Here is a 47,240-nt window from a genome sequence, read left to right as displayed (position 1 = left end):
CCATTGCGATCGAAAAAGATAACCCGCTCAACACACGCCTGTCGTCAACCCTCGGCGTGCCATGACTATTCAGGAAGTTCGTTCCAAACCGAGCCATCCGCTCGTCGGCCAACCAAAACAAATTGCTCATCACGCCTCCATAAGTTCAGAAGCTTAAAACAGCCCGGCGCGTCAAATAAAACCAAATCAACGGGTCCAGAGCTTAATGCCGACGGTAGCCAGATCAGCGATTTCTGGACTTTTGCCGAAGGTGTTTGCAACGAATATTTTTCGATGGAACACTTGCGCCCACCTTGAAGCACATATCACCGCGCCCTGACGATGCGCTGGTGACCAACCGGCGCCGCCCGATCCTGACTTTGGTCGAGGACACCTCACCCGGTGTTCACGACACGCTTGTCGCGTCTTGCGATATTCACCGGTATACCCAACTTGGGCATCAGGGATATCACGACAATTGCACCGACAATCTGCGCATGGCGCTGGCGGCAATCGGTTTGCGCCCTTCACCGGTGAAGTGCCCGCTGAACCTCTGGATAAACTCGCCGGTTATCGAAGGAGGAGCGATGGAGTGACGGGCCCCAGTCTCGACCATGGGGGCGCGGATTTCGATCCGCGCCCCCAGGTTTTACCGTTTCAAACGTTTGTTTCAGGCTGCCTGCGCCGCCGCACCGGCCAGTTTCGCGGCCAGTTCGCGGGTGCGAGTCTCTGCCGATTCAACCGACGCTTCGTGACGCGCGTCCTTGAACTCCTGATATTCGATAGCGATCGTATCGATATCCGCCTGCGCTACACCGAAGTAATGCGCACAGGCCGCCAGCGCCGGATCAAGCGCGTTGAGGTGAGCCCGCACACCACCCGGCTCAAATCCGAATTCACCGCGCGACGACAGCACCACCAGCTGTTTTCCCGACAGGATCGGCTCGATCGGCGTATCGCCGCGCGCCAGATCAAAGGAAAAGGTCCGACCGATCCGCGCGATGTGGTCGATCCAGCCTTTCAAAGCGGTCGGCATACCGTAGTTGTACATCGGCGCCCCCAGAACGACGATATCCGCCGCGATCACTTCGTCGACCAGCTCGTCCGACAGGGCCAGACGCTCGTCCATCCACGGCTCACGCTCTTCGGGCGGGGTAAAGGCGGCATGGATGAATTTATGGTCAATTGCAGGAATAGGGTTCAACCCTACATCGCGGGTAATCACTTTTGTTTCCGGAGCTTCAGCCAGAAAGCTTTGGGTGAACAGCCCGGTCAAATGGCGGGTCAGGGAACGGTCTTCAAGCTGGGCGCTTGCATCAATTCGCAACAGAGTGGGCATGGGAAATCTCCTGAGTTTCTGCACTGCAGGACTTGCCTATCAAGCGGCCAATCCCATGGCGAAGGCGAATTTTTCACGGCATGGATGAATGAGATTCATCTGGGTTCCTGACCGATCGGAAAGGCTGGAACCGATGCGACGCCATGCGCTTCGTGCTTTTGACGCAGCCGCCGGGCATCTGCGTTTTTCCCTTGCAGCGCGAAAGTTTTGACCGCATGGCCGGTGCCATCGCAGGGATTTCGCAGCCCAATGCGGACCGCCCGTTGACCGTTTCGGTCAAAGTGGCTTTCACCAGTCTCTGGCTTATGGGTTGACTGCCCGCCCCGCGCAGTCAGACCGGACTCAATCTGAAGGTCGAGGTCGACAACCACCCGGTCGACCTGTCCAGTGGCGATGTCGATTTTGCGGTTCGCTACGCGGGTCAGGCAAAGCCGGAAGATCAATGGTCGCCGCTTTTGAAGACAGTCCGATCATGCTCTGCGCACCGGAGCTGCTGAGCCAGCCTCTGGTCGATGACGACGCCGCCATTCTGCACCTGCCGTTGTGATCCAGTGCCGCTGGAGTTGCGGCGCGGAAGCGTCGCCCAGCTGGCAGCGCTGGTCTCACGCAGCCGGGCTTGGGGGTGCGGTGCCAGAAATCACACAGCACTATTCCGAGGAAATCAATACCGTTGACGCGGCGCTGGCAGGTCAACGCGTGGTATTGGCCTAAAGTGTCTTGGTGGCCTAAGCAGTTGCAGCCAGACACCTGGTGCGCCTGTTTGAAGCGGAATTGTCCGGCACAACCTTTTGGGCGCTAAGCCGTGGGGGTCATCCGCGTTTTGCCGAAGTTCAGCGCTTTGCTTCATGGGCGCGTTCTTTCGATTAGTCCTGCGTACTACGTGAAGTCGTGTCTTTTTGCTGCGTGCTGCTAGAACGGCTGCATTTCCTTGTGCGAGGCAGCGAGTGAAGTTCGACAGAACCGCAGATTGGTGCGCTGCGTACGCGCGCAGTTGGTTTCAGCACTTCTGCAATGGCTTTAAGGCGGTCATTCAGCTAGTCGAAACGAAAGACGATTTTCGAACTGAACGGACTTTAGTTTTCACTTATCTTCTAAAGATGCATGAGCGGATCGCTTGCTGGAGAACAGCGCGCTCAATGTCAGCAACAAGCCGGGGCTGCCTGTGGTTGAATACCGGATTGAGGTACCCGTCGACGTACCTGTAGGCGGGATGTGGTCGATCAGCCTCTATCAGCAGCGCGCGAAAACGTGGACGGCAGTTGGGCTTTCCCGGAACTTGAGCCCTCTATTTGATAGCGTGCCGGTCGGGGCTAGGGGGGTCAAGCTGACCCTTGCACCAAACGGAGTTCAGGTTGCGTGCTTCTGTGTTGTTTTCCAAACGTCATGGCGAAGCCTGAGGCTACTTGCTCTGCCAGTTCGCCAAAAGTTCGCCCATACGTTCCAACCCGAGATCCAAGTTGGCTGCGGCGCCTCCTCCGACGCCCAGTCGGATGTGGTTGAGCATGCCGTAAGATGAGCCCGGTAAAAGGAACGTGCGGTAGGGATCGGCCAGCAAGCGTTTGGCAAACGCGTTTCCATCAATCCCGTCGAGCCGTGCCAGGCCAATCAATCCGGCCTGCGGTTTAACCCACTCCAGGCGCGGTTGACTCAAGACAAATTCATCAAGTCGCTTTAGCGTTCTCAATCCTGCTGCCCGCGCCGTCTGTATGGCCTGATCATACCTGTCAGGCCTCAACGCGATTTCAGCAATGACTTCGCCAAGTATGTTCATAATCTCGCTGGAGTTTTCCCGCAGAATGATTGCATCCCAGATCAAATCCGGGTCACGGCAAATCATCCAACCGGTGCGCAACCCTTGCAGACCAAGCGCTTTGGATACGCTTCCTGTTGTGATGCCGCGCGGATACATCCCGGCAATTGAAGGCGCACGCGCACCTTCCCATTCCAAACCTGCGTAAACCTCGTCCACAACCAGCCACGCGCCAACGCGATCCGCGATTTGGACCAGTCTTTCAAGTTCGCCGCGGGTCATCAGGCGTCCGGTCGGATTGTTTGGGTTGGTGAGAAAGATAAGACGCGTTCGTTGGGTCACTGCGGCCTCAACAGCATCTAGCGGCAAGGACCAGCCCGAGGCCTCATCCCGATCCACCACTTTTAGGGTTGCGCCGACTGCTTCAGCCAGCACACCCGCTTGTGGCCAGCCCGGACGTTCAGTCACCACTTCGTCACCTGGCTGGACCAATTGCATGAATGCAAGGTAATAGGCCTCAGCCGCGCCTGCTGTGATAAGAACATCGTCTGGTTGACATATCCCGGAAAGACCAGCCCTATCCAATACGTGGTTCCTAAGGGCGGGTAAGCCGCGAAAGCTCTTCTGGTTCCAATCCAGCGGCAGCTCTGGGTCCAGCGCATCCAAAAACTCACCCAGACGCGGAGACTCGGACAAAGAAAACCCGACGAAGGCTTCGGGGTCTGCTTCTGTTGTATCCAGCAGGTACTGAAAAAGCGTGTGCATCTTGACTTTCATGCCGAGCTCGAAATCCTTGTGACAAAACAAGGAGAGAGTGTGTGAAAGCAAAGGGGTTTGTCAAAGGGCGTCCACGCGATCTGGCCGTGCTGGACTATGGGCTTTTCAAGGTCAATTCCAATGGCCGCATCATAGGAATTTGCGGGTTTTTGATCCGCACCGATGCCGGAGAGGCGATTCTTATCGACACGGGTTTCCCCGAAAAATACGCAACCGACACCGAAGCTGCGGTTCAAGAAGATCGTCTGTTTGAGTTTGGCGAGGTCTTGCACTGCGGTCCCGAAAATCTGCCGCGGTCACAGCTGGCAAAGCTGGGGGTGGATCCGTCGGACATCACACTGCAGATTTGTACGCACACCCATATCGACCATGTCGGAGCCTTGGGCGCTTTTCCTGCCTCACCCATATTGATCGCGGCCACGGAACGCGCTTTGCCGCGCCCGTTATACTGGGGTGATGTGCAACCGCTGGAATGGCCAGATCAGGACTACCTGGAAGTTGAAGGCGATGTAGAGATCGGACCGGGCCTTACAGTCCTGGCGGCACCCGGCCACGCGCCAGGCCAGATCGCGGTGATGGTCGATCTTCCTTCTGGCACCTTTTTGCTAACCAGTGATGCGATCTCACGACCGGAAGAAATCGACGAGAAATTTGCCGGATCCTGTGACGAAGACGCAGCAATTGCCAGCGCGGACCGGCTCATGCGTCTGGCATCCAGGCGAAATGCCTTTGTGATCTATGGGCATTGCCCAAAACAGTGGCCCGATTTGAAAAAAGCACCAGAAGTCTATAGCTGAACCCATAGAATTAGGCGCGGCTGTCTCAGTAAGCGTGCCGTGCGAAAACGGCTTATCTTACGTCGCGCCCCTGATTCAGGATAATAACGTTGCCGCTGGAAACATCGCCCGCTGGCGAGATAAGAAAGCTGACCCAAGATGCGATTTGTTCAGGCCGCATCGCTTTGCCATGCGGCATGGCATCGATGGCTGACTGCAAAACATCTTCGGTAAGTACACCAAAAAGCGGTGTCTCGGTCATGGCCGGAGCCAGAGAATTCACGCAGATTTTGTCTCGTGCATAGCGCCGGGCAAGGTCTTTGGTCAGCGTGTCCAACGCCGCTTTGGACGCGCGGTAGTGTGGCGGGTCAAAAACATCAAAGTTGTAGGCTCCGTTTGACGAAATATTGACGATTTTCTTGATACCGTCTCGTTCCACCATCAATTGAACCGCCTGCTGGCAGCAATGGAACGCAGAGGAAAAGTTGATCGCCATCTGTTTGTCTAATTCCTCGGCCGGAATGTGCGGGAAATCTGACATGAGGCAGGTTCCCGCGTTGTTTACCAAAGCATCCAAACCGCCATGCTCTGTCCTGATGTCAGCAAACGTGCGGGAAATGGCCTCAGGATCAGTCAGGTCAACAGAGATAGGCGTGAAATTTCCACCCAGTTCAGCTGCCAGTTCTCCCAACCCGTCTGGGTCAAGGTCCAGTCCGATCACGTGCATTCCATCTGCATGTAGATGGCGGCTAATAGCCTGCCCCATCCCTCCTGCAGCCCCGGTCACAACGACTGTTTTCATGGTAATGCCTCCAACCTTGGCGTCGAAAAAATGTGCTATGCCACATGGTGTAAACCTAGCTAACCGCTTTTGGCGGAGAGGCCAAAACTAATCTCGCATGAAAAAGCGGGCTGGCCGGCGCTTGAGCGAAATCAAGGTACTATGCCGTTTTGATGGTTAGTGTTCACGGGTGAGGAGGCTGAGAACCATGATTTCGGTAGAAGATATCGAAGACATGTCCGCGCTCACGCGGGCAGAGATTGATGCGCTCGCTGAACACGAGCATTTAACCACATATGACGCTGCGCTGATGGGGAACTACCTGATGCAGGTTCACCACGGGCCACAAAAAGTACACGAAATGATCTGCGACGATATTCGCGCCGCTTTGCATGCTGACGATGCGCAACATGCGCAGGCTTTGTTTGCTGTTTTGCGGGGGTTCCTGGCTGAGCACCCTCAGGCTGCGCGTGGCGTGAGTGAATAGAGAACCCTGTTGGGGTCGGGTAAGCCCGCCGTGAAAACCGGGTTGGCGGACTGTGTCGCGGTTTCGCTAAGCCGGTTTCGTGTGCGGGGGCTTAGGGTATTCGGTCGGTGAGGCCCGGAGCGGCAGATACTGCACCGCATCCAAAGCAGGCGCGGGAAAAACATTTATCGCGTAAATTAAACTTGGCGGCTAGTTGCAGTGCCGACACTGGCGGTCAACATCCTGACAATACACTGGTTGCCAAGGGCTGTATCCACGCACTTGATATTCAGCACCCTTGGAATTTTACCTTGTTAGCTGGCCGCGTCATGGAACATAGGACGTTGGCTCGGGATTCTGTATTTCTTCAAGATATTTGACGATTTCAATGAGCTTGGTGGGCACCAATACCATTTGACCATTTCCGGTATCGAATTCGCTCATCTCATTATCCAAAAAGTTTTCGAACACCGGCATATCCTCGCGAGGAAGGGTATTCCGAGAGTACCCATCCAGTATCGCCATGACCTCAAGCATAGGCCATACGCCGTCGCGACGCTCTGCAATCTTCGTCAGGTCTGCTGGCGGTGTCCCCAGCTGCGCTGCAAGGGGACCGTCACCTTTTCCGTCTATGCCGTGGCACGGGACGCAGTTTGACGAATACAGCGATTGTCCAACGCTCTGTGCTGCAAGGGAAGAACCAAGAAAAATAAGTGGGAGCAAGGCCAGATAAAGCTTCATTTGCGACAATGTTCCTATGATTCATGCTTCAAAGTAATCGCTCAGACCGGGTTGATGCTTTGATCCCGGTCAAATTGAACGCCTGCGCAAAAGCTCGGCAAGAAATGGTCGAACGGACAAGCAAACGAGGGTACCGTGACCGCCACAAAGTTCGAACCTACGCAGCCAAAGCAGGCTCTGTCCACAGGGCAGGCTGATGTTTTTCACTGTAAGCAGCGCCAATCGAACACCACGAAGATCGGCTCTCAATGCAAATGACCTTGTCGTAGATGAACGTTTTACCTATTCGGGCAAGCCAGCCAAACGTAATGATGCGCAGTCTTTCTCCAATTGTTCGTTGTTAGAGAAAAGTTGGGTTTTGGCCCACTCTGAGATGGAAAACTTAGGACGGTATTTCATCACGTAGCGTGCTTCGTCGCGCGCGGCCTCAACGTTGTCCATTTCTACGTGGACGATCACGAGGTCGAGGTGCCCGAAGCCTTCTACCCTTTGGCCATATTCGGTGAATGCGGCTTTGGCTTCCTCGTAACGGCCATCAAGCCGAAGGGCCAATCCCAAAACACCAGCATACCAACCCGGATAGTGAGGGTTCAGCGTGATAGCTTGCTGTGCAACTTTTATGGCTTTGTCCGCTTGACCGTTAAAAGCCAGTGTAAGGGACAGCCGTGCAGCTACATCTGCATGGTTTGGGTTTAACGCCAATGCTTCATTGAACTTCTCAATCGCCGGTATCAGCCTGCCGTCGATTGCATCCGCAAAACCCGCAATTGCGTGAGCCTCGGGGTTGTAGCTGTCTATTTCCAAAGCCCGCCGCGCGCAGTCACGTGCCTCGGCCAACGCGGTACTTCGGTCCGCGGCAAAGCAATGCCGGGCTTCGACGGTACATATAAACCCCAAAGTGCAATAAGGGGCGGAGTACCCCGGATCGAGCGCAATGGCCCGTTGTGCAAACCGGCGCGCATCAGCCTGTGCTTCCTTTGTTATCCTGCGCGAAGCCTCTACGGCTTGAAGTTGAGCAGCCCATGCATTCAGGTTTTTGGTCCCCGAACCCCGGAACCGGGCCATCTCGCCTGCCATTAGCTCAACTTGGAGCTCGGTTGCTATTCTGAGGGCAATTTCATCCTGCACCTCAAAGACATCTTCCATGAGGCGATCATAGCGGTCCGCCCAAATGTGCATTCCGGATTTTGCATCGATTAGCTGTGCGGTGATGCGAACGCGGCTGCCGCTTTGTCGGACACTTCCCTCAAGAACAAGATCAACACCCTGTTCCAGACCGACCTGTTTCACGTCAACGGAGCGACCCTTGTAAACGAAAGTAGAGTTGCGCGCGACGACCAGTAGGTTTGGTAGTTTTGACAGGGTGGTAATGATTTCTTCGGTAATACCATCCGCAAAGAATTCCTGATCGGGGTCAGAGGAAAGATTGTCGAAGGGCAGGACGCCGATTAGCAGAGACTTTGCATGGCCAGCCGGTGTCACGCGTGGCGGGGCGGAGCCAGGGGGCGACCATTGAAATACTTCGACCGGCGACGGGGCGTTCTTGAACTGCCGTTCCCCAGCGCGATGGAATTGCTCGGCGAGGCGTTCGTCAAGACTTCGATGGACGACATCGGAAATTAACACGGCCTCTTCGTTGGAGGCCTCTTGCAGCCGAGCAGCGATGTTGATGCCATCGCCAAAAATGTCATCTTCGTCGAACACGATATCTCCAAGATGCACGCCAACTCGCAGTTTAAGCGAGGATTGAGTTGACACTTGGCTTTGAAGATCCAGTGCGCATCTAACTGCGTCAGAGACCGAGTTGAACTCGACTATCCATCCATCACCCATTTTCTTTACGATATTGCCGCGATGATCACTGACCAGTGGATCAAATATCTCGCGGCGCAGGACACGGAGTTCGCTGAGAGTCCTGTTCTCATCTGCCTTTATCTGGCCCGAGTAGTTTACTACATCGGCCGAGAGTACTGCGGAAAGTCTGCGGTTTCCGTTCATGTCCCTTCGTAGCGCAAAATGCGTTACGTGGAAAAGACATCTTGTGTTTGGGGGCCTCGCGCATATCCAGGTCAGCTGCTTTGTTCGGGTGGCATAGGTTCAAACACGCCGATTAAGGAGTGAGCCCGACCGGAAACATCAGGCGCAGCGTCGGTCTGCCATCATGATCCTGATCAAAGTCTTAGCACGCACGGCATGGTGAAGTGTCGAATATGGAATTTGCTGGTTTTCTCGTAACCTTGGGGGTGCTTTTCCTGGCCGGACTTGCAGCCGACCAGTTGGGGCGTGCTACGCGGCTGCCTCGGGTGACTTTGCTCTTGTTGCTTGGGGTTTCGATTGGGGACGCGGGCCTAAATGTCATTCCAGACGACGTTGCGCAGTGGTTCGATGAGGTTTCGATCGTTGCCCTCACCATGGTAGCGTTTCTTTTAGGGGGGTCGTTGACCCGCAAGAACCTCACTCGTCATGGGCTTGCCATTTTCACGATCTCCCTCGCGATTGTGTTTGCCACCCTTATCATTGTGACAACCGGATTGTCGCTTCTCGGATTGGCTTCAGGCCTTGCATTGCTGCTCGCCTCTATCGCAACGGCGACGGCTCCTGCTGCAATGGCGGATGTCATCCATCAAGCCGGCGTCAAGAATGACTTTACGGACACACTCAAGGGGATCGTCGCCATTGATGATGCGTGGGGTTTGATAGTGTTCAGTGTGGCACTTGTCCTGATTGATCAAGCGAACGGTTGGAGTAGCGTTCTGTCAGGCGCAGCATGGGATCTGGGTGGCGCAATTGTGTTGGGTTGCGTGTTGGGTGCTCCTTCCGCTTACTTGACTGGTCGGCTTAAACCAGGTGAGCCGCTACAGGCAGAGGCAATCGGGATCGTGTTTCTTGCGGCAGGTTTTGCATTGTGGCTGGAAGTGTCTCTTCTGGTTACGGCAATGACCACGGGCGCTGTTATTGGCAATTTCGCGCGGCATCACGACCGGGCTTTCCACGAGATAGAACACATACAGTGGCCATTTATGATCATTTTCTTCCTTTTGGCTGGTGCTTTGTTGGAGGTAGACGCGCTGAAACTATTGGGATGGACAGGCGTTGCATTTATCCTGCTTAGAATCTTTTCCAGGCTTATCGGAGGGGTCATTGGCGCTCGATTAGGTGGTGTGCCTCATCAGGAAGTGCCGTGGTATGGTCCCGCGCTACTGCCGCAGGCAGGCGTTGCCATAGGTATGGCACTTGTTGCTGGTGAGCGTTTTCCGGAATGGGCCTCTACCATTATGGCGTTTACAATAGCCAGCACTGTCGTATTCGAGATCATCGGACCACCGGTAACCTTGGCGGCCATTCTAAAAATTTCAAAACAATCGCCAAAACAATGAGGCCCCAACAATCATGATCGGCGCGATAGAGTGACGTATCCGGACCGGCTAACGACCATGGACTTAGTGCTGTCAGCGGATCACAAGCAGTTGCCATTCGGGTCGCGATAAATCTTTGCATCCACCAAAATTGGACCCGAGCGATTTTTTAGAATGCGAATTAGCGGTAGGTTTGCGTTATGTTGTGGAGTTTTCTTTCTGCGCTCGGTGGCGTCGGCATTTTTTTGTTCGGGATGTTTCTCCTCACTGAGGGACTGAAGGGACTTGCCGGCAAATCAATGCGCTCCTTCCTGGCAAGGTTTACGCGAACGCCTTTGAGTGGAGCAGCAACGGGCGCCCTGACAACCGCGGTCATTCAATCCTCTAGCGCGACAACGGTTACCGCGGTCGGCTTTGTCGCATCTGGCCTTCTTACCTTTCCTCAAGCATTGGGAATCATTTTCGGCGCAAATATCGGAACAACAATCACGGGTTGGATGGTTGCGCTGCTTGGGTTCAAACTGGATTTAGGTGAAGTCGTGCTGCCGTTTATTTTCTTTGGCGCGCTGCTGCGCCTGTCCCGGCGACAGAACGTGGCGCTCACCGGCCAGGCGCTGGCAGGGTTCAGCCTGATTTTTGTCGGTATTGATCTGATGAAAGATGGGATGGCCGCATTTGAAGGCGTTGTGACCCCCTCAGTCTTTCCACCAGATACGATGCTGGGGCGACTGCAACTGGTCGCAATTGGGTTTGCAATCACCGTTGTCACCCAATCCTCAAGTGCCGGGGTGGCTGCCGCGCTTGCGGCGTTGGGTGCCGGAGCCATCAGTTTTCCCCAAGCGGCAGCACTCGTCATTGGAATGGATGTCGGCACGACGTTGACTGCCTTGCTAGCCTCGGTCGGTGGTGGCACGATGGCACGCCGAACAGGTCTTGCTCATGTGATCTACAACTTCATGACAGGCGTTCTGGCATTTTTTATACTTGGCCCATTTGCGACCTGGGTCACAGCGTGGACCGTCGAGGGCAATGGTCAGATCGCACTTGTCGCGTTTCACACATTTTTTAACGCGCTCGGAGTTCTGCTTGTACTCCCCGTGGCGCGGCCGTTTGCCCGACTCATCGAGTGGTTGGTTCCCGAGCGTGGCACGACTTTGTCCAACGAACTTGATCCGTCCTTGTTTGCCGAACCCACTCTTGCAGTTGAGGCGGCCACGCACACGCTTTTCAAGCTCAACACAGCAGTCTGTGATCACTTGAACCAGTCAATGGGAATGTTGACTCACTGGTCTTCACGACCACCGGATCACGAAGAATTAGAAGAGGCGCTTGTGGATCTTCAATCCTACCTGGACAAAATGCCACCGTTGGCAGGAAACCAAGAGCTCGGCCCCATCGTCGCGTCGGTACTTCACGCATTGGACCACCTCTTTCGCCTTTTGTACCGATGTGGGCAATTTGATCGCACGTCCGGTCTTGGTGCTTCACACAGATTGCGTCGGTGCCGCAGCATCCTGGCAGGCGCCACCTCCAAGCAAGCGCGCCCAAACAGCCCAGATGATTTTCCCGGCTTGCAGGACCTTTTCAATCGGCTCAGAACCCTGTTTCGTGAGCAGCGTAAAATATTGAGAGGCCACCTGTTCGAAGCTGCCATTAACGGCAAGATTTCAGATGAAGATGCGATCACACAAGTGGATGCCATGCGATGGTTGCATCGCGTTGCTTATCACCTCTGGCGCATACGGGTTCATTTGAATGCGATCGAGGCTGGTACAACTTCGTTGTCGATGCACAAAGAAGCCCGGATTGAAATTGAAGACGATTAGCTGAAGTCAATCTGCCTGCTGGGTTGCGGGATAGTTTTTTGATGCGACTACACACGTTGGTCGCGAATTCTAGTAGGTGCTGAGCTCATGGTAGTCGCTTGCCGTATCTAGAAGCCACTCACTCCGGAACCTAACAATACCTTGGTGAGGATTAAGTGTTGGCCACCACAAAGAGTTTATGTTGGCTATCTGCCAAAACTTGCGTGCAAGAGATCGGTCTCATTCTGTTACAGTAAGGACCAATCTCGCCGCTTCTGAAACTGCCGTCGGTATCCGGGGATACCTACCTGATTTTAGACGACTTCCCGATTGAGGCACCAATCCCCTGTGGGTTCGTAGCGGGTGCCGCAGTCTGGTGCATACCAACCGCCAACGCGATGTTTTAGCCCTGTTCTATGCGGGAAGAATTTGGTGCCGATTGCAAACGGCTGATCACACCCTTCGCCATTTGATCGAACATCCCATGGATGGCATTTGTTTTTCCGGTCCGTGACCGCTTTGTGATATCTGGCGCATGGCTTCCACAAGTTCCCGAGTGCGGTTCGAGGTGGTGTCAAGCCGGGTGTTGTCCAATCGACCGCGGTATTGCAGTTCACCGTCCGCGTTCAGACCAAAGAAGTCGGGCGTACAGACGGCACCCCAAGCCTTGCCAACGGACTGGTCTTCATCGATCAGATACGGAAAACGCCAGCCTGATTGTGCCGCGAATGACCGCATGTATGCGGGTCCGTCCGTTGGTACGGCTCGGTAGTCATTAGACATTACACCAAGAACACCAATGCCTTCGTCAAGCAAAGTGCTGGTGTCTTCCGCTAAACGGTCCGCGATAGCCTGAACGTATGGGCAATGGTTGCAGAGAAACGCAACCAGCAGGCCGTTTTCTCCTAAATGATCGGACATGGTGAACGCATGACCATCCGGATCGCGCAAGGTGAAGTCAGGCGCCTTCCATCCAAAATCGCAAATGGGGGTGTCGAGCAGCATTGTTGGGTTCCTAAGAATTTAAAAAGGTGGCCCCGCGCTTCGCCGCGAGGCCAATTGGAAAACAGTGATCGCGTTTAAGCGGCCGCGATTTCGACTTTCTGCCAGGCAAATGGCTTGAAAGGCGCATCAACAGGTGTCTCAGCAAGGTGGTTAGTATAGTTTGACAGGACCTTCTGCGCCAGACCAACGAGGATGTCCAAAATAGCTCTTGGTTCGAAGCCGGCGGTGAGGAATGCATCCACGTCCTCTTTGGGGGCATTTCCACGCCCGCGCACCAGGGTCAGAGTGAACTGGCGCAAGGCTTCCAACCGAGAATCCTCAAGGGGGCGCTCGTCACGAAGTGCTGAAATGATGGCGTCATCGACACCTTGCATCTTTGCGATCGCGGTATGGGCCGGAACACAGTAGTGGCAGGCATGTTCAACATTGATCGCTAGCCAAACGACATTGCGTTCAACCACAGAAAGCGCTGTGCGTTCGAAGAGTTCGTGCAGTTTGAAGTAGCTCTCCAGCAGTTCCGGTGACGATGACATCACCTGATAAAGACCCGGCAGCATGCCATAGTCCTTTACAGCTTGCTGCAGCATCGGTTTTGCCGCGTCCGGGGCGGTTTCGATCGAGTGGTGGGTGAAAGTTGACATTCGTAAACTCCAATCCGGTGGGTGGTGGCGGGTGCCAGAAAATCAATCGAGACCGGAACCCGAAAGATTATGAACAAGCAGACATAAATTGTCCGAGTGATGGTGACCTCGACTGGTGGCAGTTAAGGCATGACTAGGTGATAAGTGACAGAAGCGCCTCGTGCGCGGTTTGTGATATCTTCGGATTCTTGCGAGCAACGGCTTGGATCATTGCGCCGTTACCAACCGAAATGACAAGCCGGGCGAGCGCGTCTGGCGCCGTCTCAGACGTCAGCTCTCCGTTGTTTTTTGCCCGACGGAAAGCTTGCGTAAGAGCGTGTAAAAGCATGGTGTCCCCGCGCTGCAACTCTGACGTCATATGTGCATCTGCACCGACCTCGCCTGTAGAGCGTACCAATAGGCATCCGCGGCCGTTACCCGATGATGCGTCCTCTTCCCAAGCCTTTAGAAGTGCGCGCAGGTTGTCTTTGAACGGCGCATCTGATGCAAGCAACTCAGTGGCTTTGGTGACCCTTTGGTCGATATACAATGCTAGGGCGCGGCGGAACAAATCTTGCTTTTCTCCAAAAGCATAGGTCAAGCTCTGCCGTCTGAGGCCCGTTGCTTTTTCAAGGTCAAGATAAGTCGTTCCGCTATAGCCGCCTGCCCAAAAGGCATTCATGGCCGCAGTCAGAGCGGTCTTTTCGTCAAATGATCTGGGTCGGCCGATGCGTGTCATGGCGACTATATGTACATCTGTACATAAATATACAAGCCCTATGAAACTGTGAGAATGGAAGCCATGAGAATTAATGAAAGGACTTGCCCATCAGGGTTGCAGCGATGACCCGAAACAAGCCAACTTGGCGCGTGTGGTTGCATCCTTCAGCGTGTCATACGGGGGTAACTAGGCAGCGCCCGAAGTCGCCCTTTGCGCGATATCCAGCCCCCCGATCCGTGCCAGAATTTCCACGATTTCATCAATGCCTTTTCTTTGCCGCAGGGATGAGAAAACAAAGGGCCGACCGTTGCGCATGCGCGTCGCATCACGGTCCATCACCTCAAGCGAGGCACCGACATGCCGGGCAAGATCGGTTTTGTTAATGACCAATATGTCGGATTTCGTGATCGCAGGGCCGCCTTTGCGGGGAATTTCCTCACCCGCTGCCACGTCGATCACGTAAAGCGTCACATCAGCGAGTTCCGGGCTGAACGTGGCGGACAGGTTGTCGCCGCCGCTTTCTATCAATACCACCTCAACATCGGGATGGCGGGCCTGCATCTCGGCCACGGCTGCCAGATTGATCGACGCATCCTCGCGGATGGCCGTGTGTGGGCAGCCACCAGTTTCCACGCCGATAATCCGGTCCTGCGGCAGAACCTGCATCCGCATCAGCGCTTCGGCATCTTCCTGCGTGTAAATGTCATTGGTTATCACGCCGATCGAGACTTTGTCTCGCAATGCCTCGGACAACGCAGCGGTCAATGTTGTCTTGCCAGCGCCCACAGGTCCGCCGATGCCCACGCGCAGAGGGCCGTTCATGCTGCTCATGTTCGGAATATCCTTGAATATTGGGTTTCGTGTTTCATCGACGCGATGTCCGATAGGAACGCGGTTGAACTCAGATCGTTCAGGCCGGTAGCAATCGCTTCGTTTGCTATCCGCTGGCACAAGGGCGTCAGGTCACGGATTAGCCGCTGCGCATCCGTTTGCCCCAAAGGCACCAACCGGGTTGCGCATGCGACAAGGTTGGCCAGAAAGGCCTGAAGAAACATTTGCGCCGTCAGGCCAAGGGGCAGTTTTCGTACCGCAGCAGCATGGCCGACGGCGACCGGGTAGGTCAGCTTATTTAGGTCCAGCGCCCACACATCTGAGGTGACGGTACAGAAAGCGTCGCCCAGCAAAACAGTCTCTGACAAACGTTCTGACGAGGCGCAGAAGGCGCGCGCCGTTCGGTCGATTTCGCCCAGCTTCGCTGGTGTTTCTGCCCGGTAGGCGGCTGCAAGAAACACACAGTCGCTGTGGCCCGATCCGTGTTGGATCACGTCTGTGATCCAGCTGCCGACCTGTGCGACTGTACCGACAGCACCGCATTCAATCGCCCATTCCAGCCCGTGTGAATAGGCAAATCCACCCACCGGATAGGCAGGGGACAGCCATTGTGTCAGGGTCAGGATATCCGCGTTAGTGGGAATGGCCATGCGTCCTGCCGTGGCCATATGCGCCGCCTTCAGGCGTAAAAGGTTCAACGGTTTCCCGAATGTTTGCACCCAGCTTTTCAAGCATATCGCGGATGACGTGATCGTGCTGGACCAGCAGTCGGTTGCGTTCGATCTGACAGGGGGTGTGACGGTTGCCGATATGCCAGACAAGGCGCAAAAGATTATCTCCGGTCACTTCCAGCAAGTCTTCGGGCGCGGCGACGATCTCAATCTCGCGCCCGTCTTCGAGAACCAGAACGCCACCATGGTCCAACGACTTTGTCTGCGCCAGATCAACCAGGAAGGACTCGCCGTCATCTGTGGCCAGCATCTTGCGGCGTAGAAAACGCCCGTCATAGTCCAGCGAGACCTGAGCATGGGCCTGAGAGTGGTGGTGATCGTGATAGATGCGGGCGGTTTTGATCGCGGTGGTCATCTGGGCCTCCTTAAATCTCAGAACATGAAATAGCGTTGCGCCATCGGCAGCACTTCGGCGGGTTGACAGGTCAACAACTCACCATCGGCACGCACTTCGTAAGTTTCGGGGTCGACGTCGATTTGGGGTGTCGCGTCGTTCAGCAGCAGGTCGCGCTTGCTGATATTGCGCGTGTTGTGCACGGCGACGGTTTGTTTCGCCAATCCCAGTGTATCACCAATCCCATCGGCCTGCGCGGCGGCAGAGACAAAAGTGATCGCTGACTGCTCGACCGAGCGGCCATAGGCACCGAACATCGGACGGCTGTAAACGGGTTGCGGCGTGGGGATTGACGCATTCGGATCACCCATCTGCGCACAGGCGATTGTACCACCCAGCAGAACCATCTCGGGCTTTACGCCGAAAAAGGCCGGGCTCCAGAGCACAAGGTCGGCGCGCTTACCTTCTTCGACACTTCCTATCTGGTGGCTCAACCCATGGGCAATTGCCGGGTTGATCGTGTATTTGGCGATGTATCGACGGACGCGTAAGTTGTCGTTGTCGCCGGCTTCCTCGGCCAATCGCCCGCGCTGTTTCTTCATCTTGTCTGCGGTTTGCCAGGTGCGGATCAGAACCTCTCCGACCCGACCCATGGCCTGGCTGTCGCTTGCGATGATCGAAAAGGCGCCCATGTCGTGCAGGATGTCCTCAGCCGCGATGGTCTCACGCCGGATGCGGCTTTCGGCAAATGCCACGTCCTCGGGGATGCATTTGTCGAGGTGATGGCAGACCATCAACATGTCCAGATGCTCCTCGACCGTGTTTACGGTGAAGGGGCGCGTCGGGTTGGTGGATGAAGGCAGAACGTGGGTCTCACCGCAAATCTTGATGATGTCAGGGGCGTGGCCCCCGCCTGCGCCTTCGGTGTGGAAGGCGTGAATCGTGCGGCCTTTCATGGCAGCCACTGTGTTTTCGACGAAACCGGATTCATTCAGTGTGTCAGTGTGGATCATCACCTGCACATCCATCGCGTCGGCGACCGAGAGGCAGCAGTCGATGGCGGCGGGGGTGGTGCCCCAATCCTCGTGCAGCTTGAGGGCGCAGGCCCCGGCCTTGACCTGTTCTTCCAGCGCAGCGGGCAGCGAGGCGTTGCCTTTGCCCGCAAAGGCCAGATTCATCGGAAAGGCATCGGCCGCCTGTAGCATACGTCCGATATGCCAGGGGCCGGGGGTGCAGGTGGTGGCCAGCGTTCCATGTGCAGGGCCGGTGCCGCCGCCCAGCATGGTGGTTAGGCCGGAATGCAGCGCATCTTCGATCTGTTGCGGGCAGATGAAGTGGATATGGCTGTCGAAACCGCCCGCAGTCAGGATACGCCCTTCGCCCGCGATGGCCTCGGTGCCGGGGCCGATGATAATGTCGATACCGGGTTGCGTATCGGGGTTCCCGGCCTTGCCGATCTTGGCAATACACCCGTCTTTCAGGCCCACATCGGCCTTATAGATGCCGGTATGGTCTACGATCAGGGTATTGGTGATCACCGTATCCACAGCCCCCTCAGCACGCGTCGCCTGCGATTGCCCCATCCCATCGCGGATCACCTTGCCGCCGCCAAACTTTACCTCTTCACCATAGGTGGTCAGGTCGCGCTCAACCTCGATAATCAGATCGGTATCGGCCAGTCGTAGCTTGTCGCCGGTGGTAGGGCCGAACATTGCGGCATAGTCAGAGCGTTTGATTTGTGCTGGCATCAGAGCGGCCCCATGACCTTTTGATTGAACCCATAAATTTTGCGTGCCCCGCCGATCGGGATCAGTGAAACTTCGCGGGCTTGGCCCGGTTCAAAGCGCACGGCGGTGCCAGGCGCGATGTCCAGACGCAGACCGTGGGCCGCAGTACGGTCGAACTCCAACGCTGGATTGGCCTCGGCAAAGTGATAATGCGACCCCACCTGCACCGGTCGGTCACCCGTGTTGGAAACCATCAAGGTGACGCTGACGGCGTGCGCGTTCAGGGTAATTTTACCCTTGGCGGGGAAAAGCTCTCCTGGGATCATTTTGGCAGCTTCAAAACGAAGGCTGCTGCAATCAAGGCGAGCACCGCAAGGCCAACGCCTAATGTGCCGTAGTCAGACCCATGCGCATGTAAATGCGTATCGGTATGAGCTGTCGCAGGGCCAGCCAGGATCAGGGCAGGGAATAACATGCGGGTCATTACGGGTTCCTTTTCAGCGAATGGGGTTGTGGACGGTCACCAGTTTGGTGCCGTCGGGAAAGGTGGCCTCGACCTGGACCTCGTGAATCATCTCGGGGACGCCCTGCATGCATTGCGCGCGGGTAATCACCTCGGCCCCGGCCTGCATCATGTCAGCGACCGAACGCCCGTCACGCGCGCCTTCGACCACGGCGTCGGTGATCAGGGCAATCGCTTCCGGGTGGTTCAGCTTGACGCCGCGGGCCAGCCGCTTGCGGGCTACCTCAGCGGCCATAGCGACCATCAGTTTGTCTTTTTCACGGGGGGTCAGGTTCATTTTATATCATCCAGCATCGAGGCAGAGAAGAGTTGTTAAGGTGGTGCAAAACCGGTATCAGCGCTTGGCGCAGGGCAAAGCTGTTTTCTGCCAGCATCCGGACCACAAGCAGGTCGTCTCGGATCAACGTTGCGCCAGCGTCATCAGGCAACACCTGTCGAACCGGGCGCAGATGCCCCGCAGCCGTGGACGAGGCGAATACGACCAGCGCCATGGCACCGGCACCATCAGCAATGTGCGGTTTGGACAGGTGCGTGGTAAGGTCGCCCGCGAAACGGGTGGCGTCCAGGAAAACAGGAAAGCCGTTGCGCCGAATCTCGATCCGGTCGTGAAGGCGGATATCGGCCAGCGTCTCGCCCATAGCCGCGCGCCCAAAGACAAGCGGTTCAACCATCAGTGCAGATGCGGTTGGTGCAAGGTCAATGATCAGGCGTCGCTCCAGCGCGCTGCCGTTGAACAAGATGGTTTCCTGCGGCAACCAGTTCAACCGAGCACCGGAGTCGACGCGCAGTTGATTTATGACCTGCCCAGATGGGCCTGGCTGTGCCCTGTAGGCCCGCTCGCAGGCTTGGGTCGTCAAGGTTAGGGTTGTACCCTCAGCGGCAGTACCACTGAACCGAAACGCGTCCCCGCCGGTGATCCCGCCTGCGGTGTTCAGCAGAACCGCGTCCAACCCGTTTTCGTCGCTGCGCGGAAAGAGGCATTTGAATGAACCTGACTGGCGAAACCCATCCAGTACCGTCCTTCCACCCCTGATCTTCGTGCTTAAGCGTACGGTGCCATGTGCACGAGGGGGCGCGACGCCCTGTTTGGGCAATATCGAGGCAAGGTGGGTGATGGCAGACCTGCGGCGTATGTGATGTGCCTTTTGTTTCACCGGTGCCGCGTTGGAACTCTATTCTTCAACGTGCTGACAGATGGGATTTCCTGCCGTTATGATCAAATTTTAAGCAAATGCGCCCATGTTGCGCGAAATTTAAGCGAGATAGGCCGGGTATGCGAATTCCTGTGCCTGGTCTTTTCGCCAGGGTCACGTCCGATCCGTGCAGTGATCGCGCCACCTAGTGATTTTGACGGTGATTGTTGGCTTGGTAGGAAATATTTGGCGCGTTTTTGGTCGATCCAGCTAATCGAGGCAATATAAACTTCTTTGATTTCAAGCTTATCTGCCGGGCTACGGGAAACCCCCTATATCGCGTCCCGACAGGAGCCATTAACTGTAATTTATCGAACGGGTCATATCGGACGATATCACTTTTCCCCTATGAGGGGTTGGCTACTTACCCCCTCGGCCAGCCCCTCAGTTACCGGCCGAGACCCGTTTCGATATCCCCTTGAAAATGCCTGTGCGTTTTACTTTGTCGAGGCGAGGATTTGCGTGACAAGCGCTGGCAGCTCCAACGAGTCGCTGTAGCTTACGGTATGCGGAATCTCGGAGATCGGAGATTTGCGATACCCCTCTGTAAACAACAGGAACGGCACCTGCGCGCGCTGGGCGGTTTCGGCGTCCACTTCGCTGTCGCCGACAAATATCCTGGGGCCAACCGAGGTGACTGCCGCAAAGCTGGCCTCAAGATGGGCGGGGTCCGGTTTGCGTGTGCGCAGGCTGTCCCCCCCTATGACAGTATCGAAATGGGGGGCCAGCCCCAGCGCATCCAGTACGTGACGCGCCGGGCCTTCAGGTTTGTTGGTGCAGATTCCCATAACACAACCCATGTCGCGCAGTTGACCAAGGGCTTCCAGCACCCCGGGATATGTGACGGTTTTATCGCTTGAGGCGGTGTTGTAGTGCGCCAGGGTTCGTTGGGTAAGATCGCCGTGATTTTCCATAGGCAACCCGCAATGGTGAATCACGCGTTCCACAAGATTGGGCAAGCCCTTGCCCACAAACTGCTTGATACGGTCCTGCGGCAGAGGCTCGACACCAATATCCTGCAACATACTGTTCGCGGCTGCTGCAATGTCCGGCAGGCTGTCGACAAGTGTACCGTCCAGATCGAACATGATTGTTGCAGTCATCAGATTCCTCGTAAAATTTTGCTTGGGCCAAGACGTATCCTGATTGATATCCCGGCACAATCGCACTGGGCGTGGGAATTATCAGAAGCAGGCCTTGACTAACCTGACTAATTTAATCAGATTAACGGCAAAGACCGCAGCCAACCCATCAGGGTCAGCCAGAAACAGTAACGCGAACAGACCAAGGCATTTCGCCTGAGAACCTCTGGAGTTGTCCTGATGAATGTACAGAACCCGAATCCCGGCCAACATTATGCAGTATCAATGCTGCCTGCCCACAAAGCAGAAGATCTGACCAAAGGCGGCAACCTGGCCCATATCGAACTGGGCGACCAACTGTACACCCTGCGCATCACCCGCGCCGGTAAGTTGATCCTGACAAAGTAAGCGCACGTTCCTCGCGGGGTGGGTTTGTTCTTCAGCAACATCCGCAACCTGAATGGTGATGGTCATGATCGCAGGCCGGGGCGGGCGCGTAGTCACCAACCTCGCTGAGAACGTCACGCAAGGTCCAAAGGATCATATCCACATCTTCGCTCTCGATGGTCAGGGGCGGTCGAATTTTCAGAATGTTGTCTTTCGGCCCTTCGCTGCCGATCAGAATGCGGTGATCGCGCATCCGATTTTTGACGTATTTGCAAATCTCAGAGCCCTGTGATCCATCGGGGTTGATCAATTCGACCCCAAGAAACAGACCCATCCCGCGAACATCGCCGACACAGCCGAAATCGGCCTCGATTTGGCGCAACCCGTCCATCAGGCGCGTACCCATAATGCGGGCGTTCTCTTGCAAGCCTTCGTCATCCACGATGTCCAGGACCTCTTTGCCAATCCGGCAGGAGAGGGTCGAGCCGCCGAAGGTCGAGAAGAACTCGATACCGTTATCAAAACTCCGCGCGATTTCTTTTGTTGTAACCAGCACGCCCATCGGATGCCCGTTGCCAATGGGTTTGCCCAAAACAACGATATCGGGCAGCGCGCCCTGGTGTTCGAAGCCAAAATAGTATTCGCCCAAACGCCCAAGTCCGGTCTGCACTTCGTCAGCAATGCAAACACCCCCTGCGGCACGGATTTTTTCGTAGACAGCGGGCAGGTAGCCTGTCGGAGGAATGATCTGCCCACCGACCGAAGGAAAAGTTTCTGCAATAAAACCCGCAACCCCGTGCCCCTTGGCCTGCAATGCGGCAATCGCCGGGTCTACAAGGTTCGCAAACTTTTCGGCGCGGTCCGGATCGTTCCGTTTGAATGAACCACGGAAATCGTCTGCGACCTCAACCAGTTCAACCCAATCGGCCTGACCGATCCCGCCCGGCTTGTTGAATTTGTAAGCCGAAATCGCAACGGCTGCGTTGGTGTTCCCGTGATAGCCGTGATCCGGCGTGACGATGCCCTTTGCCCCGGTATGGGCGCGGGCCAGGCGCAGGGCAAGCTCGTTCGCCTCAGTGCCGGAATTGACAAAGAAGCAGACCTTGAGGTGATCGGGCAGTTTTGAAAGAACCTTGTCGGCAAAGGCCGTTTGCACGGGGTGCAGATACCGGGTGTTCGAGTTCATCCGCTTTAGCTGATCCGCCGCCACCGCCTGAATACGTGGATGTGCGTGGCCGACATGGGGGACGTTGTTATAGGCGTCCAGATAGGGCCGCCCCCATTCGTCGAACAGGTGATGCCTCCAGCCGCGTACCAGCATGACCGGTTCGTCATAGGTCAGACTGAGGTTGCCGCCGAAATGGTCCCGCCGCCCTTGCAGGATCGCCTGTCTGTCGGTTGGTTGATAGAACACCTTATCGTCCGGCAGGTTCAGCAAGGCCGCCGGGTTCGGGCAAACCGCGTGCCACAGGTCCAGTTCATCCGGATCAGCAACACCCGGCCAATCTGCCTGCATTCCATCCGTGGTCAGCGCCAGTTGGAAATGTACGTGCGGTGCCCAGCCGCCGTTTTGACCGGCATCCCCAAGCTGGGCAAATGCCGCGCCCTGCGCCACCGGATCACCGTGTTTCAGCCTGCTACAGACCTCTGGGTCAAGATGGCCATAGAGCGTATAGAAAGGATCACCTTCCGGCGTCTCATGATGCAGAATCACGACGCCGCCGTAGTCCAGATGAGTATTGCGGTTCTCAACCGCTTCGACACGACCGCTCATCGGGGCGTGTAAAACGGTTCCTGCAGGCGCAAACACGTCCACTGCCAGATGAACGGTTCGCCGGTCTGAGGCCTTCCACGGCCCCTTGCGAAAGCCGGGTTCGGCATAGATCAGCCGCGGTTCATTGTAATAGCCCAGCCACAGACCGTCGCCGAATTCCTCGCCCACGCGTGCGGCTTCATCCAGCGGCATGTGGAACGGATTCTGCGGCCAGGTTGAGTTTTCGACAGAGAGGGAACCCATTGGCGCATCGTTCAAATCCTGACCGTACATCTGGGCAAATTGGCCACGATGCTCGGACAGATAGGCTTGGATACGCTGTGCACCATCCGTCACAGGCAAATGACAGGCCGTGCGCAGCCGCGCCGCCATCAAGTCGCCTTTCACACCCGTATTCTCAAGGAAGCGCCATGCTGCGGCCTGACTGACAGTCACGTATGGGTCGTCCGGGTGCTCTTCCGCCATCAGGGTCGAATTCACAACAGACACCGCCAGCCGCATCCGCAGCAGCGGCCATATCAGGTCGACCTCATCAGGTCGCAGCCGATTGGCGGCATGGTATCCGCGCACCAAAGCGGCAAGTGCACGTTCCGGTTTGGGATGATCCAGAACGATATAGGCCCCGGCAATCGCCAGATCGCAGACACGCGGTGAGGCGCACATGTCACCAAGATCGATCAGGCCCGAGACGCTTTGGCGCTGACCCAGTTCACCGTCAACCAGGATGTTGTAGTCATTGGCATCATTGTGGATGGCCTGTTTGGGCAATCCCGCCAACGCATCAGAAATCGCATTGAACCTGTCGCAAATGTCTGACAACACAGCCTGGCGGGCAGGATTGTTGATCGCATCAAGATGATCAGAAATCCAACCCGCTTGCGTCAGGTCCCATTTGAAATCGGCGCGATGCAACCCGTCATGCGCGAACCGCTCAAGTGCCTTGTCGGTTGCACCCAGAACGCGGCCAAGCTTCAGGATCAACGACTCGGGTTTTGGCGCCGCGGTGGCATAGCACCGCCCCGGCAGGCATTCGAGCAGCCAGACCAACCGCGTCTGTCCCTCGGCATCAGGAATATCTGGCAGCAGAGATCCGTTGAGGTCCGGGTAAACCTGGGGAAACGGCAGACCCGGCGCCTCTGTGGCGATATGGGCCAAGGCCTTGATTTGCAGGTCGACGACCTCTGCCGGGCATCCCGGGCGCATGACCTTCAGCACATAGTCCTGACCGTTGGTGGCCCGAACCAAATAGTTGAGGTCATATTCGCCATCCAGCCGCGTCAATTTGGCGTCCAGCCCCCAATGGGCGCGCAGAGCATCCGCCCAGAATGCAGTCATGTCGCTCATACGCTTTGCTGTCCTCTTTTGGCCCTGAACCTTACTGTGAGCACTACAGGGGCCTTGCCGCCCCGAGTGCCATCACCCGATCGCGCGCAGCCGTTTGATCAACGAGGATGTATCCCAACGTCCGCCGCCCAGCTTCTGCACATCTTTGTAGAATTGATCGACCAGTGCCGTCAGCGGTAGAGACGCGCCATTTTCGTCTGCCTCATCTAGGCAAATTCCAAGATCCTTGCGCATCCAATCCACTGCAAAGCCATGGTCGAAATGGTCATCCAGCATTGTCTCGTGCCGATTAACCATTTGCCAGCTTCCAGCGGCACCCTGGCTGATGACCTCAATCACTGCGCGACCGTCCAACCCGGCCCTTTCGGCGAAATGCAACGCTTCGCTGAGACCTTGAACCACGCCTGCGATGGCGATCTGATTACACATCTTGGTCAGCTGCCCGGCGCCGCTTTCGCCAATCCGCCGGCAGATTTTCGCATAAACCGCCATCACCGGCTCTACTGTGTCATAGGCCGCCTGATCACCACCGCACATGATCGACAGAACCGCATTCTCGGCCCCGGCCTGACCGCCGGATATCGGGGCGTCCACAAACGCCAGCCCCTGTGCCTTGGCCTGCGCATAGAGGTCCCGCGTCACCTGCGCAGAAACCGTGGTGTGATCGACAAAAATCGCCCGTTCTGCCATGCCATGAAACGCGCCTGCCTCGCCCGTGCACACGGCGCGCAGATCGTCATCATTGCCGACACAGGCAAAAACGATCTCAGCACCCTGGGCGGCCTCGGCTGGCGTTTTGCCCATGGAGCCACCGTGTTCCGCGACCCAGGTTTCGGCCTTCGCGGTCGTGCGGTTGTACACGGTTACGTCGTGACCGGCGGCCTGAAGGTGCCCGGCCATGGGATAACCCATGACACCCAGACCCAAAAACGCGACTTTTGCCATTTGTTGATCCTCTTTGCTACCCGAAGCCCATCTTGTTCAGCAGGCTAGATTTTCCGCCCGAGACAAATCAAAGCCACGCGCAAAGAGCAACCCCGCGTTATGGCTTGCCGCCCAAATCCTGCAGGATAGGACAATCGGGACGGTCATCGCCAGCACAGGCGTCGATCAGGTGCCCCAACGTGTCGCGCATTGCATTGAGGTCGGAAATCTTGGCTTCGATCTGTGCCAGATGCGCGCGGGCAACCTTTTTGACATCCGCGCTGGCCCGTGTCTCATCCTCGTAGAGTGCAAGCAGGGTGCGGCAATCTTCGATCGTGAACCCAAGTGCGCGGGCGCGGCCTAGGAAATTCAGCTTGTGCACATCCTGTTCGCGAAATCGACGATAGCCATTTTCGTCGCGCAGCGGTTTGATCAGACCGATATCCTCGTAATACCGGATGGTCTTGGCGGGCAGGCCGGTTTGGGTTGCAACGTCTCCGATATTCATGTCGTCACCGCTTGCGTGGCGTGGTCCTGTTTTGCCACGGGCAAGGTGGCCCGGACACGACGTAGACGCAACGCATTGGACACCACAAAAACGCTGGACAACGCCATCGCCCCGGCGGCTAACGCGGGTGACAAGAGCTGTCCGCTGAGCGGGTACAGCACCCCAGCGGCCACAGGGATCAGCAAAATGTTGTAGCCAAAGGCCCAACCGAGGTTTTGGCGGATGTTGCGCATCGTGCGGCGGCTGATTTCAACCGCATTGGCTGCGCCGCGAAGATCGCCGGACATCAGCACGACATCCGCTGTTTCAATCGCAACATCAGTGCCGGTACCGATGGCCACACCGACATCTGCCGCTGCTAGCGCGGGGGCGTCGTTGATACCATCCCCGACAAAGGCCAGCGCACCAAATTTGTCGCGCAACGCAGTGATTGCGTCCAGCTTGCCATCTGGCAAAACTTCGGCCGTGACATCGTCGATACCAAGCTTGTCGGCCAACGCCTGTGCAGTACGTGTGTTGTCGCCTGTTATCATCGCCAGTTTCAGACCCATCGCGTGCAGCCGTTCCAGCGCGTCCCGTGTACCGGGTTTTATCGGGTCCGATACCGTCAGCAGCGCCGCCGCCTTACCGCCAATGGCAACAAACAGGGGGGTCGCCCCTTCGCTGGCCCTGTGATCGGCCTCCGCCGTCAATGCGGCCAGATCAATGCCGTTCTGTGCCATAAGGCGGGGTGAGCCGATCAGCAGGTCGCGCCCTGCGACCTTGGCCCGGACGCCTAGCCCGGTCAGGGAGTCAAATTCCGACACTGTCGGCAAATCAGCTGGTCCTGCGCGAGTGATTGCCGTGGCAATGGGGTGCTCTGACCGGGCCTCGACCGCGGCAGCCAATCGTAGGACGTCCTCGCGGATAAATCCGTTGACAGGGGACACATGCTCCAGCTCGGGCCGCCCCAGCGTCAAGGTTCCGGTCTTGTCCAGCGCGATCACTCTGGCCTGTTGCAACTGTTGCAACGCGTCGCCCTTGCGGAACAGGACCCCAAGCTCTGCCGCGCGCCCAGTTCCGACCATGATCGAAGTTGGTGTTGCAAGCCCCATCGCGCAGGGGCAGGCAATGATCAGAACGGAAACTCCGGTTACAAGCGCCATTGGCAGCGCCGGTGCGGGGCCAAAGACTAACCAAACCACAAGCGTCAACAGCGATATGGCGATTACGATTGGCACGAACCACGCGGTTATTCGGTCGACCAGCCCCTGGATCGGCAGCTTGGCCCCTTGCGCCTGTTCCACCATGCGGATGACCTGGGCCAACACTGTATCAGCCCCGACCCGCGTGGCGCGGACCCGCAATGCGCCTGTCCCGTTTACAGTGCCGCCGACGACCTGATCCGAGCGCTCTTTTCCGACGGGAATAGGCTCACCCGTTATCATGCTTTCATCAACATAAGAGGAGCCTTCCAGCACGTCGCCATCCACGGGCACCCGTTCACCGGGACGGATTTGCAGGGTGTCACCGATCGAGATATCGGCGATTGGACGATCAACAAACGCGCCTTCCACCTCGACCCGCGCAGTCTTGGGCTGAAGCCCCACCAGCTTGCGGATCGCGGCCCCGGTCCGGCCTTTCGCCCGGGCCTCCATCGCGCGGCCCAAAAGGATGAGGACGACGATGACCGAGGCGGCCTCGAAATACACGTTGGCGCTGCCTTCCGGCAAGATCTGCGGCGCAAAGGTTGCGGTGACCGAGAACAGGTAAGCCGCCCCGGTCCCCAGCGCAACCAGCGCATTCATGTCCGGTGACCTGTGCAGCAGGGACGGGATGCCTTTTTCGTAGAAGACACGCCCCGGCCCCAACAGCAGCACTGATGTCAGCGCGAACTGGATCAAATGGCTGTTTTGAATGCCAATGGTCGCGTGTATCCAGTGATGGAAAGCCGGAATCATGTGGCCGCCCATCTCAAGCACGAATACAGGCAAGGCAAGCGCTGCGGCAAAAATCGTAGACCGGTTCAACGCGCGGGCTTCTTCGGATTTGGAGCCATTAGTCTGGATATCCGCACCTTCTGCCACGCGCGCCGAATACCCTGCGTCCTTACAACGTTGCGCGAGGGCTTGCGGTTCTGTTGCCCCTTCAACAAAGGTAATCTGGGCGCTTTCCGTGGCCAGATTGACAAGGGCGTCAATCACTCCCGGGTCGGCCTTTAGGCTGCGCTCGATCCTTGATACGCACGAGGCGCAACTCATATCGTCGATTTTCAGGGTCGTTTGCCGCGTTGTCGCAGGATAGCCGGCGCCCGACAGCGCATCAATCAAGGCGCTGACCTCACCGTCATGGGTGACCTGAGCGGTTTCCGTCGCGAAATTGACCGACGCGCCAGACACACCGGGCACAGACTGCAATGCGGATTCCACCCGCCCCACGCAAGAGGCGCAGCCCATACCGGAGATTTTTAATTGCGTTGTTTGCGGCGCGGCCATCCGACTCATCCTATTGTCACGTTCACCCTCCACATGGGGGTTCCAGTCACGGGAAGGTCAAGGGGTCGCGCCAGTTTTCTGTCAAATTTGGTTGCGGATTAATTCTGTGTCAGTTGGTCGAGCAACAGTGAGTCATACAGAATGGGCGGCGATGTGCGCACCGCTTCGGGTGAGGCAAAGAATGCAACCATCAAGGCAGCCACCGTCAGCAACGATCCAATCAGAAAGAGGCTGGCGACATTTATCGCAGAACGCAGCATGAAGAGGCTCCTTTTGTCTGTTGTTGCCGTTTCCCGAAGGCGTGATGGGGTCAGGACCGTTGTGCCAGTTGTTGCTTTAGTTTTTCGTTCTCGGCCTGAAGCTGTTGCAGTTGCTGTCCAAGCGCGTTCAGGTGAGGGCGCAGTTCGTCTTCGGTAAACCGGGGGGTGATGTGGCGCGGGCAGTTCCAATCCAAGGCTTCGACCCGGATGATAGCAGCGCGTTCGGCGGGGGTTTCAGCCCCCTCGGGGTAGAGGCTGGTCGCCGCAGCTTCGCCTTCGGTGAATTCCACGCGCCCAAGAATCTTGAGGCGCTGCTGGTTGGCATAATCCATCAGGATCAGGGCAATGCGGTCATTGCCGTCAAGATTCCCGCGCGAGATATATTGTTTGTTTCCCGAAAGATCAGCGTACCCGATTGTCTGCGGACCCAGAACTTTGAGAAACCCGACCGGCCCGCCGCGATACTGGACATACGGCCAACCCGTTTCAGAAACGGTGGACTGGTAAAACCCGTCGCGCGCTTCGATAAATGCCTTTTCTGCTGCACCGATCTGATGACCCTGTTGCGGGCCGCCCTCGATGAACTTTGCGTAGGTTCTGGCCGAACCCATCCTTTCCTGATGCGCCCGGACGGCGGGAGTGAAGGTGAGTTCCGAGAAAGCGCGCGGCATGTAGTTTCCTTTTAGTGACCCAGCGCATGAAAGCTGGGATGATCTTCGGGACGGGGACCTTGCGGCCAGTGGTATAGGTTGTCATCCGCGGCAAGTTCGCAGTCTTCATCGCCGCAAGGCCTAAACCACTGTCCGTTTTTGCCGGGCAACTCGTAAAGAATACGTGCCGCGATGCGGTTACCGGAATTGTCCCACAGTTCCTTGATCAACCGGTCGTCTTGTTCCGTGTTCCACACGCGGGGCAAAAGGGCTTGGGCGGCCTTGTGCACGCTTAGGAATTCGGTCCGGTTTCCCAGTTCACTGTTGTCCGTAACATCCGGTGTCACCACATCCGCATCGCGGCCGTTCCACGCGGTTGCTGCCATGCGAACCCTTTGCATGGCACCGTCCCACGTGGAGGGGGGGAGAGGGGGGCGAGTCATCCTGTGGTCTTTTATGTGAGTGCGGCGGCAATCATGGCGACTGTCAGCAGAAAGGGGACGTATTGAGGGGAGAAAAGGCTGGCATGTCGTCTCATCTGATCGCTCCAAGGTTAACAGATCGGTACATCCTGGTATTAATATGTACAGATCGGTAAACCTTTGCAAGTCTTATTTGGATGTATTTCCGTGTTCCCTTGAAGGTTGTCTAAACGGCCCTAGTCTATTATGTACTGATCTGTACACTCAGGAGCCCGTAAATGCGCCCAAACAAACGTGATGAACTGGTCAGGAAGGCTTTGAAGGTTTTTTACCGGTACGGCTTTCACGCCACCGGCATGGATAAACTTGTGGTTGAAACGGGTGTGTCCAAAACCTCGATGTACAAGCACTTCCGCACCAAAGAGGACCTGATTCTCGCGGTTCTAAAACTGCGCGATGAAGATTTTTGCGAAAACCTCTTCCGCCGTATGAATGAGCTTGCGGACACGCCTGCCGGTCAATTGCTTGCCAGTTTCGACGCGTTGAACGAGTGGTTCCACGAGAAAGAATATCGCGGATGTATGTTCATTAAGGCCGGAGCAGAGTTTCAGGATGTGACTCATCCGATCCACAAACAATCGGCTGAGCATAAGAAAATTATTCTGAATTATTTGACGGACCTGGCGCGCAAGACCGGGGCGCGCGACCCGGACGACCTGGCCTGCCAAATTTTTTTGTTGCAGGAAGGCGCAATTGTGACGGCGGTTTTTCTGAAGTCCTATGAACCGGCGCAGCATGCCAAGGCCGCTGCTGAGGTTTTGCTGAACGCCGCCCTGGCCTGAACCGGCTAATATCTCTGAAAGAACGTTGCGTTTCCGGGCGTTGGTTGGATTGGATTGCGCCGCCTTCAACGCTAATTTGACCGCAACAAGATTTTGGGGAGAAAGCCGTATGACGCTGTTTACCGCGACCGCAAGTTGGGTGACCGACGAACACCGTATGTTCACCGAAATGGCAGACCGATTCATGGAAGATGAACTGGTTCCCAATATCGACCGCTGGATCGAGAACGGAGCGGTGGACCGCGACATGTGGCGCAAGGCCGGTGATATGGGCCTGATGGCCGGTGCGATTCCCGAAGCCTATGGTGGTGTAGGCGGCGGAATCGGTTTTGATGCTGTCACGATGTATGCGCAGTCTTCTCACGGCGACTCGGGCTGGGGATACGCGATCCAGTCCATAGTCGTACATTACATCAACTCCTACGGCAGCGAGGATCAAAAGGCAAAATGGCTGCCGAAACTCGCGTCAGGTGAGATGGTCGGTGCGCTGGCCATGACCGAGCCCGGAACCGGTTCGGATGTACAGGCCATTCGTACAACTGCTGACAAGGATGGCAACTCGTACCGTTTAAACGGGTCCAAGATTTTCATTACCAATGGACAATCCGCGGATTTGATCCTTGTGGCCTGCAAGACCGACAAGACGCTGGGTTCCAAGGGTGTTTCGCTGATCGCCGTCGAAACCGAAGGTGCCAAGGGTTTCCGCAGGGGGCGTAACCTGAAGAAACTTGGCATGAAAGCCAATGACACCGCCGAGCTTTTCTTTGAGGACGTGAAGGTTCCGATGACCCATCTGCTGGGCGCGGAGGAGGGTCAGGGCTTTTATCAGATGATGAGCCAATTGCCCTGGGAACGTCTGACCATAGGCATCGGCGCGCTGGGTGCGATTGATTTCGCAATTGCCGAGACGGTGAAGTACACGCAAGAGCGCAAAGCGTTCGGGCAGCGGGTGATGGATTTCCAGAACACCCGGTTCAAACTGGCAGAATGCAAAACCAAGGCAGAGGTCCTGCGCAGCTTTGTCAATGATTGCATCGCGCGGCTTGAGGCCGGAGTGCTTGATGCAGCGACGGCGTCGATGGTGAAATACTGGGGGTCGGAGGTGCAGAATGAGATCATGCATGAATGCCTTCAGCTCTTTGGTGGCTATGGCTACATGATGGAATACCCGATTGCTCGCCTCTATGCGGATGCGCGCGTTCAGATGATCTACGGCGGTACGAACGAAATCATGAAAGAGCTTATCGCCAGATCCCTGGATGCGTGATTAAGCCGGGTGATGCTCCCGCCCGTCGTCACTGTTTCTTGCGAAACATCTCCTCCCGTTGGGCCAGGCAGGCGCGGGCAAAGCCCGCGCCTGCCTGGCCCGCCTGCCGTCCGCAGGACGCAAGGCCGAAGGCCGCGCAGTGTTTTAGGCGATCTTTGATTTACGAGACCAAGGCCTTTTCAATTTGGCCTTGCAGCCACGTGCGGAAAGAGCGGAGCGGTTCGGATTCTGCGCGGGATTGCGGCCAGACAAGATAGAAATTCCCAAGACTGACGCCCGGACCATGCCATGCGGGAACGAGCCGTCCTGCTGCAAGATCGGCCTCGATCAGGTAGCTGGGCAGCAGCGCTACGCCCAGCCCGTGGATGGTGGCTTGCCCCATGGTCGAGAATTGATCGAACAACATGCCATGTATTCCGCTCACCATGCGGCCCTGCGCGGCAAACCATCTTTCCCAGGCGTCCGGGCGTGTCTCAAGGTGCAGCAGAGGGGCGGTGGTCAGCCAGTCGATGTCATCCGCGTCATCGGGCAACAGTTCGGGTGAGCAGACCGGCAGCACATCTTCGCGCATTATCGGTAGGTAGTTTACCCCGGCCCAGTCCCGTTGACCAAAGTGAATCGCGGCGTCGAAACGCTCAGATTCAAAATCGAAAGGTCGAAGTCTTGTGTTCAGGTTCACGGTAACTTCGGGGTGGCGGCGGGCGAAATCCTGAAGACGCGGGGCAAGCCAATGCATGCCAAATGCGGGCAGGATCGACAGGTTCAAGGACCCGCCGGTCGGGTTGGCCTTGAGTTTCAGTGACGCCTGCGCCAGCTGGTTCAGAGCAGTCCGGGCGACTTGTACATATTCCTTCGCTGCCGGGGTCAGATGCAGACGCATCTGGCTGCGCTGGATCAGATCCACGCCCAACTGTTCTTCCATCGACTTGAGTTGCCGGCTGATCGCGCTTTGTGTCAGCGACAGCTCTTCGGCGGCGGCTGAGGCGCTGCCAAGGCGGTCGACCGCCTCAAGGGCGAGCAAAGAGGGGATCGAAGGCAGAAACCGACGGGGGGCAATCATATGATGAATCCTCATACCTTTCGAATGGAATATCACTGGAAATTGCTGGGTGCCAGCCCGATACAAACACAGGTTTTTCTTTTGGGTGGCCGGCTGAGAATGCAGGCGGTATCCAAGATAGAATTGCCGCACTCATGCCGTAGTAGACCGGGGGACAGGCCATGGATCGCGCTCAGATCGTTCACGAAAACTTCCTGACCCGTGTCGCAAAACGCGATTTCCCGGGCGGAGCTGCCCCAAGGCCGGGTCTGACCAACCCCGATGCGGTATCGCTTTATCGATCTCAGGTCCTCAGCCGGGCATTGGATCGTACCAGCCGCGCAATGCAAAAAGCGGGCCAGGGGTTTTACACGATCGGCTCATCCGGGCATGAGGGGATGGCCGCGGTCGCGCATGCGCTGCGCCCCACGGACATAGCATTTCTTCACTACCGGGACGCTGCGTTCCAGATCGCCCGGGCCGAACAGGTGTCCGGCCAGCAGATTGCCTGGGACATGCTGCTGAGTTTCGCATGCTCGAAAGAAGACCCGACCTCGGGCGGACGGCACAAGGTGTTGGGGTCCAAAGCGTTGATGATCCCACCGCAGACTTCGACCATCGCCAGTCATCTGCCGAAGGCTGTCGGCGCGGCCTATAGCCTCGGTGCGGCCCGGCGGCATGATCCCGAGCATCGGGAGTTGCCCGAGGATGGGATTGCGATCTGTTCTTTTGGGGACGCATCGGCCAACCATTCGACGGCCCAAGGGGCGATCAACACCGCCGGTTGGACCAGTGTGCAGTCGACACCGTTACCCCTGCTGTTCGTGTGTGAAGATAACGGGATCGGTATCTCGGTCAAAACCCCGAAAGGCTGGATACAGGCATCGATGGAGCATCGACCGGGGATAAAGTACTTTCAGGCCAACGGGCTGGACATCTATGAAACCTATGCCGTTGCGCGTGAGGCGTCCGAATATGTGCGGACGCGCCGAAAGCCCGCGTTCCTGCACCTGAAAACCGTACGGCTTTACGGCCATGCTGGCGCGGATGTTCCGACCACCTATCTTTCCAAGGCGGAGGTCGAGGCCGATGAGAACAATGATCCACTGCTGCACTCGGTCCGCCTTCTGGATCAAGCAGGCGCGCTGTCGGCTGAGCGGGCGCTGAAAATCTACGAGGATACTTGTGCACGCACCGATCGTGTTGCGGCGCAGGCAGCAAAACGCCCGCATCTGGCCAATGCCGCCGAGGTGATGGAAAGCCTGATCCCACCAAAACGCGCCTGTAAACCGACCAACGGCCCAAGTCCTGAGGCGCGTGCAAAGGCTTTCGGCGGAGACATGCGCGCGATGGACGACCCACAACCCATGAGCCGCCTCATCAACTGGGCTCTGACCGATCTGATGCTGGAACACCAAGAGATTGTCTGCATGGGCGAAGACGTTGGTCGCAAGGGCGGTGTTTATGGTGTAACCCAGAAACTGCAACAGCGGTTCGGCCCGGACCGGGTGATCGACACACTGCTGGATGAGCAGTCCATTCTGGGTCTGGCGATTGGCATGGGTCACAACGGGTTCATCCCGATCCCCGAAATCCAATTCCTTGCCTATCTGCACAATGCCGAAGATCAGATCCGGGGCGAGGCCGCGACCTTGCCGTTTTTCTCGAACGGGCAGTTCACCAACCCGATGGTGCTGCGGATTGCCGGGCTGGGCTATCAGAAGGGGTTCGGCGGGCATTTCCACAATGACAACTCTCTGGCCGTGCTGCGTGACATTCCCGGTGTGGTCATCGCTTGCCCATCGACCGGCGCGGACGCCGCCCGGATGCTGCGTGAATGCGTGCGGCTGGCACGTGAGGAGCAGCGGGTTGTGGTGTTTCTGGAACCCATTGCCCTTTATCCAATGCGCGACCTACATGATGCGCAGGATGGTGGATGGATGACGACCTATCCCTCGGCGGATCAACGTATAGCGTTGGGCGAGGTTGGCGTGCACGCAGACGGTACCGATCTGGCCATCGTGACCTATGGCAACGGGCATTACTTGTCCAAGCAGGCGCTGCCTGAACTGGAAGCGGCCGGTATAAAAGCCCGTATTATCGACCTGCGCTGGCTTGCGCCGTTGCCGGTTGATGCTCTGCGTGCGGCCATTAAGCCCTGCGCGCATGTTCTGATCGTCGATGAATGCCGACGAACCGGCAGTCAGTCCGAGGCGCTGATGACCTTCTTTACGGAAGAAAACCCATCGACCCCCATCGCGCGTGTCGTGGCCGAGGATAGTTTTATCGCCACCGGCCCGGCCTATGCCGCCCCGTTGCCCTCCAAGGACGGCATCGTTGCTGCCGCGCTCAAGCTGACCGGAGGCCGCGCATGACCCGCACTGCCGTCGTCATCTGTCCCGGTCGGGGCACTTACAACAAGCCCGAACTTGGCTACCTGCACCGCCATCACGTGCAACGGATGGACCTGTTCCACAGCTTCGACGCCATTCGCGCCGAGGCAGGGCAAGAAACCGTGACCGCGCTTGACGCTGCGGATCGTTACACGGTGAGCAAGTATTCCCGCGGGGATGTGGCCTCACCCCTAATCTTTGCGGCATCGCTGGCGGATGCGCAGGCGCTGGGCGATGATATCGAGGTGGTCGCTGTCACTGGCAATTCGATGGGGTGGTACATCGCGTTGGCGGCGGGTGGTGCCTTGCCCCCGTCGGACGGGTTTCGTGTTGTGAATACAATGGGAACGCTGATGCAAGAGCAGTTAATCGGCGGGCAATTGGTTTATCCGTTCGTTGGCGACACCTGGCAGGCGGATGCCACCCGAAAGGCCGAACTTCTGGAAAATGTGGCGGATATAAACGCAACTGATGGGTGCGATCTGGCCCTTTCCATTGATCTGGGCGGGATGCTCGTGCTGGCCGGGAACGAGGCGGGACTGAAAGCCTTTGAGGCCGCCCACCCCACGGTGCAAGATCGCTTTCCCATGCGGCTTGCCAACCACGCCGCATTCCACACCTCATTGCAGACACCGGTTGCGGCAAAAGGCCGATCGCAGCTGAGCCCCGATATGTTTGGTCAGCCTGACCTTCCGCTGATCGACGGGCGCGGCAAAATCTGGTGGCCGGGCGCGACGGATATGGGGGCTCTATGGGACTATACGCTGGGTCATCAAGTGACCGAAACATATGACTTTACGCGCGCCGTTCAGACGGCCGCGCGCGAGTTTGCGCCAGACCTGTTCATCGTCACCGGCCCCGGCGCGACTTTGGGCGGGGCGGTGGCGCAGTCTCTGGTTCTGGCTGATTGGCGCGGGATGTCCGACAAACCGGCTTTTCAGGCGCTGCAAGAGGCAGAGCCCTTCCTGATATCGATGGGGCGCGAGGATCAAAGGGTACTTGTCACCGGCTGAACCAGCCCTGATGATCCGCGCAAATTCAAGGAGTTCAGCGTGCCTGACCACGACCAATCCCTGTGGTTGAAAACCTGCCGAGAGCATGTGGAAAGCCACCCCCTGACCGATGATATGACGGTTGACCTGGCCGTGATCGGCGGCGGCTACACCGGGTGTTCTGCGGCATTGACGGCGGCGCGCTCAGGGGCATCAGTGTGCTTGCTTGAGGCGCAGGGTATCGGCCATGGTGGGTCAGGTCGAAATGTCGGATTGGTGAACGCGGGGCTCTGGCTACCGCCTGCTGAAATTCGAGCGCGTCTGGGTGATGAAGCCGGGGATCGTCTGATCGCCCTTTTGGCAGCGGCTCCGGCAGGGGTCTTTGACCTGATCGAACAAAACGGCATCGACTGCGCGCCCGTGCGCAACGGGACACTGAACCTTGCACATTCCGCTTCAGGGCTGCGTGACTTGCAGAAGCGCCACGCGCAACTCAGTGCGACCGGCGCACCGGTTGAACTCCTGTCGGCGCCACAGGCGGCGCGACGCACCGGCAGCGCAGCATTCCACGGAGCGTTGTTCGATCCACGCGCCGGTACGATCCAACCGCTTGGCTACGTCCGTGGTCTGGCCCGTGCCGCTGCTGGGGCAGGGGCGCAAATTGTTTCCAACTGCCCCGTGGAAACCATGCAATTCGACCAAGGGATTTGGACGCTTAAAACACAGCGGGGTACAGTCCGCGCCAAATCCGTGATCCAGGCCACCAACGCGTATCATCAGGGTCTTGCGGCCTCATCCCCGGACTACGTGCCAGTTTACTATTTCCAATTCGCAACCTCTCCTCTGCCGGAAGAAATGCGCGCGGGCATCTTGCCGGGGGGTGAGGGGTGTTGGGACACCGGGCTGATCATGACCTCTTTCCGTCTGGATGCCGAAGGACGCTTGATAATCGGAGCCATGGGCGATCTGGGGCATGCAGGCCGTTCTGTGCATAGGGCATGGATCAGGCGCAAACTTGCCGAGCTCTATCCGCAGCTTGCAGCGCGGCCGCTGACTGAGGGCTGGCACGGGCGGATTGCCATGACCTTGGACCACATCCCCAAGATAACGCAAATTGGTCCCAGTGCTTTGTCGGTGCACGGCTATTCTGGTCGCGGGATTGCGCCCGGCACCGTGTTTGGCCGATTGATGGCCGAAAGCCTGTTGCAAAACGACCTGTCCAAACTGCCCGTGCCTGTGACATCAGAATATCGCGAAAACTTGACCGGCCTGCGCCGTGCCTATTTCGAAGCGGGTGCCACATTGATGCATTTTGTCAAAACGCGCTTCTGACCACCCGCGCGTTCACTCTTGAAGCGTGCCCGCGATAGCCTCGATCCGATTGCGCAACCAGCGATGAGCCGGATCATTGGCTGAGCGCTGATGCCACACCATGTAGATCGCAACGGGCTCACATTCGAACGGCAGTGGGGCACAATCCAGCGCCGACAGCGGCCCGCGTTTCATAAGCGCCGTGTCGGTTGAGATCAGGTCGCTGCCTTTCACAAATGATGGGATGGCGTTGAAATGAGGAAGAATGACGGTGGGTGACCTGATCTGGCTTTGATCCACACCGCGCATGACCGCGCGGGAACTGCGCCCGTCGACAAAACGCACCTCGACATGATCTGCCTGACAATAGGCGCACCAACTGTCGGGCGGGCTGCGCTGATCGGCGTCGTAATAGATCATGAGTGGACTGATCAGAACGCGTTTCTGAAAAATATCCGGCCCGTCTGGCGGCAGCGGGGTCAACATCAACTGGCACCGGTCATTGCGCAGCAGGTCCGCATGGGGAACACCCGACGGAATGAAGCCCAATCGCAGCCGCACACCTTCGCGGCGAGTCGATTGCAACAGCGATGGAAAGATCAACTCGCGCGGCATGTCGTTGGCTGCGATCTGGATGTTGATTTCTTCTGCCAGCGGGTCGAACGGGCGGTCATCGGTCAGGCCCCGCATCCCGTCCAACACAATCTGTACTGGCTCTTTCAGCGACAAGGCGCGCTCGGTTGGCATCAACCCGTGACCCGAACGTACAAACAGGGGATCACCCAGCACCCGGCGCAACTTGGCCAGCGTGTGGCTGATCGCCGATTGCGTCACGCCAAGCCGGTCGGCGGCTTTTGAAACCGAGCTTTCCTGAAGAATGATCAGGAATGTGCGCAGGACCTTGCCGTCCAAGTCAGTGAAATCAGTTTTACTCATACCGTCTATGACTATTCATGAGTGGATTTACTGTTCATGGCGCATTAAGTGACATTCAGCAAGCAGGAGGCACGTGATGGGGGTCCGCTTTTTCTCGGATAAGAACCGGCCGGTCCATATGGGCCAGTATCCGTTAGAGCGGTTGGCGCGACAGGCCCACATACCAGACCTGTCACAAGTGCGTGCCATGCCAGAGCTTAGTTTTCATCGACCGGATCAGCCGCATAGCATCGTCAACGCGATGGGTGAGTTTCAGGCGATGCTGGACACGATCCGCGATGGGTTCGTGAACCCAGTTGTCTCGGAAATTCCGCAAGACCCGTCCGAGCGCTCCAATCACCTCAAGGCGTTTGGCTACTTCAACGATGCGTCCATGATGGGGTGCGGCCCGCTGCCGCCCCAGGTCTTGTTGTCAGAACCGCGCCGCAACCCCGATATCGACCGTCTGGCCCATGCGTTGAAAACGCGGCAGACCAAGACGCTGGCTTCGGGGATCGATCTGATCATGGCCGACCTGAAGGAAAGCATGGAAGCCGCGCCCAGGCCGATGGACGCACATAAGCATGCCATCGTCTTCTTGTACGAACACAACCGTGACCCAGATCCGGACGAGCTCGGAGCCGAATGGATCATGGACGCGCAGGATCACCGTGCCTGTTTGCTGGCCGCTGAGAATGCGGTGGTGATCGCAAATTATGTCCGCTTGCTGGGCTTTGACGCGCGGGCGCACACGGTGATGTCGTCCGAAGTTGATCTGGGTCGGCTGGCTGTGGCCGCAGGTCTCGCCTCGGTCGAGGGTGACGACATCGTCGCCCCGTGGCTGGGCAAACGGTTCGGACTGGCCGCAGTGACGACCGAGATGGAAATTGCGCATGATCAACCTTTGTGTCCCATGGCGCAACAGCCATGGTTTCGCACGCAGGGGCCGGCGTGGTGGGTGGGGGCAGGCTTTGCCAAGAACGCGCTGAACCGCGATCCCTATGCCAAGCGGCGCTATGTGGATGGGGCGCACCCGTTCGAAAAGCTCAAGCGTGTTGACAGGCCAACGACCTATATCGACGAAGAAAATGTTGCGCGCGTCCCCAAGCGCGCGGATATGTTCGCCCGCGCGCAGTTCGGTGACATGGGCAAGCCTTTGCAGAACGCCGCCAAGGGCGGGTATTACGTACGCAAGGCTGCCCCCAGTTTTGCACAGCGCCGCGCGCTGGGCGCGTTTGTTCTGTTGCAGGACGGAGAGAGTGCGGAGGCCTCGCGCCCGTCTGACGCCGTACGCAACGCGGCGAATATCAAGGCAGCAACCTATTTCCTGGGCGTCGACGCCGTGGGTCTCAGCCGTTGCCCCGACTGGGCGTGGTATTCCCACGATGCGACAGGGGAAGAGATCATCCCTCCCCATGATCAGGCCATCAGCATGATCATCGACCAGGGTTATGAAACGATGGAGGGTGCCAGCGGCGACGACTGGATCAGCGTCGCCCAATCCATGCGCGCCTATCTGCGGTTCTCGCTTCTGGGTGGGGTGATCGCGCAGCAGATCCGCAACCTTGGGTACAAGGCCAAAGCTCATACCGTGATGGACGGAGAGGTGTTGCAACCGCCCTTGCTACTGCTGTCTGGGTTGGGTGAGGTCAGCCGGATCGGAGAGGTCATTCTGAACCCCTATCTTGGCCCGCGCCTGAAATCCGGTGCGGTCACGACCGATATGCCAATGGCGCACGACAAGCCGATTGACTTTGGTTTGCAAAGCTTTTGCGAAAGCTGCAACAAGTGCGCGCGGGAATGTCCTTCGGGGGCGATCACTGCCGGGCCGAAGCTTATGTTCAACGGCTATGAAATCTGGAAGTCCGATAGCCAGAAATGCGCGACGTACCGTGTGACCACGCCGGGTGGGGCGATGTGTGGCCGGTGCATGAAGACATGCCCCTGGAACCTTGAGGGCATCTTCAAGGAACGTCCCTTCCGCTGGGCGGCCATGCACATTCCGCAGGCTGCACCTGCCTTGGCGCGGCTGGACGATGCCGTTGGGAACGGTGGGCTGAACGACACTAAGAAATGGTGGTGGGATATCGAGCTTCAGCCAGACGGGTCATACTGCCCGACAACCCACCCGCTGAACCGGCGTGACCTGCAAAAGGATCTGCATCTGAAATACGATGACCAGACACTGGCCGTGTATCCTGCCTATCTGGCGCCACACCCTTGGCCCTATCCATTTGCCATGGACCGCGAGGCCGGTATTGCCGCGTATCAGGCGATGGTGACAGCCGAGGAGTACAAAGCCCGTAAGGCAGCCGGGGATTTGTCGGTCATCCACCGCTATAACATCGCCGGGGACGCGCCAGTAATGAGGGTTGCCATTTCCAAGGTCGACAAGATGACAACGGATGTGACCAAATACGAATTTTCGGCCCTGGATGGCGCGCCCTTGCCCATCTGGACCGCAGGCGCACATCTGGACGTGCTGGTTGCCCCGGAATTCCTGCGGCAATATTCCATGTCCGGCGATCCGTCTAATCCGTCCGTTTATCAGATCGGCGTCCTGCGCGAGGATGAAGGGCGTGGAGGCTCAGCGTTGCTGCACCGGATTTTCACCGAAGGGCGCAAGGTTTTCATTTCGAAACCCATCAACCATTTCGAGTTGGATGAGACGGCCACCAAGACCTTCCTGATGGGCGGTGGAATCGGCATCACCCCCATGATCGCCTTCGCTCACCGTTTGCACAGTTTGGGAAAAGAATTCGAGTTGCACTATTCCGCCAGCACCCGCGCCAGCGCTGGCTATCTGGACGATCTGGCCGCGATGCCATGGGCAGATCGCGTGCACTTTCACGTCTCGGACGAGGGGACACGGGCCGATCTGGATCAAATCCTGTCGGGCTACCGGGCGGGTTGGCACGTTTATACCTGCGGCCCGGACCGTTACATGGACGGTGTGATGCAGGCTGCAGGCCGGCAGGGCTTCCCCGAGGACGCGCGACATCTGGAGTATTTCTCGGTTCCGGAACAGCCGGATTATGAAAACCATCCGTTTACTCTGAAACTGGCGAAATCGGGCCGGGAATTGAAGGTGCCTGCCGACAAAGATGCGGCACAGGTCTTGAACGATGCAGGTATTCACGTGGATGTAAAATGCGCAGACGGTATTTGCGGTGTGTGCAAATGCGGTGTGTTATCCGGTGAAATCGAACACCGCGATTTTGTTCTGTCCAACAAGCAACGCGAAAGCGCAGTTATCCTGTGTCAGAGCCGTGCAGCAAAGCCGGGTGGCGTGATCGAGCTTGACCTTTGACGCAAGGTTTGGAAACGACATTCTGTAACGCAAAATTTGGTCGTTCCTGCCATGGACGCCGGTAGCTTGCTGCTCTAACGTCCCCCTGGACCCAGTGAACCCTGATTAACAGGTGCGAGGAAATTCATGAACTATCACAGCCCAGCCAGCTTTGCCGAGGCGTCGGCTCTGGCCGCGAACGCGACGGGCATCACACGGTTTCTGGCGGGCGGCACAGATGTTCTGGTGCAGCTGCGCTCGGACGTTGTGACGCCTGATACGCTGATCGACATCAAGAAAATTGACGGTGTACACGACATCACCCGCAACGCTGATGGCAGTTGGACTCTGGGTGTTGCCGCCACCGGTGCCGAGATGACCGAGCATGCCGATCTTGCCCGTGACTGGCCCGGTGTGGTCGAAGCGATGGATCTGATCGGATCGACCCAGGTGCAGGGACGGGCTACGCTGACCGGCAACCTGTGCAATGGCTCTCCGGCGGCGGATTCGGTGCCCGCAATGATTGCGGCAGGCGTGACTGTCACGGTGACCGGGCCGAGCGGCGACCGTGAGGTGGCCGTAGAAGACATTCCAACCGGCCCTGGCAAAACGTCACTGGCAAAGGGTGAGGTGATCTCAGCCATCAATATCCCCGCGCGGGGCGAGAATGGCGGCGACGCCTATCTACGCTTCATCCCGCGGACCGAGATGGACATCGCCGTCGTTGGTGTTGCTGTGAACCTGCGCTTGGACGGGGACATAGTCACCGAAGCCCGCGTGTCGTTGGGGGCGGTCGCGCCGACCGTTCTGCTGGTCGAAGACTGCGCCAAGGCCATCGTCGGCAGCACATTGGATGACGCCGCGCTGGATGCGCTGGCCGCTGCGGCCTCTGCCGCCTGCAATCCGATAGATGACAAGCGCGGCACGATCGCATTCCGCACCGAGGTCGCTGGCGTTCTGGCCAAGCGCGCAGCGAAAATCGCCTATGCCCGCGCCAAGGGAGAACAAGCATGAGCAAGCTCCACGTATCCACCACCGTCAACGGAGACGCGGTCGAATTCCTGTGCGATCCGCGCGAAACCCTGTTGGACTGCCTGCGCGACAAGCTGAACCTGACTGGCGCGAAAGAAGGATGCGGCACCGGCGACTGTGGTGCCTGCTCGGTCACTGTCGACGGTCGTCTGGTCTGTTCCTGCCTGGTGCTGGGAGTCGAAGCGGACGGCAAGAGTATCGAAACCGTCGAGGGTATTGCGGACGGCGACATCCTGCATCCGCTACAGAAGAAGTTCATCGAACATGCCGCGCTTCAATGCGGTATCTGCACGCCGGGTATTCTCGTTGCGGCAAAATCGCTGTTGGAAAAGAATCCCAACCCGACCGAGGAAGAAACCCGGTACTGGCTGGCGGGAAACCTTTGCCGCTGTACCGGTTATGACAAGATCATTCGCGCCGTGATGGAAACGGCGGAAGAACTGCGGGAGGCTTCGTAATGGCACTCGACGATCGCAAATCCGAATTCACATTCGTTGGCACCCGTCCCGACCGTCCTGACGGGCTGGACAAGGTTACAGGCCGCGCCAAGTTCGGGGCGGATATGTCCGCACCCGGTATGTTGCACGGCGCGATCCTGCGTTCCCCCCATGCACATGCGCGGATTGTAAAGATCGACACATCGAAAGCTGAGGCGCATAAGGACGTCAAAGCCGTCGTCACCCGGGCAGATTTCGCTGACGTGCCATTCAAACCCGGTTTGGAAGGTGAGTTCTGGAATGTTCTGGAAAACGTCATGGCGGGCGAAAAGGCGCTGTATGACGGGCACGCGGTGGCGGCTGTGGCGGCATCCTCTGCGCTGGCGGCGCGTGATGCGCTAAAGCTGATTGAGGTTGAATATGAGGTCCTGCCTCACGTCACGGATGTTGACAAGGCGATGGCCCCCGATGCGCCGGTGATCCGCGAAGGTGCGGCAGATTACTCCGTCCCCAAAGGGATGCACCCAAACGTCGTTCGCTATCACGAAAGCGGCCACGGTGATGTTGAGGCGGGCTTTGCCGAGGCTGACCTGATCATCGAAGACAGCTTTGTCACTGAGGCGACCCACCAAGGCTACATCGAACCACACGCCTGTCTCGGCATGCTGGGCAATGATGGCAAGGGGGAGCTGTGGTGCACCACCCAAGGTCATTGGATTGCGCAAAAAACCTGCGCTGCATTGCTGGGGATCGAGACGTCGCAACTGCGTGTGACGGCCTCGGAAATTGGCGGTGGCTTCGGCGGCAAGACAACCGTGTTTATCGAGCCTGTCGCGCTGGCGCTCAGCCGCAAGGCCAACCGGCCGGTCAAGATCGTCATGACCCGGTCCGAAGTCTTCCGGGCAACCGGCCCGACCGCGTCTGCGTCGATGGATGTCAAAATCGGCATGAAGAAGGACGGCACCATCTCGGCGGCTCAGGGCGTGTTCCGCCTTCAGGGCGGGGCGTTCCCGGGTGCGCCGGGTGACATGACCGCGATGTGTGCATTTGCGCCTTACAACCTGACCAACGTCAAGCAGATTGGCTATGACGTCATGTCGAACCGCCCAAAACAGGCCGCATACCGGGCACCCGGCGCGCCGATGGGGGCGTTCGCAGTGGAATCCGTGCTTGATGAGCTTTGCAAGAAGCTGGGCCTTGACCCCGTTGACGTCCGCCTGAAAAACGCGGCTCATGAGGGTACAAAGGCCAGCTATGGCCCGCGTTATGAGCGGATCGGCTTGGTTGAAACGCTTGAGGCCGCGAAGGCGCATCCCCATTACACGGCACCGCTGAAACCGGGGCAGGGGCGCGGAATCTCGTGCGGGTTCTGGTTCAACCATGGTGGTGAGACATCTGTTTCACTGGCACTGTCCGAGGATGGCTCGGCTCAGTTGATGGTCGGCACGCCTGATATTGGCGGTTCGCGCGCCTCTATGGCGCTGATGGCGGCTGAGGTGTTGGGCATTCCCTATGAAAACATCCGCGTCACCATCGCAGACACAGCGACGCTGGGCTACAACGATGTCTCGCACGGCTCACGCGTGACTTACGCGTCGGGCCTGGCGACGATCAAGGCCGCGAAACACGCGGTCGAGAAACTGTGCGAACGCGCGGCAGCCAAGTGGGATATTCCGGTTGAAGCGGTGAAGTGGGAAAATGGCTGCGCGGTGCCTTCTGGCCCCAACGCAGGCGATTTCGATCCGATGCCGCTGTCGGATATTACGGCCGATATGGGCCGCACCGGGGGTCCGATCTCGGGCCATTTTGAGGCCACCCCGGAAGGTGCGGGCGTGTCCTTTGGCACCCATATCGTGGATGCTGAGGTTGATCCGGAAACCGGCAAAACCTCGATCACGCGCTACACGGTGATTCAGGATGCAGGTAAGGCGATTCACCCGACCTATGTCGAGGGTCAGTTTCAGGGTGGTGCCGCGCAAGGCATCGGCTGGGCGCTGAACGAGGAATATATCTATGGCGAGGACGGCCGACTGCAGAACTCGATCTTCCTTGACTATCGCATCCCGGTCGCAAGTGACCTGCCGATGATCGATACGGTTATCGTCGAAGTGCCGAACCCCGGCCATCCGTTTGGTGTGCGGGGCGTGGGTGAGACGGGCATCGTGCCACCCTTGGCCGCTATCGCCAATGCGGTGTCCAACGCGGCGGGCGTCCGGATGAAGCAATTGCCGATGTCGCCGCCACGCATTCTGGCCGCGCTCAAGGACAATAATGGTTGAGGTCCACCTCTGGTCCGGTCTCCGGTCTTTGACCGGGGGCCAGCAGGTGGTGGAGGTTGAGGCCAAAACCACCGGAGAGTTGCTTCGCGAACTGGTAAGGGCGCATCCGCAACTGCAAGGGCCGATTGATGCGGGCGTCTCGATAGCGATTGATGGGCGTGTTATTGCCAGCGGGCTGACGGAAACCATCCCCGAAGGCAGCGAAGTCTATCTCATGCAGCGGCTGCGAGGCGGCTAAGCCTTTGGCGACCACGGCTCGCGGCCAACCATACGGTCGGCTTCGGCGGTGATGTCGTTCATATGCTGCTCAAGGCTGAGACGCAGTTCTTCGATTTGCTCGTCCGAGGCCTTACGCGGTACGGTTTCCGTCCATTCCCGGCACAGAAAAACACCCTTGTTCCGCCACGGGCGCGGCAACAGCAGACGGTCCCATGTCCCGGCTTCTTTGGCATGCTGCGCGGAAAAAGTGATCCCGAAGATGCGTTTGCCCGAGGCGCGCGCCCAGACCAGGGGCACCGTGGACAGTACCCGTTCAGGTCCGCGTGGTCCGTCGGCGGCAATACCGATGGAGATCCCCTCTTTCATCTTGCCCAGAACTTGGCGCGACACAGCAACATTGCTTTTGTGTTTGCTGGCCATGGCAATCGTGTCCATGCCGAACAGTTTCTGCACCCGCCCCACCATACTGCCCGCCCGCGCGGATGAGGTGATCGAGCAGATGCGCCCTTTATCCAGCGGAAAGAAATAGGGCGACTGCGCCAGCCGCTGATGCCACAGCACCACGATGACCGGTTTGCCCTGTTCGACAAGCTGGTCCAGGTCTTCGTAGCCGATACGCTGCCAGGTGGTGTTGCGGTTGACCAGCCGGATATAGCCCGCAATCCGGCGCGCGGCCCAGTTCAGAACGGCTTCGCTGTCGGCGATCTTTTTGCGGATACTCACAGATTGGTCCCTCGTACTGACCGAACCGTGTCTTATAGAACTCAACGGGCGGCGCAACTTGTTTGTCACATGCAGAAGTCGGGCAGAATCTGAAAAAGCCTCTTGAGTCCGCCGCGCGGCTGGCATATCTGAGGCGCATCTTAGGGGTATAGCTCAGTTGGTAGAGCGACGGTCTCCAAAACCGTAGGTCGCGGGTTCGAACCCTGCTGCCCCTGCCAATAAAATCAATCACTTAGATTGAATTCGAGGCGCCAGCGCAGATAATTTTGTGCGTTTTTTTGTGCGTTTTTCCAAAAAAGTGTGTAGAACTGATCAAAGTACTGGACTGAATAACAGGTTTTGTCCGAATCTCTTATTTGGTAGCTTCCTGCGTCTCTCACCGACAACCGGCAGAAAGTGGCAAAAAGCCCGTTTCTTTCTGTGATATCGGGAATGAGGTCCAAAAGCAAAACAACCGGCCTAATGTGGACCGGTTGCTAGCATCTGGTAGTTTCTAGGGCTTAAATGTTCATATACCCCAGAAGTCGCGTTGCGTCCTCTTGGATCAGCATGTGGTGATTGTCATCAATAACGCCATGTGAGCGCTCCGATATCGACACCCGCCACCTCTGCCGTCCCAGACGCAAACTCTCGCGGCCTGCCGCCCTTAGGTTTCGCGACAGGTTGTCGGGAAACTGACCGCTCCTCCCAAAACTCTTTACGCTTAGCTACATGCTCAGCCATCTGCGTCGGCGTCAGCTCCGACCGCATCAGGTTTTCGTCAATCTCCCACAACTGGCGGTCGATTTCGTTGCTACATAGACCGCCTCCGAAAACGGTTGATACTTCCTAAATCTGCCCATTTTCCGCTAACTACTTTACGCTACTTTTAGATGCCGTATTCGCCACCACCTTCCTTGCAATGCTCGGCGTCGATCCATTTCTATTCGTGCATTCCTACGTTCCCGTGCTGCGCGCTTCCTGCACCCCTCAGAGCAATATTGTGCATCTGTCCTGCGAAAGTCGGGCAGTTCGTCACCACACCATTGGCAAGCCCACGTGCCCCGCTTGACGCGTGTAAGCATGGCTATAGCCCGCTTCTGCCTGTTTCCGACATTCCCGGTCCAGAAGTAGCTTTCAAACATCGCTCTATAAGATCCGTTGTCTTCCTCTATCCAGACTGTTCCCGGTTCCGGTCCTGGCATTTCGTTCCCCTATTATTTGAGCACCCACAGACGGGTTA

The 47,240-nt window shown here is 57.5% G+C and carries 44 protein-coding genes, 1 tRNA gene and 2 pseudogenes; 18 read left to right on the top strand and 29 right to left on the bottom strand.

The features are described from left to right. Positions 1 to 130: pseudogene (locus tag AC2FIT_RS20310) on the bottom strand (IS5/IS1182 family transposase); the annotation flags it as partial. A gap of 124 nt (positions 131 to 254) precedes the next feature. Between AC2FIT_RS20310 and AC2FIT_RS20305 the strand changes: the two are divergent. Continuing rightward, the gene (locus AC2FIT_RS20305; RefSeq protein WP_496831947.1) at positions 255 to 575 is read left to right on the top strand and encodes a DUF1989 domain-containing protein; all 321 of its coding nucleotides are present in this window, start codon (positions 255 to 257) and stop codon (positions 573 to 575) included. 74 nt (positions 576 to 649) lie between these two features. Here the strand turns inward: AC2FIT_RS20305 and AC2FIT_RS20300 are convergent, their stop codons facing one another. Further along, positions 650 to 1,318 carry an FMN-dependent NADH-azoreductase gene (locus AC2FIT_RS20300; protein WP_496831945.1) on the bottom strand — a complete coding sequence of 223 codons (669 nt, stop codon included), beginning with the start codon at positions 1,316 to 1,318 and terminating at the stop codon, positions 650 to 652. Positions 1,319 to 1,413: 95 nt separating this feature from the next. Continuing rightward, a complete protein-coding gene (locus AC2FIT_RS20295; RefSeq protein ID WP_496831943.1) occupies positions 1,414 to 1,761 on the bottom strand; it encodes a hypothetical protein in 348 nt (115 codons plus the stop codon). A 100-nt stretch (positions 1,762 to 1,861) separates the two neighbouring features. Between AC2FIT_RS20295 and AC2FIT_RS20290 the strand changes: the two genes are divergently transcribed. Continuing rightward, on the top strand, positions 1,862 to 2,029 hold the full coding sequence (locus tag AC2FIT_RS20290; protein WP_496831941.1) for a hypothetical protein: 168 nt from the start codon (positions 1,862 to 1,864) through the stop codon (positions 2,027 to 2,029). Positions 2,030 to 2,717: 688 nt separating this feature from the next. Here AC2FIT_RS20290 and AC2FIT_RS20285 read toward each other — a convergent pair. After that, entirely contained in the window at positions 2,718 to 3,845 is a 1,128-nt protein-coding gene (locus tag AC2FIT_RS20285) for a pyridoxal phosphate-dependent aminotransferase (RefSeq protein WP_496831939.1), read from the bottom strand. A gap of 41 nt (positions 3,846 to 3,886) precedes the next feature. On the opposite strand from AC2FIT_RS20285, the gene AC2FIT_RS20280 reads away from it, so the two are divergent. Next, positions 3,887 to 4,642: an N-acyl homoserine lactonase family protein gene (locus AC2FIT_RS20280; protein WP_496831937.1), complete on the top strand. Its 756-nt coding sequence runs from the start codon at positions 3,887 to 3,889 to the stop codon at positions 4,640 to 4,642. 52 nt (positions 4,643 to 4,694) lie between these two features. Here the strand turns inward: AC2FIT_RS20280 and AC2FIT_RS20275 are convergent, their stop codons facing one another. Beyond that, entirely contained in the window at positions 4,695 to 5,423 is a 729-nt protein-coding gene (locus tag AC2FIT_RS20275; RefSeq protein ID WP_496831936.1) for an SDR family NAD(P)-dependent oxidoreductase, read from the bottom strand. 187 nt (positions 5,424 to 5,610) lie between these two features. Between AC2FIT_RS20275 and AC2FIT_RS20270 the strand changes: the two genes are divergently transcribed. Next, positions 5,611 to 5,889 (top strand): hypothetical protein, encoded by a 279-nt coding sequence (locus AC2FIT_RS20270; protein ID WP_068339431.1) that lies wholly within the window; start codon positions 5,611 to 5,613, stop codon positions 5,887 to 5,889. 306 nt (positions 5,890 to 6,195) lie between these two features. On the opposite strand, the gene AC2FIT_RS20265 is transcribed toward AC2FIT_RS20270, so the two are convergent. Then, the gene (locus AC2FIT_RS20265) at positions 6,196 to 6,609 is read right to left on the bottom strand and encodes a c-type cytochrome (RefSeq protein ID WP_496831935.1); all 414 of its coding nucleotides are present in this window, start codon (positions 6,607 to 6,609) and stop codon (positions 6,196 to 6,198) included. Between the two features lie 282 nt (positions 6,610 to 6,891). Continuing rightward, positions 6,892 to 8,607 (bottom strand): adenylate/guanylate cyclase domain-containing protein, encoded by a 1,716-nt coding sequence (locus AC2FIT_RS20260; protein ID WP_496831933.1) that lies wholly within the window; start codon positions 8,605 to 8,607, stop codon positions 6,892 to 6,894. A gap of 212 nt (positions 8,608 to 8,819) precedes the next feature. Between AC2FIT_RS20260 and AC2FIT_RS20255 the strand changes: the two genes are divergently transcribed. Then, a complete protein-coding gene (locus tag AC2FIT_RS20255; protein ID WP_496831931.1) occupies positions 8,820 to 9,986 on the top strand; it encodes a cation:proton antiporter in 1,167 nt (388 codons plus the stop codon). Positions 9,987 to 10,165: 179 nt separating this feature from the next. Then, positions 10,166 to 11,791, top strand: coding sequence for a Na/Pi cotransporter family protein (locus AC2FIT_RS20250; RefSeq protein WP_496831930.1), 1,626 nt, complete (start codon positions 10,166 to 10,168; stop codon positions 11,789 to 11,791). A gap of 432 nt (positions 11,792 to 12,223) precedes the next feature. Here AC2FIT_RS20250 and AC2FIT_RS20245 read toward each other — a convergent pair whose 3' ends face one another. From AC2FIT_RS20245 to gph, 12 genes are all read right to left on the bottom strand, one after another. Next, entirely contained in the window at positions 12,224 to 12,775 is a 552-nt protein-coding gene (locus AC2FIT_RS20245) for a thioredoxin family protein (protein WP_496831928.1), read from the bottom strand. 74 nt (positions 12,776 to 12,849) lie between these two features. Continuing rightward, the gene (locus AC2FIT_RS20240) at positions 12,850 to 13,416 is read right to left on the bottom strand and encodes a carboxymuconolactone decarboxylase family protein (protein ID WP_496831926.1); all 567 of its coding nucleotides are present in this window, start codon (positions 13,414 to 13,416) and stop codon (positions 12,850 to 12,852) included. A 133-nt stretch (positions 13,417 to 13,549) separates the two neighbouring features. After that, on the bottom strand, positions 13,550 to 14,134 hold the full coding sequence (locus AC2FIT_RS20235; protein ID WP_496831925.1) for a TetR/AcrR family transcriptional regulator: 585 nt from the start codon (positions 14,132 to 14,134) through the stop codon (positions 13,550 to 13,552). Between the two features lie 168 nt (positions 14,135 to 14,302). Next, positions 14,303 to 14,947 carry an urease accessory protein UreG gene (ureG, locus tag AC2FIT_RS20230; protein WP_496831923.1) on the bottom strand — a complete coding sequence of 215 codons (645 nt, stop codon included), beginning with the start codon at positions 14,945 to 14,947 and terminating at the stop codon, positions 14,303 to 14,305. Beyond that, positions 14,944 to 15,615 carry an urease accessory protein UreF gene (locus tag AC2FIT_RS20225; RefSeq protein WP_496831922.1) on the bottom strand — a complete coding sequence of 224 codons (672 nt, stop codon included), beginning with the start codon at positions 15,613 to 15,615 and terminating at the stop codon, positions 14,944 to 14,946. Before AC2FIT_RS20225 ends, ureG begins: the two co-directional genes overlap by 4 nt. Continuing rightward, the gene (locus tag AC2FIT_RS20220; protein WP_496831920.1) at positions 15,581 to 16,033 is read right to left on the bottom strand and encodes an urease accessory protein UreE; all 453 of its coding nucleotides are present in this window, start codon (positions 16,031 to 16,033) and stop codon (positions 15,581 to 15,583) included. Before AC2FIT_RS20220 ends, AC2FIT_RS20225 begins: the two co-directional genes overlap by 35 nt. Before the next feature lie 17 nt (positions 16,034 to 16,050). Next, complete coding sequence (ureC, locus tag AC2FIT_RS20215; protein ID WP_496831918.1) at positions 16,051 to 17,760, bottom strand: urease subunit alpha; 1,710 nt, start codon at positions 17,758 to 17,760, stop codon at positions 16,051 to 16,053. Further along, a complete protein-coding gene (locus AC2FIT_RS20210) occupies positions 17,760 to 18,065 on the bottom strand; it encodes an urease subunit beta (protein ID WP_496831917.1) in 306 nt (101 codons plus the stop codon). The genes ureC and AC2FIT_RS20210 overlap by 1 nt, the downstream gene beginning before the upstream one ends. After that, a complete protein-coding gene (locus AC2FIT_RS20205) occupies positions 18,062 to 18,223 on the bottom strand; it encodes a hypothetical protein (protein WP_496831915.1) in 162 nt (53 codons plus the stop codon). The genes AC2FIT_RS20210 and AC2FIT_RS20205 overlap by 4 nt, the downstream gene beginning before the upstream one ends. Before the next feature lie 13 nt (positions 18,224 to 18,236). Then, positions 18,237 to 18,539, bottom strand: coding sequence for an urease subunit gamma (locus AC2FIT_RS20200; protein ID WP_068339396.1), 303 nt, complete (start codon positions 18,537 to 18,539; stop codon positions 18,237 to 18,239). Between the two features lies 1 nt (position 18,540). Further along, complete coding sequence (locus AC2FIT_RS20195; protein WP_496831913.1) at positions 18,541 to 19,416, bottom strand: urease accessory protein UreD; 876 nt, start codon at positions 19,414 to 19,416, stop codon at positions 18,541 to 18,543. 476 nt (positions 19,417 to 19,892) lie between these two features. Beyond that, positions 19,893 to 20,558, bottom strand: coding sequence for a phosphoglycolate phosphatase (gene gph / locus AC2FIT_RS20190; RefSeq protein WP_496831911.1), 666 nt, complete (start codon positions 20,556 to 20,558; stop codon positions 19,893 to 19,895). A gap of 219 nt (positions 20,559 to 20,777) precedes the next feature. Here gph and hemP point away from each other — a divergent pair, with 219 nt between their 5' ends. Continuing rightward, positions 20,778 to 20,945 (top strand): hemin uptake protein HemP, encoded by a 168-nt coding sequence (gene hemP / locus AC2FIT_RS20185; protein WP_496831910.1) that lies wholly within the window; start codon positions 20,778 to 20,780, stop codon positions 20,943 to 20,945. Between the two features lie 31 nt (positions 20,946 to 20,976). Here hemP and AC2FIT_RS20180 read toward each other — a convergent pair whose 3' ends face one another. The 7 genes and pseudogenes from AC2FIT_RS20180 to AC2FIT_RS20150 form a co-directional block, all read right to left on the bottom strand. Further along, on the bottom strand, positions 20,977 to 24,042 hold the full coding sequence (locus AC2FIT_RS20180) for an aminotransferase class III-fold pyridoxal phosphate-dependent enzyme (RefSeq protein ID WP_496831908.1): 3,066 nt from the start codon (positions 24,040 to 24,042) through the stop codon (positions 20,977 to 20,979). Between the two features lie 72 nt (positions 24,043 to 24,114). Next, positions 24,115 to 24,990, bottom strand: a pseudogene (locus tag AC2FIT_RS20175) (NAD(P)-dependent oxidoreductase); the annotation flags it as partial. A gap of 94 nt (positions 24,991 to 25,084) precedes the next feature. After that, a complete protein-coding gene (gene cueR, locus AC2FIT_RS20170; protein WP_068339383.1) occupies positions 25,085 to 25,474 on the bottom strand; it encodes a Cu(I)-responsive transcriptional regulator in 390 nt (129 codons plus the stop codon). Beyond that, a complete protein-coding gene (locus tag AC2FIT_RS20165) occupies positions 25,471 to 27,948 on the bottom strand; it encodes a heavy metal translocating P-type ATPase (protein WP_496831907.1) in 2,478 nt (825 codons plus the stop codon). Before AC2FIT_RS20165 ends, cueR begins: the two co-directional genes overlap by 4 nt. A 98-nt stretch (positions 27,949 to 28,046) precedes the next feature. Further along, positions 28,047 to 28,208, bottom strand: a complete 162-nt coding sequence (locus tag AC2FIT_RS20160; RefSeq protein WP_496831905.1) for a hypothetical protein — start codon at positions 28,206 to 28,208, stop codon at positions 28,047 to 28,049. 50 nt (positions 28,209 to 28,258) lie between these two features. Then, complete coding sequence (locus tag AC2FIT_RS20155; RefSeq protein WP_068339377.1) at positions 28,259 to 28,879, bottom strand: pyridoxamine 5'-phosphate oxidase family protein; 621 nt, start codon at positions 28,877 to 28,879, stop codon at positions 28,259 to 28,261. An 11-nt stretch (positions 28,880 to 28,890) separates the two neighbouring features. Beyond that, a complete protein-coding gene (locus AC2FIT_RS20150; RefSeq protein WP_496831903.1) occupies positions 28,891 to 29,301 on the bottom strand; it encodes a DUF1348 family protein in 411 nt (136 codons plus the stop codon). A 257-nt stretch (positions 29,302 to 29,558) separates the two neighbouring features. Between AC2FIT_RS20150 and AC2FIT_RS20145 the strand changes: the two genes are divergently transcribed. Continuing rightward, the gene (locus tag AC2FIT_RS20145; RefSeq protein ID WP_496831901.1) at positions 29,559 to 30,122 is read left to right on the top strand and encodes a TetR/AcrR family transcriptional regulator; all 564 of its coding nucleotides are present in this window, start codon (positions 29,559 to 29,561) and stop codon (positions 30,120 to 30,122) included. A 109-nt stretch (positions 30,123 to 30,231) separates the two neighbouring features. Next, complete coding sequence (locus AC2FIT_RS20140; RefSeq protein WP_496831900.1) at positions 30,232 to 31,389, top strand: acyl-CoA dehydrogenase family protein; 1,158 nt, start codon at positions 30,232 to 30,234, stop codon at positions 31,387 to 31,389. 160 nt (positions 31,390 to 31,549) lie between these two features. On the opposite strand, the gene AC2FIT_RS20135 is transcribed toward AC2FIT_RS20140, so the two are convergent. After that, the gene (locus AC2FIT_RS20135; protein ID WP_496831898.1) at positions 31,550 to 32,449 is read right to left on the bottom strand and encodes a LysR substrate-binding domain-containing protein; all 900 of its coding nucleotides are present in this window, start codon (positions 32,447 to 32,449) and stop codon (positions 31,550 to 31,552) included. Between the two features lie 161 nt (positions 32,450 to 32,610). On the opposite strand from AC2FIT_RS20135, the gene AC2FIT_RS20130 reads away from it, so the two are divergent. From AC2FIT_RS20130 to AC2FIT_RS20120, 3 genes are read left to right on the top strand one after another with little or no spacing between them, the layout of a single operon-like run. Then, positions 32,611 to 34,803, top strand: a complete 2,193-nt coding sequence (locus AC2FIT_RS20130) for a dehydrogenase E1 component subunit alpha/beta (RefSeq protein WP_496831896.1) — start codon at positions 32,611 to 32,613, stop codon at positions 34,801 to 34,803. Beyond that, entirely contained in the window at positions 34,800 to 35,834 is a 1,035-nt protein-coding gene (locus AC2FIT_RS20125; protein ID WP_496831894.1) for an ACP S-malonyltransferase, read from the top strand. The genes AC2FIT_RS20130 and AC2FIT_RS20125 overlap by 4 nt, the downstream gene beginning before the upstream one ends. Positions 35,835 to 35,873: 39 nt before the next feature. Then, positions 35,874 to 37,145, top strand: a complete 1,272-nt coding sequence (locus AC2FIT_RS20120) for an NAD(P)/FAD-dependent oxidoreductase (RefSeq protein ID WP_496831893.1) — start codon at positions 35,874 to 35,876, stop codon at positions 37,143 to 37,145. Between the two features lie 12 nt (positions 37,146 to 37,157). Here AC2FIT_RS20120 and AC2FIT_RS20115 read toward each other — a convergent pair whose 3' ends face one another. Beyond that, entirely contained in the window at positions 37,158 to 38,060 is a 903-nt protein-coding gene (locus AC2FIT_RS20115) for a LysR family transcriptional regulator (protein WP_496831891.1), read from the bottom strand. Between the two features lie 76 nt (positions 38,061 to 38,136). Between AC2FIT_RS20115 and AC2FIT_RS20110 the strand changes: the two genes are divergently transcribed. The 5 genes from AC2FIT_RS20110 to AC2FIT_RS20090 all read left to right on the top strand — a co-directional run bounded on the left by AC2FIT_RS20110 (position 38,137) and on the right by AC2FIT_RS20090 (position 45,314). Next, on the top strand, positions 38,137 to 41,349 hold the full coding sequence (locus tag AC2FIT_RS20110; RefSeq protein WP_496831889.1) for a reductive dehalogenase: 3,213 nt from the start codon (positions 38,137 to 38,139) through the stop codon (positions 41,347 to 41,349). Positions 41,350 to 41,475: 126 nt separating this feature from the next. Continuing rightward, the gene (locus AC2FIT_RS20105; protein WP_496831887.1) at positions 41,476 to 42,342 is read left to right on the top strand and encodes an FAD binding domain-containing protein; all 867 of its coding nucleotides are present in this window, start codon (positions 41,476 to 41,478) and stop codon (positions 42,340 to 42,342) included. After that, positions 42,339 to 42,818 carry a (2Fe-2S)-binding protein gene (locus AC2FIT_RS20100; protein ID WP_224891702.1) on the top strand — a complete coding sequence of 160 codons (480 nt, stop codon included), beginning with the start codon at positions 42,339 to 42,341 and terminating at the stop codon, positions 42,816 to 42,818. Before AC2FIT_RS20105 ends, AC2FIT_RS20100 begins: the two co-directional genes overlap by 4 nt. Continuing rightward, positions 42,818 to 45,076, top strand: coding sequence for a xanthine dehydrogenase family protein molybdopterin-binding subunit (locus tag AC2FIT_RS20095; protein ID WP_496831885.1), 2,259 nt, complete (start codon positions 42,818 to 42,820; stop codon positions 45,074 to 45,076). Before AC2FIT_RS20100 ends, AC2FIT_RS20095 begins: the two co-directional genes overlap by 1 nt. After that, positions 45,069 to 45,314 (top strand): MoaD/ThiS family protein, encoded by a 246-nt coding sequence (locus AC2FIT_RS20090; RefSeq protein ID WP_068339341.1) that lies wholly within the window; start codon positions 45,069 to 45,071, stop codon positions 45,312 to 45,314. The genes AC2FIT_RS20095 and AC2FIT_RS20090 overlap by 8 nt, the downstream gene beginning before the upstream one ends. Here AC2FIT_RS20090 and AC2FIT_RS20085 read toward each other — a convergent pair. Beyond that, on the bottom strand, positions 45,311 to 46,018 hold the full coding sequence (locus AC2FIT_RS20085; protein ID WP_496831883.1) for a lysophospholipid acyltransferase family protein: 708 nt from the start codon (positions 46,016 to 46,018) through the stop codon (positions 45,311 to 45,313). The genes AC2FIT_RS20090 and AC2FIT_RS20085 overlap by 4 nt on opposite strands. A 142-nt stretch (positions 46,019 to 46,160) precedes the next feature. Between AC2FIT_RS20085 and AC2FIT_RS20080 the strand changes: the two genes are divergently transcribed. Beyond that, positions 46,161 to 46,236 (top strand) — tRNA-Trp (locus AC2FIT_RS20080). The last annotated feature ends 1,004 nt before the right edge of the window (positions 46,237 to 47,240 follow it).

It is taken from the genome of Ruegeria sp. YTSA135 (assembly GCF_059610165.1).
The sequence above is the reverse complement of the archived record's forward strand: the minus strand, read 5'-3'. Positions and strand labels throughout refer to the sequence as shown.

Bases quoted from the DNA above. Each gene is read 5' to 3' on its own strand.
- AC2FIT_RS20300 (WP_496831945.1), bottom strand. From the start codon at position 1,318: ATGCCCACTCTGTTGCGAATTGATGCAAGCGCCCAGCTTGAAGACCGT.
- AC2FIT_RS20285 (WP_496831939.1), bottom strand. From the start codon at position 3,845: ATGAAAGTCAAGATGCACACGCTTTTTCAGTACCTGCTGGATACAACA.
- AC2FIT_RS20275 (WP_496831936.1), bottom strand. From the start codon at position 5,423: ATGAAAACAGTCGTTGTGACCGGGGCTGCAGGAGGGATGGGGCAGGCT.
- AC2FIT_RS20270 (WP_068339431.1), top strand. From the start codon at position 5,611: ATGATTTCGGTAGAAGATATCGAAGACATGTCCGCGCTCACGCGGGCA.
- AC2FIT_RS20265 (WP_496831935.1), bottom strand. From the start codon at position 6,609: ATGAAGCTTTATCTGGCCTTGCTCCCACTTATTTTTCTTGGTTCTTCC.
- AC2FIT_RS20260 (WP_496831933.1), bottom strand. From the start codon at position 8,607: ATGAACGGAAACCGCAGACTTTCCGCAGTACTCTCGGCCGATGTAGTA.
- AC2FIT_RS20255 (WP_496831931.1), top strand. From the start codon at position 8,820: ATGGAATTTGCTGGTTTTCTCGTAACCTTGGGGGTGCTTTTCCTGGCC.
- AC2FIT_RS20250 (WP_496831930.1), top strand. From the start codon at position 10,166: ATGTTGTGGAGTTTTCTTTCTGCGCTCGGTGGCGTCGGCATTTTTTTG.
- AC2FIT_RS20245 (WP_496831928.1), bottom strand. From the start codon at position 12,775: ATGCTGCTCGACACCCCCATTTGCGATTTTGGATGGAAGGCGCCTGAC.
- AC2FIT_RS20240 (WP_496831926.1), bottom strand. From the start codon at position 13,416: ATGTCAACTTTCACCCACCACTCGATCGAAACCGCCCCGGACGCGGCA.
- AC2FIT_RS20235 (WP_496831925.1), bottom strand. From the start codon at position 14,134: ATGACACGCATCGGCCGACCCAGATCATTTGACGAAAAGACCGCTCTG.
- ureG (WP_496831923.1), bottom strand. From the start codon at position 14,947: ATGAGCAGCATGAACGGCCCTCTGCGCGTGGGCATCGGCGGACCTGTG.
- AC2FIT_RS20225 (WP_496831922.1), bottom strand. From the start codon at position 15,615: ATGGCCACGGCAGGACGCATGGCCATTCCCACTAACGCGGATATCCTG.
- AC2FIT_RS20220 (WP_496831920.1), bottom strand. From the start codon at position 16,033: ATGACCACCGCGATCAAAACCGCCCGCATCTATCACGATCACCACCAC.
- ureC (WP_496831918.1), bottom strand. From the start codon at position 17,760: ATGCCAGCACAAATCAAACGCTCTGACTATGCCGCAATGTTCGGCCCT.
- AC2FIT_RS20210 (WP_496831917.1), bottom strand. From the start codon at position 18,065: ATGATCCCAGGAGAGCTTTTCCCCGCCAAGGGTAAAATTACCCTGAAC.
- AC2FIT_RS20205 (WP_496831915.1), bottom strand. From the start codon at position 18,223: ATGACCCGCATGTTATTCCCTGCCCTGATCCTGGCTGGCCCTGCGACA.
- AC2FIT_RS20200 (WP_068339396.1), bottom strand. From the start codon at position 18,539: ATGAACCTGACCCCCCGTGAAAAAGACAAACTGATGGTCGCTATGGCC.
- gph (WP_496831911.1), bottom strand. From the start codon at position 20,558: ATGACTGCAACAATCATGTTCGATCTGGACGGTACACTTGTCGACAGC.
- hemP (WP_496831910.1), top strand. From the start codon at position 20,778: ATGAATGTACAGAACCCGAATCCCGGCCAACATTATGCAGTATCAATG.
- AC2FIT_RS20180 (WP_496831908.1), bottom strand. From the start codon at position 24,042: ATGAGCGACATGACTGCATTCTGGGCGGATGCTCTGCGCGCCCATTGG.
- cueR (WP_068339383.1), bottom strand. From the start codon at position 25,474: ATGAATATCGGAGACGTTGCAACCCAAACCGGCCTGCCCGCCAAGACC.
- AC2FIT_RS20165 (WP_496831907.1), bottom strand. From the start codon at position 27,948: ATGGCCGCGCCGCAAACAACGCAATTAAAAATCTCCGGTATGGGCTGC.
- AC2FIT_RS20160 (WP_496831905.1), bottom strand. From the start codon at position 28,208: ATGCTGCGTTCTGCGATAAATGTCGCCAGCCTCTTTCTGATTGGATCG.
- AC2FIT_RS20155 (WP_068339377.1), bottom strand. From the start codon at position 28,879: ATGCCGCGCGCTTTCTCGGAACTCACCTTCACTCCCGCCGTCCGGGCG.
- AC2FIT_RS20150 (WP_496831903.1), bottom strand. From the start codon at position 29,301: ATGACTCGCCCCCCTCTCCCCCCCTCCACGTGGGACGGTGCCATGCAA.
- AC2FIT_RS20145 (WP_496831901.1), top strand. From the start codon at position 29,559: ATGCGCCCAAACAAACGTGATGAACTGGTCAGGAAGGCTTTGAAGGTT.
- AC2FIT_RS20140 (WP_496831900.1), top strand. From the start codon at position 30,232: ATGACGCTGTTTACCGCGACCGCAAGTTGGGTGACCGACGAACACCGT.
- AC2FIT_RS20135 (WP_496831898.1), bottom strand. From the start codon at position 32,449: ATGATTGCCCCCCGTCGGTTTCTGCCTTCGATCCCCTCTTTGCTCGCC.
- AC2FIT_RS20130 (WP_496831896.1), top strand. From the start codon at position 32,611: ATGGATCGCGCTCAGATCGTTCACGAAAACTTCCTGACCCGTGTCGCA.
- AC2FIT_RS20125 (WP_496831894.1), top strand. From the start codon at position 34,800: ATGACCCGCACTGCCGTCGTCATCTGTCCCGGTCGGGGCACTTACAAC.
- AC2FIT_RS20115 (WP_496831891.1), bottom strand. From the start codon at position 38,060: ATGAGTAAAACTGATTTCACTGACTTGGACGGCAAGGTCCTGCGCACA.
- AC2FIT_RS20110 (WP_496831889.1), top strand. From the start codon at position 38,137: ATGGGGGTCCGCTTTTTCTCGGATAAGAACCGGCCGGTCCATATGGGC.
- AC2FIT_RS20105 (WP_496831887.1), top strand. From the start codon at position 41,476: ATGAACTATCACAGCCCAGCCAGCTTTGCCGAGGCGTCGGCTCTGGCC.
- AC2FIT_RS20100 (WP_224891702.1), top strand. From the start codon at position 42,339: ATGAGCAAGCTCCACGTATCCACCACCGTCAACGGAGACGCGGTCGAA.
- AC2FIT_RS20095 (WP_496831885.1), top strand. From the start codon at position 42,818: ATGGCACTCGACGATCGCAAATCCGAATTCACATTCGTTGGCACCCGT.
- AC2FIT_RS20090 (WP_068339341.1), top strand. From the start codon at position 45,069: ATGGTTGAGGTCCACCTCTGGTCCGGTCTCCGGTCTTTGACCGGGGGC.